The following is a 57671-nucleotide window of genomic DNA, read 5'->3' as shown; positions in this document are numbered from 1 at the left end:
GACTCTTCGTAAGCCACTAATTTAATCGTCGCTGACTCTTGGGCCACCGCCGTTAAACTGTTGCGCCATTCAATAGTTGGCACATGTGTCCGGTGAGCTTGTTCGGCTGCTTCTTGCGCAATTTTTTGGAGCCGCGCAACTTTTTTAGCTTGTTTCTTATCATCCCAACGTGCGACTGAGAACTGACTATTACAGAAAATAAACCGGTTGGCCCCCAACTGCGTGCCTTTTTGAACAATCCAGTCGGTTTTATCACCCTTTGACAAGCCACACACAATCGTCGTCTCAATCGGTAATTCAACGGTTTTTGTTATTGGTGATTGCACTGTAACTGTGACTGTTTTATCAGTTGCATCCAATTCAGTTAATTCCCCGATGAACGCTTGCTCATCCGGCGTTACCAATTCAACACGATGACCAGGTTGCATCCGCATCACTTTTAGCATGTGGTGTGCAGTTTCACTCGTTAAGGTCACTTGTTGTTCTACTTGAATTGCTTCATCAATAAAATAACGTTGCATGCCATACTCCTTTTAATCGTCGTCCGTCTTTTGGCGTGTAATTAATGCCACCCAGTCACCCATATGGAGGGCTTCTTGAACAACAAAATCATTCGCCGCTAACGTTTCACGGACAAGTGCTTCTTTATCTGCAATAATGCCGGCCAGTAATAGATGACCGTTGTCATGCAATAAAGCTTTAGCTTGGGGAATCAAGGGGACGATAATCTCTGCTAAGATATTGGCCACAATCACATCCGCTTTCGTTGTAATCCCGTTCAATAAATCGTTGGGATGGGCATCAATGCCAGCGGTCACTGGGTTCAGCGCAAAATTTTCTTTAGCGGCATCAACTGCGACTTGATCCACATCATAGGCGCGAATGTCATTGACCCCTAAATGTGCAGCCGCAATACTTAAGACCCCTGAACCAGTCCCGACATCAATTAAAGATTCACCGCCGCGTAAGACCATTTCTAACATTTGTACGGATAGATGCGTCGTTGGATGCGTCCCTGTTCCAAAAGCCATCCCCGGATCCATCCGAATCAGCGCTTCGCGTTCATCAGTCGGTTGATAGTCTGTCCAACTTGGCACAACCGTTAAAAAGCGGGTTAAACGCGTTGGTTGATAATATTTTTTCCAAGCTGTCGCCCAATCATCATCGGCGACTTGGGCCAATGTCACCTTACCAGAACCAATGGCTAGCCCAAAACCAGTCAATTGAGCAACGCGTTGTTCAATCAACGGTAATTTTTCCGGAATGAAAACTGTTTCCGGGAAAAAAGCGCTCACTGCAGCCCCGTCTTCAAGATGGGGAATACTATCTAGATCAATAATTTGATCTGGTTTGGCCTTCAAATGTTCATAATCGGCTGCATCTTCGATTTGGATGCCTTCTGCACCATTTTCCGTTAAAATATTGGCGATTGCTTCCACTGCTTCATTAACAGTAGCGACCGTTACTTTTGTCCATTCCATGTGTTGTCTCTCCTTTTTAACGCATGCTGCTTAGTATTTAGGGTAAGCGTAGTATTGTTTCGCCAATTTTTCGTTAGCTTGCGCAATCGTTGCTTGAAAGACCGTATCATCCCAATTAAGAATAAACGTTTCTTCATCAGATTCATCGTTTACAAAAGCAGCTAGTTGATCTTCGCCTTCATCTAATAGATCTTGTAAATAATTAAAAAAGCCGCGCCCAATTTGGGCATTTAACCCTTGACGACCAGCAAAGGGAATCACAGTTAGATAATTATCTGCGTATTCAAAGCCATCGATTTTACTTTCGTCAAAGAACAAAATGGCATCTTCATAACTGATCTCATCAGATTCATTTAATTCACCACTTTGGTCTTCCACCGCAATTGCTTGCTCTTTGGTCACATTTAATGTAAATTCTAATTCAATCGCGCGCGCTTGCTTGTCCCAATTAATATTTATATCCCCACTAAATTGTAAATCTTCTAATTCTGAATCGAAAAATGCTAACATATCCATCTCAGCCATTGAATTCACCTTATCCTTTTTAATCGTGATTTAAGCCGTTTTAAAGCTACACATATTAGTATCATACCTGATTATACCTTGAATCGAAAGCAATCTACTAAAAAAGCCTCGAACAAAATGCTCCAGACTTAAGCCTTGATTTAATTTAATGCGTTGAATTGTGCTGTCCCCAATAAATAACATCCATATTCTGATCATCATAGCGTTGAAACTCAATCCCTAACTCAGTATCTGATCTGCCCATTACCCGACCATAAAGACGCATATCCGCCTCAGCGGTATTTCCATCCGGCCGAATCGCATGCATTAACATAAACTTCGCCATCTCTGATTGTAAACGTGCATTAATTGGCGATAAAGGATCGAAAATCATTGTGACAAAGCGAATATCACTACTATCCCCATCGCCAATCAATTCAACAATCGGGAAACCACCAAAATTTTGTTGCTGCTTTAAATAAGCCAGTAATTGATCAATTTGTGTCTTAGTAAAGGCTGATTTATAAAAGAGAAAATGCCATGTTTGTCGTTTCATCGTGTCACCTATCTGTTATTGATTAACTCCATTATGCCATAACACCCTCTACAACGCTAATACTGATTACGATTCATTTTTTTGATAAATGTTCAGATCGTGGTTGGTGGTAAGCCTTTTTCAAACTAGCAAACGCTGCTTGAATTTTTTGGTAATGGGTTTCATCATTACGAGCATGCTTCACCAACTGAATAAAATCATGTGTTGCTAATTCTTTTGTTGTTTGCTTTTTAAACCACATCATATCGTTCACTCCTTGTGTGGTTTCATTATACAACGAAACACTGTAACGTAGTCTTAAATTTACATTTTTATCATTTTGCCGTAAACTAACACTATTCATTAAAGGAGTTTGTTATGCGTAAAAAGAAAAAGCAATTATCAAAAACATTAGTTGAAAAAATTCTGGATAAACAAAAAGTAACCTATACACAACTCGCATTTCCTACAACAGAAGTCCATAATGTTGCCCAAATGAAGGTCGAACATCTCAATATTAATGAACACTTAATCTATAAGACATTGGTCCTTTCGGGCAAACAGACCGGTCCAATCATCGGTGTCGTGCCGATTGATTGCCATTTAGACGAAAAAAAATTAAGTCAAATTTCTGGCAACAAAAAAATTGCAATGGTGCCACTCAAAAATCTAGTGGCTACTACCGGTTACGAGCACGGTGCTAACACACCAATCGGAATTTGGGAACAATCCCACTACCCAATTTATATCGACCAACAAGCAGAAACAGAGTCCTTCATCTACGTCTCATCTGGCAAGATTGGCCGTTCAATTCAGATTAATCCACAAGACTTGCAACGTATTACTGAAGCTACTTTTGCTGACATTAGTGAAGATTAATTTACCTAAAATGAGCCCAGAACATAATACTTATTCTGGACTCATTTTATATTAATCTAAATACTGGTCTAAATTAGCACCTGAAACAATGACTTGTTCTTTTAGCATATCTGGTGTTTTAATAATATTATGAACCACCGTTTCCGGCAAAACATCATTTTGATCAAGCACTTGCAGGGCATCGTTTTGAACAATAATTTTTTTCTCCGTGTTATGTATTTTGACTGTTGCCACGTATTTTTGCGAATCTCGATCTTCGACAACTTCATAGTTACCATAATAATGTCTCTGTGTCATGAGTTCATCCCCTTGAGCCAATGATAACACAATCCAATAAATTCCACCAATAAACTTATCTTATAATAAGCTAAAACTTAAAAGATAAAATCAATCACATATTTTAGGACTTTCTCTGTTCAGGATAACAAATTTCTGATATAATAAACAACGTTCTGGAGAGTTGGCAGAGTGGCAATGCAACGGACTCGAAATCCGTCGAACCGGCTTATACCGGCGCGCAGGTTCAAATCCTGTACTCTCCTTATAATTTAAAAAAGATGCAATAAACGTTTCATTATCAACGCTTATTGCATCTTTTTTGTGTCCCATCAGCTTTTTGTAACAATCCATTATCTTGTAAGTCCTCAACTTCTTTTGGCATCTTCTGCACATTAGGATACACTTCAATCAAGTAACCTGATATCGGTAGGTGTCAATCACTCAAACTTAAATTTTCAAATCATATTCCTTTTTATTTATAAATTCGTTATACTTAAAGAATCTTAACTGATAGAGGTTTATTAATATGAAAATTTCTTTTCGTAAATTACCGTTTCTGTTCAACTTAATTTTCTTAATTGTCACCATTTTACAATCTTTGATCATTCTAGTGGTTAACCCCCACGTTACGAAGTTCATTCCAACTTATATGGACGCGATGGCAGAGGTTTGGTGGCTTTGCATTGTAGCAATTCTTTTGCATATCATTGCCTATTTAATCTCACTTGATCAAAATCTCATCTTATTTGCCCATTTGTGTGCGATTGTTGCCTACATTATTTTGATTTTAGTTCCTAATTTGCTTCTGGTGGCACTTACTTTATTAGTCATTAGCTTGGCCCTATCTTTTCACGTATATCAGTTTCATTATCGTACTCCGGTCTAGTCCTCGTGAGAGGGCTATTTTAATCCCCTCAGTTTAACTTATGCTATAATTAGTTTTAAATGAACTAAAGGAGAGATCCGTAATGAAACATTTATGGCTAATTATATCGGTTGGTTTATCTTGCTTGCTGTTACTCACAAGCCCTCACTGGTTTAATCGCGATTCGCACGCTTCTAAGTCACATTCCGAAAAGATCGTTCACTTTGAAGTCGTCCATCATTCATCAATCCATCGTTCGACCAATAGCGACGATGCTGAGCGTCAGTTAAATAAATTTAACCAGCGCTGCGAAAATTTTTTCAATCACCTCACACTACCTTCTGAAACATTTTACGTAGTTGCCGGATTCTTGGGCTTTACTATTTTCATTTTAGTGTTAGAACCATTGCTTGCATTACTGCTGACAACTCCTCAAAAACCTCAATCTAAAAAAAAGGAATCGCCCAATTCATCGAAACGACAGATTCCTTCTTTTAAAAGACATTTACTCGATTAATTCAAATTCAATTTTTGATAAATATAGTGACCTTCTTTTAACGATTGATTAGCATACGGGGTTTCATTCAATAACGCTACGTATTCTTGGGCGCGTTGTTCAGAACTGAATGCCCGAATCATTTTACTTTTCTCATAATAAAGTGGGTTTGCTTGATATAAAATAACGTAGATCCATTGATTCATCTGTCATCACCTAACTTCTTAATCCACATAAAGAAAGACCAACTCACAATGAGTCGGTCTCTTTTAATGTTATCTTAACGACGAGCTTCTTTGATACGAGCTGCCTTACCACGTAGTGCACGTAAGTAGTATAACTTAGCACGACGGACACGGCCATGACGCGTTACTTCGATCTGCGCCACCCGTGGTGAGTGTAATGGGAATGTTCTTTCAACACCCACACCACTACTGATTTTACGAACCGTGTAAGTTTCACTCACGCCAACACCATGACGTTTAATAACAACACCTTCGAATAATTGAATACGTTCGCGAGTACCTTCGACAACTCGTACGTGAACCCGTACGTTGTCCCCAGGACGGAAGTCAGGAATATCTGAACGTAATTGTGACTTAGTAATTTCTTGAATTAATAGATTCATTTGAATCTCTCCTTTTTCCACAGATATTCATTAACGTCTGGCGCCAGCGGAATACCGTTGTTTTGTGACTAACCATCACAGTTTTTAATTTTAGCATAATTGAGCCGAGAATAAAAGGCTTATTTTTCAGTGGTTTCTTGCTTAATTTCTTGTAACCAGTGCAATTGATCCTTGGTTAGTGTTAATTTATCCAATAAGTCTGGGCGGCGTTCATATGTCCGTTTTAAAGACATCTTCTCGCGCCACTCGTTAATCAGTCGATGATTACCGTTCATCAGAACTTCCGGTACCTTCAAACCGCGGTATTCTGGTGGTCGGGTATATTGTGGATGCTCCAATAGGCCGGTCGAAAAAGAATCCGTAACCGCTGATTGTTCATTCCCCAAGACACCGGGGACAAGCCGCGAAATGGCATCGATCATCACCATCGCCCCCAGTTCACCCCCAGTGACGACGAAATCGCCTAATGAGACTTCATCAGTGACTAAAGTACGAATCCGTTCATCATAGCCTTCATAGTGGCCACAGATGAAAACTAAATGTTCTTCTTGGGCAAATTCTTCAGCAACTTTTTGGTTAAATGTCACGCCAGCCGGATCGAGTAAAATCACACGCTTATGGCCTGGATTTTTGGCATTCACTTGATCCATTGCTTCAAATATCGGTTGTGGCCGCAGTAACATCCCTGCACCCCCACCGTATGGTGCATCATCGACGGAGTTATGCTTATTCACTGAGAAATCGCGGAAATCCGTAACTTCTAAATCAATTAAATCACGATCGATGGCTTTGCCGATAATCGATTGGGATAAACCTTTTTGTACCATATCTGGAAACAAACTCAAAACATCAATCTTCATTATCAATCAGTCCTTCTGGTACTTTAACATAGGCTTTACCCGCTTCAATATCAATTTTCTTAACAACTGACTTCAAAAATGGCAACAGTAAATCTGCACGGCCACGACGCTTAATGACCCACACGTCATTTGGTCCCGGATTGATAATTTCTGAGACTTTCCCATAGCTGGTCCCCTCGGCTTCTTCAACAACTTCTAAGCCGATAATATCACCATAGTAGAATTCATCCTCTTCTAAATCATCTTCACGTTGACTGGCTGCAATCTTTAAATTATGGCCCTTAAACTGTTCAACATCGTTGATATTGCCCATTCCTTCAAACTGTAATAGATAGAATTGCTTGTGTTGGCGCATTGCCGCCACTTTGACATCAATGAGCCCATTGGGCATTTCTACGGCAAGTTGTACGCCTTTTTTAAATCGTGACTCCGTAAAATCAGTGGTGGCAATAACCCGCACTTCACCCCGGATGCCGTGGGTGTTAACAATTTTACCAACTTGATAGTATTTTTCTGGCATTTAATTTCTCCTTAATCGACAAAAAACGTCTAAATAAAACATTTCTGCTTCATTTAAACGTTTTTGTTAGGCATCGACAATATTCAAACGAACCCGCTTTTGGTATGGTGTTTTCACACTATAGACAATATTTCGGATGGACTGTACAACCCTTCCTTGCTTGCCAATTACGCGACCGATATCAGTTGAATCAACCTGTAAGTCAAATTCCATAAAACGTTCCGTCTCATGTTCAGTCAATTTGACGTTATCTGGATGTTCGACAAGTGGTTGAACAATTGCAATAATTAGTTCCTTCACGTCTGTCATAACAAATCCCTACTTTTTAGCGAAGCGTGCTTCGTGATATTTTTGCATAATCCCTTGCTTTGATAAAAGATTACGAACAGTATCAGAAGGTTGTGCGCCTTTTTGTAACCAATCCATAATAACTTCTTCTTCTAACTTCAAGTCAACTGGTTCTGTTAATGGATTGTAGTAACCAACTTGTTGGATAAAGCGACCATCACGTGGTGAACGTGAATCTGCAACAACGATCCGGTAAAATGGGCGTTTCTTTGAGCCCATCCGTTTCATACGAATTTTAACTGACATTAATGCCACCTCCTATTAATTCTTTAACATGACATAATATACCAAATTTCAAACGCCGTGTAAAGTGTTTTTTCTTTACAGGACAATTTTTTAAGATTTAAACCGACGGGCATTCTTGAGGCGTTTTTTCTTATTTTTCTTTTGCTTTTTAACCATTGAGTTCATTGCCATCTTACCCATTTTGCCTTTAATGCCATTCCCCATTAAACCTTCCATCCCATTAAAATTCCCTTTGGACATTTGATTCATCATCTTTTTTGATTGATTAAACTGTTTAATCATGCGATTAACTTCCACAATGGGACGACCGGCACCAGCAGCTAAGCGACGCCGGCGACTAGGGTTCAACAAGTCAGGATTTTCCCGTTCTTGTGGCGTCATTGATTGGACAATGGCCTTCATATGTGCCATGTCTTTCGGATCCATCTTGATGTTCTTAAGTTGCGGGTTATTGGCCATGCCTGGAATCATCTTCATAATATCTTCTAATGGTCCCATGTTCTGTAATTGATCCATTTGGTCCAAAAAGTCGTTAAAATCAAAGCTGTTTTCCTTGATTTTCTCAGCCATATCAGCTGCCTTTTGTTCGTCATAATCTTGTTGGGCTTTTTCGATCAAGCTCAACATGTCACCCATTCCTAAAATACGACTACTCATGCGGTCTGGATAGAAGATGTCAAGTTGATCGAGTTTTTCCCCTTGACCAGTGAATTTAATTGGCTTGCCTGTCACAGCACGAATTGAGAGGGCTGCCCCACCACGGGTATCGCCATCTAACTTGGTTAGGACGACCCCGGTGACATCTAAACGACTGTTAAAACCTTCAGCAACATCGACAGCGGCTTGCCCAGTCATGGCATCGACCGTTAAGAGGATTTCATTTGGATGGGCTAGCTCATTAATATCCGCCAATTCTTGCATCAGGGCTTCATCAATTTGTAAACGACCAGCCGTATCAATTAAGACATAATCGTTCTTTTGTAAGGCCGCTTGCGCTAACCCTTGGCGAACGATTTCAACTGGGTTGACATCCGTTCCCATTTCAAAGACTTGTGCCTCAACTTGCTGACCAACTGTCTTTAATTGTTCAATCGCAGCTGGCCGATAAACATCAGCCGCAATCATTAATGGACGGGCCTTTTCGTTTTGAATTAAATATTTTGCTAACTTCCCAGCCGTCGTTGTTTTCCCGGCCCCTTGTAACCCAACCATCATAACGATTGTTGGAATATGTGGTGATTTGTTCAACGGTACAGCCGTTTCACCCATCATCTTGGTTAATTCTTCATCCACAATTTTAACAATTTGTTGTGCCGGTGATAAGCTATCGAGGACTTCGGTTCCGATCGCGCGTTCTTTAACCACTTTAATAAAGTCTTTAACCACTTTAAAGTTAACATCGGCTTCTAATAATGCGAGCCGAATCTCACGCATCGCTTGGTTGACGTCGGTTTCAGTAATCTTCCCTTTACGCCGAAGCTTACTCAATGCGCCCTGTAATCGTTCTGTTAGCCCTTCAAATGCCATATTTATCAGTCCTTTAAATTAATTATTGTTCGGTTAAATTCAATAAGTCAGCCAACAACCGTGCTAGTTCTCGATCGTCTGGATAGTGGCTTTGAACATATTTTTGTAGTCGATCTGCACTGGCATTTCGTTGTTCGTAATTCTGATAGAGGTGCAGTTTTTTTTCGTATCCTTCGAGAATTTTTTCAGTGCGACGAATATTATCATAGACTGCTTGTCGACTAACATTATATTCAGCGGCAATTTCGCCGAGAGAAAAATCATCTCCATAATATAATGAAATATAGCTATGTTGTTTTGCTGTTAAAAGTGCGCCATAAAATTCGAACAGCGAATTCATTCGTGCATTTTGTGCGAGTTCCATTTGGCACCTCCCAGACTTAGTTTGACCTAAGTATTAGGGTACCGATTTTAACGGGGTTAGTCAACGTTTTATTACACGATTTAACTAGAAGCTTGTGCATTAATTATCTTTTCACTGGTATAAACAAAAAATCATGCTAAAATAGAATTGTAAGCTTTTTCATAACCTAAATTAGTTTTCTATGGAGGTTTTATTATGGCAGCGACAATTATTTATTGGGGCATGACGTTTGCATTAATTGGTTGGGGTGTATGGAATTTAATCTTTTCAATCATCTATTTGAAGAACAAGGAAAACAGTAATCTTTGGTTCTTCGCTATTTTAAACACCCTAACCGTGCTATGTGGACTATTATTTTGGTGGGTTTTTAACAACCATGGTTGGCAAGAATACTGGTTGGTTAAAGCAACCACAACAAACAGTCTACTGGGGGGTGTTTTAATCGCCTATGTAGTCTTAATCGTCGCCCAAGTCATTTTGGGACGCGAACCGAAAGTCAAAACAGCTCAATGATTAAAAAGAGGACCGACATTTTTGTTGATTCTCTTTTTTATGCTGTTTACCGATTAATCAGTGCATATTTCTAATAATCACTTTGGCACCACCAATTTGGGGCCAGCTTGCGTTTGAAAGTCAACACGGTGCTATCTTACAACAACAATCAAAAAACAGCGACTACCGTCAGTTGCCTGATGATACTCGCTGTTTTTAATATCTATTGTAGTAACAACGTCACATAAATCGTAATAATTAGTAAATCAGCACTACCCCCGAGACTATAATATCCCTGCGTCGCCTCTTGATCTAATTTCAATAACCCTTCTTGACCTAATGGTGTGTCGACACCACCAGCTGCAACAATCGCTGCTGCTTGCGACTGGACATCTTTTAATGTCTGCAAACAACCACTTCGCTTTACTAAGTTGGAATCTTCCGAAACACTGATAATTTTCATCAATGTATTCAATAAGCGGACATTCCAATCACCAGTCTGTTTTTGCAAATAAGGATAGGCTACTTCAAAAATGGTTGGATAGCCAGCTTGTGCTTCACCACGGATTCCAACTAGACCATACTTAAGATACATTTTTTCACCATTAGTGAGTTGTGCTAATTGTTTTTGATGCAGTGTTTTGAAATCATTCTCAACTAATCCAGCCAACATCTTTCGAACGGTTTGACTGAGTGCTGTTGCCGATAATGTCCTTTTTTGTTGCAAATAACCCGTTACACTCAATAAAATTCCCAGTGAGAAAATCGCACCTTTATGCGTATTAACCCCTTTAGTCGCTTGGTACATCGCCTCTTCAGCCTGCATCCCTAAGGGCCGAATTTGAGCCATTAAGGCGGTTAAATCCACCTGATTAAATGCTTCCCCTACACGAACAAATTGTTCAAAAAAAGGTAATAACACGACGCTACTATCAATGAACGTAAAGAAATCCATATCCGTATGTGTCTTGTGATCAATTGGATCCACCAATCCTGGTTTAGGATGACAACTTACTTCATATAAAAGTGCGCGTTGCGCAAGTTGCGCGATTTCTTGGGATGTTTTCATCTAATTAGTCTCCATAAATAATTGATATTGCTGGTTAATCACCGCTTGTAATTCCGCCACTGTATGACGGCGACTTCTAGCACAAACCTTAGCAGCTTGCTGACATAATAAACAGCGACGGGTTGGCTGTCCTAATGCTTTTCGACTGATTGGTTGCCCTTGTTGTAGCGCTGATTGCCAAATCAAAACATCAACATCAAATAACCGACCTAAAGTATGTTGATCTTCAAACATGGCAGCTTGCTGTTTAATAGCCAAGGGCAAGCCCTCTACAATTAAAAACGTCTCAGGGCCAGTTGGTTTCGCCCAATCTATTTGTCGACAAACAACCATATTTTGTTCAAAAGCCGCTAGCCCTGCCCAAAATAAGCGTGTTAAATCAGCATTGTTCTTAATGGGGCCTGGGATATTGAGCTTTAAAACGACAACGCTCTGGTTTTGACTGGCATCAACAATTAACTGATTTTGTAATTCAACTCGCTGATCTCGATTCTTTAACACTGCAGTAATGTCTTGCGGCGTTCCTGTTGCAAACAGATTAAGCATTTCACTAGTCCTTTACTTGGTAAACTACATCCATTAAAGTCCCATCACGGTATTCAATCAAAGCAACTGGCTTATCTGTGAACGCTAATGGGGCCGCTTGGCCGACAATTTTAGCCGCTTTTTGGCGGAGTTGTTCAATCGTAAATACTGGAACACCGGGAATATTAACTAACGATTTAAGCAAATCCTTACGTTTAGGATTAATCGCAATCCCTAATTCTGTCACTAAAACATCAATTGAATCCCCTGGTGTAACAATCGTTGTCACATCATCAACAACTGTTGCAATTCTCCCTCTGACAATTGGGGCTGAAATAATCGTTAACTTGGCATTAGCAGCATCTTGATGGCCACCGATTGCCCCACGTAAAACACCGTCTGAGCCAGTCATCACATTAACGTTAAATTTCGTATCGATTTCAAGCGCTGATAAGATGCAGACATCTAGTTGGTTCACCGCAGCCCCTTTGTTGTTAGGATCTGCATACCAAGAAGCATCAATTTCTTGTTGATTTTCGGTAATCGCCATGCTATCAGCAGCCCCCTTATCAAAATCTTGAACATCTAAAATTTTACCGACGAGGCCTTCATTTAATAAATCTACAGTAGGCTTGGTAATCCCCCCTAAAGCAAATGAAGCTGTAATTGATTTTTTCAACATTGACTCACGTAAATAACGCGTAACAGCTAATGCAGCACCACCAGAACCTGTTTGGAATGAGAAGCCTTGTTTGAAATAAGGAGAATGTGTGATGACCGCATTTACCATTTCAGCAATTTTTAATTCCTTAGGATCTTTGGTAAAGCGGGTTGCACCTGAACCAATTTTCTCCGGATCCCCCACTTTATCCACTTTCACCACATAATCAACTTGTGTTTGTTTGATACTAGCAGGCGTGTTGGGATATGGCATAAGCGTGTCAGTTAATAAAACGACCTTATCTGCATACTGTGCATCTATTAAAGCATAACCTAATGAACCAAAAACAGCATTGCCTTTAATCGCGTTTGCGTTACCAACTTCATCAGAATTGGGAACCCCTAAGAAGGCAACATCAATCTTGATATCACCACTTTCAATGGCCCGTGCACGGTTACCATGTGAACGCAAAATAACCGGATTTTCCAAACCACCATGCGATACTAAATCCCCTAATTCGCCACGCATTCCAGATGATGTAATATGGGTGACAACACCTGCTTTGATTGCTTTAACAACCATTTTATTCATCACATTTGTAAGCGAACTTGGTGCTAAAGTTAAGCCTTTAAAACCTTGATCAATCAAGATTTGCATAACCGCATTAAACACGTAATCCCCTTCACGGAAATGGTGATGGAATGAAATTGTCATGCCATCTTTGAGACCAACTTTTTTAATAACAGCTTCAATTGACGACACTAACTTGGCGTGACCTTGATCAACGGTTACTTTAGGTGCCGCCCGTTGAATTTCGGGATGCCCGATTTCAACAGTTTTAAATGGTTGATAACGCAATTCCTTCATTAAATCATCTGGTAATTCTCGTTGTACATTATTCAGCATGCCAATTTCCCTCCTGATCAACTAAGTGTGATGCTTCTGCCAACATCATCGTCCGTTGTGCGCGAGCAACTACTGGTTTATCAACCATCTTACCGTTCAAGGCAATAACCCCTGAACCTTTAATCCGCGCTTCTTCAATCGCATTTAAAACATCCTTTGCATTTTGAACGTCATTTTCAGTTGGTGCATAAATTGCATTAACTAGCGGAATTTGGCGTGGATTAATAACTGATTTACCGTCAAAACCAAGTTCATGAATTAATTCAACCTCGTGTTTAAAGCCAGCTTCGTTATCAACATCTGAATACACAGTATCAAAAGCGGCAATACCAGCAGCTCTAGCACCATGTAAAATCATATTACGAGCAAATGATAATTCTGCGCCATCAGGATAACGGCGTGTCTTCATATTAGTAACGTAATCTTCAGCACCAATCGCAATTCCAATTAATCGATCTGAAGCTTTCGCAATTGCTGGTGCATTTAAAACACCTTCAGCACTTTCAATGGCGGCCATCATCTTAGTGGTTTTATGCGGTATATTAAAATAAGCTTCAGCTTCAGCAATCACCGCTTCTGTTTCCAAGACATCATCAACAGTTTCAGTCTTTGGTAATCGAATAACATCCACACCAGCTTTAACCATTGCGAAGATGTCTGGTCGGCCAAATGGCGTTTCCAAATCATTAATTCTGACAACCAACTCAGTATCACCATAATCAACTGTTTGCAAAGCTTGCATCACTAGCATTCTAGCAGCGTCTTTTTCAGCAAGTGAGACTGAGTCTTCTAAATCGAACATGACTGAATCAGCCCCGTAAATCCCCGCATCCTTCAACATCCCCGGGTTATTTCCTGGTACAAACATCATCGTCCGTCGTAAACGTTCCATTAGCCTAGTACCTCCCAATCTGGATCATTTTGTTTGTCGATTGCCCGTTGAATAGCTGTGATCAAGCGTGCTTTAATCGTACAATCTAAAGCGCCTTTATCGACCGCTTTCAGTTTAACGTTTGTAATGCCGTACTGCTCTAAGATGGTTCGCATTAATGTTCGAATTTGTGTCCCAAATTGTTTTTCAACCGCACTTTCTAATTCAATTTCAGTTGGCCCCTCAATTTTAGAAAGCATGATTTGAATATCACTTGATTCTAGTGTACCTGCAATTGCTGTATGTTTAATTTCCATCAACTTGCATCCCTTTCTGAATTCTGACTTGTAAAGTAGCCTGATTTTGTTTAATGAATTGATACGTCGTTGCTGGGACGAACGTACGAATCGTCTCAATGGCGCCACTTTGAATGGCTTTTCTGACTTGTGTTGCTGAAATGACTTGTTCCGCTGTTTCCAGTCTTGGGAGCACTTCAACAATGACCTCTGGCGGTAAATTAGCTTGTAACGCTTTGTTGTAAAGGGCCGTTGTTTTAGAGAAGGGTTCTTCGCCTAAAAAACGTTGTCGAATATTTAACTGTGTCGCAATTTTTTTAAACAATTGGGCATCCAAAGCGGTTTGATATTCTATGACATCTTGTGACTCTGGCAGAAAATATGAAGGAAACGTTGCATAACTAACCATATACTCACTACTTGGGACGACGACAACGTTGGGTAAATCTGCAAGTCCTTTTTGAACCAGTTTAAACCGTTCTTCAGTTGTAAATAGCGACACATCCTGACTAACAACGAAAATATAGACAAAATCACTTTTTTGAGCAGCTTGTGTCACCAAATAACGATGACCTAACGTAAATGGATTAGCATTCATTACAATCGCACTAATCATTCGCGTAGATTGATTCTCTAAGCGCGGCACCTGGGCAATAAATTGTTGCAAAGAAACATCCCCGGCTTCCAATAAGACAGCTAAGGCAGTTTCAGCCAAAAGCTTAAAACCAACAAATTCAAAGCTTTTCCGGTAAATTGGTTTGGTAAAAACAAAGAAATGAAAAATGCCTTGCTGGCTTAGGGCGTTGATCAACGCCGAAATAATGTCGTTAAACAACTTACCATCTTGATAGTTTGCATCAACGGCAATATATTTTAAAACATTTTTTTGATAGGCGCCAGTTGCAATCAGTCGTTGGTCTTCAAAAATACCGAAACAGCCGTCGACATCAACAGATACTTGAGATGAACCTTTAATTCCTTCTTGCGCAAGTAACGCGGCCCATTGTTTATAATAATGCGTCTCTTTTAAATTTAGTTTTTTAAGTTGTTGAGCGTAATTCATTAAAAGCTCCTTTTATGCAAATAATCGCATCAAGAATATTGATAATGTTACTGTGATAGCCCCACCTAGACGGACAGCTACTTGTGCAAATGGCATTAAAACCATACGATCGCCCGCTGCTAAAATTGCCAAAGCGCCTGTTCCACCTTGGCCACTACAACATGATACCGCAATCGCTGTATCAACTGGGTACATTCCCAAGAATTTAGCACTAAAGAATGCAGCAACGACAATTCCAGTAACTGTGACAACAATTGTGATCAACATTGGTACATTCGTAAAGACTGTAATCAATGATTTCCAAGGGGTCATCGCCACCCCAACACCAAACAATAATGGCGGTGTGATTCCTTTAACCGTTAAGCTGTATAATGAACTCCCACCAGCTTGTAAGCTCGCTGGAATCCAGCCCAACATTTTAGCAGCCATCACGACAATTAATAAAACAATTGGTGCTGGTAAATGAATCACACTATTGACCCAAACCCCTAATAAGTAGAGTGCAACGGCTAAAACACCAGATACCAACATTTTTTCGATGTCAGCACCATTTGATTTTTGCGTTAAATTATCAAGGCCTGATTCAGCTTCATCTGATTCAACAAGTCGGCCATTGCCAGTCCATTCAGGATGCACATCACCGATTTTTTTCAAAATACCAGCTAAGATAACTGCTACTAAACTTCCCAGCATAACACAAGGTAAAATCATCGCGAAAATCTTAGGTTGGGTCATTGAAATAATGGCTGCATAACCTAATGACAATGGCAAAGCACCTTCGCCAACACCGCCGGCCATAATTGGTGCAACAACATAGAAGTAAGTCTTCCATGCAGAGAGACCTAATAACGTTCCAACGGCAATTCCTAAAATCGGACCAACAAGTTCGCAGATCAATAGAACCACGATAATTCTGGTACTCGCCTTAATTAAGGTCTTACGGTTCATCGCACTGATACTACCAACAATCAATAAAGCAATGAAAAAAGCCAAGAAATTATTACGTGTCATAAAATTTGTGACAACCCGAACAGTACCTTTAGGTAACCAATTCTGATAAACTAAATATGACGGTAGGAAGGTAACGACCAACACTTTACCACCTAATGATTTCAAGACCGGAATGTGCTTACCAACTTCTTCAAGAATAAATGAGAATAACGTCATAATGCCTAAAGCACCTAACATATCATCGGGCATTTGATTCTCCATGGTTAATAGAATGTAGCCAAGTGTTAAAATTAGATAGAGTGGCATCGGAATAATACCAATGTGTAATGCAATAAATTTTTGAAATAAATTCTGATTGTTTAAAGTTTTCTTTGCTTCCATGTCAAAGACTCCATTCTAGAATCATTATTTATACTGCTTTACTGCTTCAACGATTGTTTCAACGACACCATCATCAAAAACACCCGGCACTATTTTTTCATTAGCTGGTGCTTTAATCATATTAGCTAATGCTTTTGCAATCTCAGCTTCCATGCTGGTTTCAAAGTGGGTCACATGGTTTTCAAGTAAGCCTCTAAAAAGGCCTGGGAATGCTAGAATATTATTCACTTGATTGGGGTAGGCTGAGCTACCGGTGGCAATTACTGCTGCACCCGCTTTTTGTGCTAATGCTGGTTCAATTTCTGGAATTGGATTAGCTAATGCAAAAATAATGGGATCAGTTGCCATTGATTTGACCATTACTTCAGTTACGATTTCCCCTACTGATAAACCAATCAGTACATCTTGATCAACCAATGCTTCTGCTAATGTGTGCGCATCTGTGTTTGGTTTAACTGACTGAACAAATTTTAATTGGTAGTCATTTAGGCTAGTACTTTGATTGCGAACTACCCCTTTTTGATCGACTAGTGTGATATTGCGAAGACCTGCACTAGCCAATAGCTTAGCTGTTGCTAGTCCTGAAGCACCGGCCCCATTGACAACCACCTTTAAATCAGTCAATGATTTATCGACAACTTTAGCAGCGTTAATTAGCCCTGCTAATACAACAATCGCTGTTCCCTCTTGATCATCGTGATATACTGGAATATCGAGTACCTGATTCAATTGATCCTCAATTTCAAAACATCTAGGTGCCTTGATATCTTCCAAATGAATACCGGCAAAACTTTTACTGATATTCTTAACCGTTTGAACGAATTCAGGAACCGATGTTTGATCCAATGCTAATGGAATCGCATTGACGCCTGCTAATTCCTTATATAATAACGCTTTCCCTTCAACGACTGGTAAGCCACCTTGGGGGCCAATATCACCTAAGCCAAGGACGGCGGAACCATCTGTAATAATTGCAATTAACTTGCCACTAACCGTATATTGGCGGGCAAGCGATGTATCTTGTTGAATTAAGTTACTCAACTCGGCAACACCCGGTGTATATGCTTTCCCTAAATCTGTTCTATTTTTCACAGGCAATTCACTATGAATACTTAAGACGCCTGTATGCTTCTGGTGTAGTGCTTTTATCTCATCAAGAGCCATTTGCATAACCTCCAATTTAAAATATATTAAAAAAATAAAATATTTTTAATATATTTTAAATTAATCATACTTCTATTTCTTATTTTTGTAAATAGAAAGCGCTATATTTAATATGTATATTTTCCCATCTGTCTTTTTTAACAAACTAATTCAAGGAGATTATCATGTCTGAACAAACAAATACTGATATCTTGATCAATATTGCGCAAGATTTCTATATCAATCAATTAACAATTGCAGATATTTCAACAAAATATCAAGTTAGTCGTTACAAAATTTCAAAATATCTAGATGAAGCACTAGCTAAAAATATCGTTTCGATTACAATTAAATCACCTTTTGCTCGCAGTCCGGAACTTGAAAAACAACTCAGTATCAGCTATCCGGGTCACCGCTTCTATGTACTTGCTAACACTGAAAAAAATAGCAACGATGCCGACCGTTTCTACGCTTTTGCAGCTCAAAACGTTCAAAGGCTTATTGAACCCTTAAAAATTATTGGACTAAGTTGGGGAGACACGGTTTACAATGTTATTGAACGATTCAAACCGACAACTAAGGAGCAACTGATTTTCACGCAATTCATGGGTGAGAATGGTAAATACAACTCACTTGCTGGTTCAATGCGGATGGTTCAGAAAGCGGCCAATAAATATAATAGTCAATATTCAACATTAAATGCGCCCCTCTATATTCTTAACAATCAAATCCGCCAACTATTGGCACTTGAACCGGCAATCCAGCCAACTTTAACAACGGCGCATCAAATGGACCTTATCTTAACCACCTTAGGAACGATGGAATCCTTAGAATCGATTCCTAGTTGGCACGATAGTCTAGCTGCCCTATTCCCTAAACTCAATGTAAAACAAATCGTTGGATTACTCTATGGCCGGCCATTCGATCAAAATGGTCATTTTCTAATCGACTCTAATGCTGATAAAACTTTTGGTATTTCAATCGATAATATTCTTCAAGTCCCGATTCGCGTTGGTGTCGTTAATAATAAATTTAAGAGTCATGCTGTGGCTGCTGCATTGCGTGGCAATTTCTTAACAGATGTTATCCTCGATGAACCGACAGCAACTAAAATTTTAGCGTCAAACGTTTAATAGTAACCAAAAAGGCATCAAGACAAATTAATATCTGTCTTGATGCCTTTTTAAGCTTTAATAAATGTTAATAGCACCTGATTAAACACGTCAGCTTGCTCAGCCATCACGATGTGCCCAGCTTCTTCAATGATCTCAAAGTGTCCATCAGTTCCCATTTGAGCCACTACTTCAGCAAATGCTGGATTAAAATAGGGACTTTTTTCACCAACAATTATTAAGTACGGTTGCGTACTCTGCCGAATAACATCCCGCCAATCTTGAAATGCATGATCCACTAATAACGGTAAATCCAGTTCCCTATCAAATGAGTGCTGCTGCTTAACTGCAGTGACTAATTCATTAGTCACCGTATCAATCTTCCGATAGGTTGCCCGACCAAAGTCTAATCTAAGTTGGGTGGGAAAGCTTGACCAAGTTAAGTCCTTAAACCCATAATCCCAAGTTTCATCAGCAATCATTTTTGGTGACTGATCGATAATAACCACCTTTGCCAATTGTTTATCAGAATAAAGTGACATGTAAGCCCATATACAAGCGGCCCCCATTGAATTACCCACCAAGATTGGTTTATCTAATCCAAGTGCTGTAATTAATTCAGCAATATCTTTGGCCATTCGTGACATTCTTAATCCCTTCACCGTATGCTGTGATAATCCTTGATTGCGAACATCTAGCTGAATAACCCGAAATTGACAAGCCTCAAAGAAGGTTGCTTGCGCATGCCAAATTTCTTTAGAAGCGCCAAAACCGGCTAAGAAAAGGATTGGTTGTCCCATTCCTACATCTGAATAATCAAGCGCCACTTTGTCAGAGGTGATAAATTTCATTTAATCGCCTGACTAACATCAGTATCAATATCACTTTGTGGGCCATCTCCGACAATGATATCTTTGAATAACCCGTAAACAAATCGGTTCGGATCAAAGAGTTGTAGATCATTCATTTGTTCACCCAGACCGACCATCTTAACTGGTAAGTGCAGTTCAGTCCGCACGGCTAAGACAATCCCGCCTTTGGCCGAACCATCTAACTTGGTTAAGACAATCCCAGTCACATCGGTTGTTTGCTTGAATTGTTTAGCTTGGATTAAAGCATTTTGGCCAGTTGTTGCATCTAAGACTAACAAGACTTCTTGCGGTGCTGCTGGCACTTCACGGCTGATAATTCGTTTAATTTTTTCTAATTCCTTCATCAAATTGACGTTATTTTGCAACCGTCCAGCCGTATCAACCAATAAAATATCAAATTGTTCCGCTTTAGCGCGCTTAACTGCGTCGTAGACAACAGACGCTGGATCGCTGCCCGCTAAACTGGCAACAACCGGCACATTATCACGTCGGCCCCATTCCTGCAATTGTTCAATGGCCCCAGCTCTAAAGGTATCACCGGCCGCTAATAAGACCTTCTTACCCGCTTTTTCCAATTGATGGGCAAACTTCCCGATCGAGGTTGTTTTCCCGGCGCCATTGACCCCCACGAATAAGAAGACGGTTAATTCACCTTGTGGGGCGAAATGCAATTGATTATCTTCTGCTTGACCTTCTTGACCATACAAATCAACTAACTTTTCAACAATTGCTTGCGAAACAGCTTCTGGTTTCTTAACATTGCGCAACTTCACTTCATCACGCAATTCATCAGCAATTTTCATCGCTGTTTCATAGCCAACATCAGCTTCAATTAACATTTCTTCGACATCATCGAAAAAGGCTTCGTCAACATTTCTAAAGTTAGCAAACAATGCATTTAACCGTTGGCCGAATGTGAGCCGTGATTTTTCTAATCCGGCAGTATACTTTTTCGTTTCAGCAGCTTGTATTTCACCAGTTACTTCAGCTTCATTCGTTTCCGAAACGGCAGTTGTCGCTTCTGCAACTGATTCTAATTCTGGTTCTGGTTTTATCGGTGCTTCTGCTGGTGTGTCAGCCGTTGGCATCGTTTCTGAATCATCTTCAGTCGCTAAACTAGCTGGTTCATCGGTTTCAGTTTTCTCAGCCGCCGAAGTTGTTGCGGGAGCTTGCGGTTCAACCGGCAAAGCGTCTGATTCGGTCGGCATTTCCGGTGTTGTTGGGTCTTGTTCAACCGGTATTTCTTTTTCTGGTTCGGCTGAGAATGCTTTTTTGATGCGATCAAATAATCCCATGGTTTTCCTCCTAGGCTGTTGCGTGTTCTTCTAACGAGACAGAGACGATTTTCGAAATTCCAGATTCCGCCATCGTCACGCCATATAATCGATTAGCTTGCGTCATTGTCCCTTTTCTGTGGGTAATCACGATAAACTGCGTATCACTTTCGTAGCGTTTCATGAAGCGCCCAAAACGTTCCACATTGGCTTCATCCAGTGAGGCTTCGACTTCATCCAATATACAAAACGGTACTGGTCGCACTTTTAGAATTGCAAATAACAGCGTAATTGCCGTTAATGCACGCTCACCACCGGATAAAAGACTCAATCGTTGTAATTTTTTACCAGGTGGTTGCGCGATAATATCAATACCACTGGTCAATAAGGCATGCGGATCCGTTAAGGTTAAACTGGCATGTCCACCACCAAACATGATTGGAAAAATATTTTCAAAAGCCGTTGCGGTTTGCTCGAAAGTCGTCTTAAAACGCTTAGCAACTTCGGTATCCATCTCCGCCATCGATGCCAATAGCTGGCGCTTAGCATCCATCAAATCCGCATCTTGTTGCATCAAGAAATCATAACGTTCTTTGACGCGTTGATAATCATCAATGGCTGCTAAGTTAACCGAACCTAAGTCTGCCAGCCCCAATTTAATTAGCTTTAATTTCGAGCGCAATTGATCATCTGTCAAATCAGAAGCGGCTAAGGCTGTTTTAGCGGCCTCATAGGTTAGCTGATAGTCTTCGCGTAGGGTATTCAGCCGTTGGTCAATGTTAATCTTAACCCGATTGAGTCCAACAGCATTTTGCTCTTGTTCCGCTAAACTATTTTTTTGCAGTTGATAGACTCGTGTGGCATTTGCTTGTAGTGTTTCTTGTTCCGCTTTGAGGGCCGTTTTTTCATTCTGCTCAGTAGTTAATTTAGCCTGTACTTTATCAATCAAAACATTAGTTGTTTTCAACAGTGTTTGTCGCTTTTTTTGACTGGTTGCGTCTTCTTGATCAGTCTGCTCTAACGCCGCCAATTTAGCCTGGTTAGCCTTTAATTGCGCGGCCAAATCATTGCTGTTGCGCGTGGCAATTGTTAGTTTTTCTTGAACATTTTTTTGTTCCGCTTGTGCCACAGCAAATTTCGTTTCTAGTGCTGTCTGCTGCTGGCCAATTTGTTTTTGGCTCTCATCAAAATGTTGTAATTGCGCATTGGCTGTGTCGAGATCCGCTTGCAATTGCGCAATCGCGGTCACAATTGCGGCCTCCGCTGTCTTCAACTCAGCTCGGCGTTGCAAATTAGCATTGTAATCTTGTTGTTGTTGTTGCGCTTGATAATCGGTCGCTTGTTGTTGACGTTCAAACTGACTTAACCGTTCTTCAGTCAAAGCTAGCGTATTTTGAGCAGCTTGATATTGGTTTTTAGTTGTCTCTAACGCCGCTTGTTTCGTATCCAATTCTGCTTGACGTACTGTCAATTGAGCTTTGGTCGCTTGGACACTCGTTTGTTTTTGATCTAAAGCCACCTGCATCTTAGCAATTTGGTCTTCTAAATCAGTCAAGGTTTGCTTACGTGCAAGTAAACCACTATTGTTCTGACGATTATTGTGACCACCCGTCATTGAACCCCCAGGGCTTAAAATATCCCCCGCTAAAGTAATAATCCGGTAGCGGTGGCCCGTAAGTTGGCTCAATTTAATGGCCGGCTCCAAATCAGTCGCAACAATCAAATTCCCCATCAAATGACTCATCACCGGGCGCACTTGTTCATCAAACTGGACAAGATCACTGGCAATGCCGATAAATCCAGGTTGTTGTTGTAATTGGTTGACTAAGCTACTTGGTAATAAGCGCGATTTAACAACGTTATTTGGCAAGAAAGTCGCCCGCCCAATCCGATTCGTTTTCAAATAATCAATCGCTTGTTTGGCAGTCTGTTCATCCCGTGTCACAACTTGTTGCAACTGTGCGCCTAACGCTAATTCAATTGCTTGTTGATACTCAGTTGGTACTTGCATCAATTCAGCAACCGCCCCCAATAATCCAGGAAATTGTTGCTTGTGTTTCAAGATTGCCTTAACGCCTTGGTAAAATCCGGCATAATCATCATTTAACTCGGCTAAACTTGCCTGTTTCGCCTTAGCTTTTTGCAAAATCCCGGAAGCTTGGAACCAATTATTCTGTTGCGTTTGATAGGCAGCTTGATCGGCACTAATTTGTGCTTGTAACTGTCTTAAGTCCGCTTTTAAAGTTTCATATTTCGTCTTAAGGGTGTCACTTTGGGCCTGTTGTGTTTCTCGTTCTGCCTTCTTTTGTGCTAGTTGAGCCGTTGCTTCATCAACCACAGTATCTTGTCGTGCGAGTTGGGTCTTAGTTTGCAGCAAAGCTTTTTCCAAATATTGTTGTTCATTATGATTGGTCGTTTGGGCTTGCATCTGGTCAATGTAGGCTTGACGAATTTGTTCGATCTTCGCTTTTAATTCGGACTCACTACCTGAGGCTTGGCGTTTTAGCGTCATTAATCGCGTCTTTAACGCATTTAAGTCTGCCACTTTCTCAGCATAGACCGCTTTTAATTCTGTTTGATGCGCCTGTTCAGTCGCTAGTTGCTGGGTCACCGTATCAATCTGATCAACTAGACTTTGACGATTAGCATCTGTGTAATTAGCCCGCTCTTTTGAAACGTTCTCTTGACCCAGCAAATTTTCGGCCAAGCGAGACTTTTCTAACAACGTCTGATTATCTTGTTCAATCTGCTGTTCCAATTGCGTCAAAGCAGTCTGATTCTCACTTTGGGCAGTAGTAGTTTTAACAATCTCAGCTTCAATTTCTTGTAAGGCTTGAGCTAGGTTTTGAGCCTTGGTTTGGTATGTCTGCTGATCAGCCACTAATTGATCAATTTCAATCACCAACAATTGTTGATGAAGCATATCATATTGCGACTTTTGGTCAAGATAGTCTTGTGCAATACTGCTTTGTTCCTTCAACGGCTCAACTTGTCCACGCAATTCGTGCAAAATATCGGCAACCCGGCTTAAATTTTCATCAGTTTGATCTAATTCAACCTGGGCCTTTTTCTTTTGTTGTTTATATTTTAAGACGCCGGCTGCTTCTTCAATAATATTCCGCCGATCTTCCGGTTTACTATTGAAAATTGCTTCCACACGGCCTTGTGAAATAATTGAAAACGATTCGCGACCTAGGCCAGAATCCATAAATAAATTAATAATGTCCTTTAAACGGCAACTCTTTTGATCCAAATAAAATTCACTATCACCATTTCTAAATAAACGCCGCGTAATCGTGACGTTAGCTTGTTCTTGTTTTAAGTACTGATCACTATTATCAAAAACGAGTGTGACTTCTGCCTTATTCATCTGTGGTCGTAAATCAGTTCCAGCAAATATAATATCCGGCATCTTCTCGCCGCGTAAACTCTTCGCGGATTGTTCACCCATTGCCCAACGAATGGCCTCAGTGACGTTACTTTTACCACTTCCGTTAGGCCCAACAATTCCTGTGAGTCCTTTTGAAAAATTGATTTCCGTTTTATCAGCAAATGATTTAAACCCTGATAAAACTAATGTCTTTAACTGCATGCGTTAAACTCCCTACACAAGACAGTTTTTCAACTGCACTTTATTTCTTTCCCTATTTCAGTTTGGCAAGTGCCGCTTTAGCTGCTGCCTGTTCAGCCGCTTTCTTATTTCGACCAATCCCGGAGCCTAAGACACGCTCATCCATCATGACATCCACTTCAAATTGGCGAGCATGCGAAGGACCGACTTCTGCCAATAATTTATACTCAATTTCAACTTCGCCATCTTGTTGTAAAAACTCTTGTAAATTAGTCTTGTAATCCGTTTGGTCTGAAAATTCACCAGCTTCAATCTTGGGAAAGATAATTTGTTCGATGAATTTAACGACCGCCCCGCGCCCTTGATCTAAGAACAAGGCACCATTAAATGCTTCAAATAAATCCTCTAACAGAGTTGCTCGCGCCCGGGCCCCATTTTTTTCTTCCCCTTTACCAAGCCGAATATAGCGATCAAAGTGAGCTTCTTTGGCAAAACTACTAAAACTCTTCGTACACACGATAGCGGCCCGTAATCGTGTGAGCTTTCCTTCGGGCCAATCTGGATACTGCTTATACAAATATTCAGAGACCGTAATCTCCATCACCGCGTCCCCTAAAAATTCAAGCCGTTCGTTATCACGCAGTTTTAATTCGCGATGTTCATTTACATAGGATGAGTGTGTAAAGGCTTCATCTAACAATGCTAAATTCTGAAATTCAATGCCATAGCGGGCTCGAAGCTCGCTCACTAGTGCTGCATCCAAAATTAATTACCCCATTTCAACTGTTTAATCTTTCATTATTATACCGTTTATCTGCCTAAAAAAACAGCGTCGTTCCTAGCAAACCGTTTCTGCCAGTAAGCATTAAAAAAACGCCTGATTTGAAGTATTCATTGTAACACGCAAACGAATATTTCAAAACAGGCGTAGCTTTTAAGCAGATGGTTGCGTCATCGCGGCTAAAGCCGCTTGATAACTTACTAATTCGACCTCAGTTGCATAGACATAATGCTCGTCTGCGACTTCGCGCAATTGGCGCCCTTCATTATCAGCTTCAATGGCACTATCATAGGCAATCCGACGGCGCTGCCGTTCTATCTTTGGGTCGGGTAATGGTACCGCAGACAACAAACTCTGTGTATACGCATGTAATGGCCGGTTATAAATAGCATCTGCCGATGCTAATTCCATAATTTTACCATTGTGCATTACCGCAATTCGGTCACTGATATATTTAACCATCGATAAATCATGCGCGATGAATAGATAAGTTAAGTTCTGTTGTTCTTGGATTTCTTTCATCAGGTTGACCACTTGCGCTTGAATAGAGACATCAAGCGCCGAAATCGGTTCATCAGCAATAATGAATTTAGGCTTCACAGCAAGTGCCCGAGCAATCCCGATACGCTGGCGTTGCCCGCCGGAAAACTCATGTGGATAACGCGTTGCATGATCTTTATTTAATCCCACTAATTCCAAAAGTTCATTAACGCGCGCATCACATTCGGCATCGTTTTGTACAAGATGATGCACGTGTAGCCCTTCGGCAATAATGTCTTTAACTTTCATCCGTGGATTTAATGACGCATAAGGATCTTGAAAAATCATTTGAATTTCTTTACGAAAAGCCTTCATTTCGCGACTATGATTTTTAATCTTGCTAATGTCACGACCATCGAATAAAATTTCACCATCTGTTGGGTTGTAAAGGCGAATAATACTTCGACCAGTCGTACTCTTGCCCGATCCAGATTCGCCAACTAGGCCGAATGTCTCACCTTCGTAAATTTCGAACGAAACATCATCAATTGCTTTAACTTCAGATTTTTTACCGGGACTAAAATATTGTTTTAAATGTTTAACCGATACTAATACCTTTTTATTCTTGTCCATCAATCATCCCCACTTTCTGTTGAACTTGCCCTTTTGGATACTTCGCCATCATAGCCCGGACAGCTGTTGGGGGCACTACGGTTGGTGCATCTGGATGCAATAACCAAGTTGCTGCAAAGTGCGTTTTAGAAACTTGAAAAAATGGTGGCTCTTGTTCAACATCGATTTGTAAGGCATATGGATTACGTGCTGCGAACGCGTCCCCTTTGGGTGGATCCAATAGATCAGGCGGTGTCCCCGGAATTGCCTCTAGGCGGCCGGCAGTATCCAGTGTGGGCATCGAGTTCAGCAGCCCCCATGTGTAAGGATGCTTTGGTTGATAGAAAATTTCATCTACTAATCCATATTCAATAATCTTACCAGCATACATAACCGCCACCCGATCTGCAATGCCGGCCACCACACCTAAATCATGCGTGATAAAAATAATAGATGTTTCAATTTTACGTTGTAATTCCTTCATTAAGTCAATAATTTGGGCTTGGACCGTGACATCAAGGGCTGTCGTTGGTTCATCAGCAATCAAAATTTGAGGATAGTCAACAATCGCAATGGCAATTACAATTCGCTGCCGCTGACCACCGGAAAACTGATGTGGATAATCCTTCATACGAGCTTTAGCATTAGGAATCCCAACCAGTTCTAAAACACTCTGTGCGCGTTTCATAGCCTCTTCTTTATTCATTTTTTCGTGAATCAATAGCGGTTCAGCTACTTGTTTCCCAATCGGCATCGTCGGATCCAAAGAGGTCATCGGATCTTGAAAAATCATCGAAATATCACTACCTCGCAAAGCATTCATTTCCGCTACTGATTTTTGTAGCAGTTCTTCATCATGATATTTAATGGACCCGCCCTTAATTTGTGCATTGCCTGCTAACAATCCCATAATACTCCGAACAGTTACTGACTTTCCTGAACCGGATTCACCAACAATTGCTAATGTCTCGCCCTTTTTTAAATTAAAACTGACATCCCGTATGGCGTGAACCTCGCCTGCATAAGTTTTAAAATCAATGCTTAAATGTTTAACTGCTAAAATGTTTGCCATTTGACAACCTCCGATGATCATACCGCGTCGAAACGGCTTTGTATTGACGTGTTTTTGAATTTTTTACGTTTGTTTAATTCTAAGAGCTAGACCATTGCAACCAGCAACTATGATTTCGGATCAAAGGCATCTCTTAATCCGTCTGCTAATAAGTTGACAGCAATCATGATGACACAAAGAACTGCTGCTGGATACCACATTTGGTACGGTAAGAATCGAAAGGCTTTTTGCCCATCTGATAACAATGTGCCTAACGATGCATTCGGTGCTGGAATGCCAATCCCAATAAAGCTTAAGAACGCTTCAAAGAAAATCGCACTCGGAATTGTAAACATTGTTTGAATAATAATCGTTGAGGATAAGTTTGGGATTAAGTGTTTCCAAGCAATCTTAGTCGAACTTTCACCCAGCGTCCGCGCGGCGAGCACGAATTCTTGTTCCTTCAATTGGAAGGTTTGCGCCCGGATCAGCCGGGCCATTGTAATCCATCCGGTAAAACCGATTGCGATGACAATTGACAATAAACCTGGACGAAGCACTAACATCATCAAGACGACGACAATTAAGTTTGGAATTGAGGAAATGATTTCAGTCACCCGCTGCATGAACATATCCAATCGGCCACCACGCCATCCGGAAACAATCCCATACGGAATTCCGATTAATAAATCGACCAAGGTCGCTAGAATCCCAATTAATAAAGATAACCGTGTTCCATATAAAATCCGCGATAGTAAATCACGACCGAGATAATCGGTGCCCAGGATAAACGTTTTGCCTTTGGGAACGCCTGCTTGTTGATATTTATCAACTTCAACACCGGAAACTACCATTTTGCCGGAAAAACCAGGTAGCTTGCCCGCCCCGATTTTAGGCGGTAAATTTGCGTAAGCTACGTTTTGTATATTCGGACTTTGTGGTGCAATCACCGGTGCTAATAAAGCGGCTAACATAACGATTACAAGCACTACAAGAGAGACAACAGCCACCTTATTTTGTTTTAACCGTCGCAGCGCATCTTGGGTAAACGTTAGTGACGGTGCGCTAATTTTTTCCTGTGCTTCATGTGTATCTTGGGCAAGCGGTTTAAAAGAACTAGCTGATATCTTGATATCTGTCATTTAGTGAGCCCCCTGACTGTCGCTTAGTCGAATTCGAGGATCAATAACCCCGTAAAGAATATCAACGACTAGAATAATGACGGTTAATAAGAATGAATAGAAAATCGTTAAGCCCATGATTGTTGGATAATCATTGGTCATAATTGATTTTACGAATTGTTCGCCAATTCCTGGGATTGAGAAAATATTTTCAACCACCAATGAACCAGTCATTAAGTTGACCGCCATTGGCCCGATAATCGTCACGACTGGAATCATCGAATTGCGTAAGGCATGTTTTGCCACTGTTTGCCATTTTGAATTGCCTTTGGCTTTGGCAAGTTCGATGTAATCACTGTTTAAGACATCAACCATTTCAGTCCGCATAAAGCGGGCAGTATTGGCTAATGGTGCCACTGCTAAGGCTAATGTTGGTAGAATACTAGATGACCAACCATCCCATAGGGCAATTGGAAATAGTTGTAATTTAAAGGCTAAGAAAAATTGGAGTAAAACCGCTAACACAAAATTAGGAATTGAAATCCCAACGATTGAAAAGAACGTCGCGACCCCATCAACCCATGTATTTTTACGGATGGCTGCTACTGCCCCAAGTAAAATCCCCAATAGTGAGCCAATAATCATTGCCTGGGCCCCAATTTGTAATGAGGGGCCTAAGCGCGTCAAGATTAAGCTCAACACAGGTTGATTGTTGAACTGGAAGGATGTCCCAAAATCACCATGCAACAATCCACCTAGATAAATGAAATATTGCTGGATCAATGGTTTGTTCAACCCATACTGTTCATTCATGATGCGTAATTGATCAGCACTCATTTTTTCTTGATTCGTATAGGGTGTCCCTGGCATCAACTTCATCATGAAGAAGGTCACCGAAGCGACGATGAATAGGGTTAGCACTAAATAGAAGATGCGTTTAAGAAGATATTTACTCATAAGTTCGCTCCTAACAAAAACAGGTTTCATTGTTTTTCAACGCCGAAACCCATCTTTATAAAGTCAGTTTATTTTTTTAAATAAAGTGAGACATTATTGTAGTTTCCTGAAGGACCATAGTCTAAACCTTTGAGACTTGGATTAGTTAAGTACGCCACACCTGATTGATACAGAGGAATAACACCTGATTCAGTATTCATAATATCTTGTGCTTTAACTAAATTTTGCCATCTTGCATTGGGGTCGTTAGCATTATCAACTTTACTTGCTTTGATTTGTGCATCATATTCAGCATTGCTCCAGTGACCATTATTATTATCCCCACCAGTTACAAACAAGTCTAAGAATGTAATTGGATCTGGAAAATCAGCATTCCAGGCACTGACCACCATATCGAAATCACCGTTGGTGGAACGCGTTAGTCGCGTCTTAAATGGTACATTCGCTAATGTCACTTTCAAACCAGACAAGTTCTTTTCAAGCGTGTTTTGTAAGTACTCAGCTTGTTTCTTAGCGGCATCTGTATCATCACCAAGCAACGTGTAATTAAATGTCTTACCTGTTTGACCCGTTTCAGCTAGTCCTTCTTTCCAAAGTTTAGCTGCTTCTTTAGGCTTGTACGTTGCATTTTGCTTACCGACTGGATCTAAATCAGACACAAAATCTTGCTTGGTTGTTGGATTAAATGACATATTTTTGGGTGTCAGCGCTGAAATTGGACTTGAGCCATCACCTAAAACTTGTGCTACCAGTTCCTTACGATTAATCGTCATCGAAATCGCTTGGCGGATTTTTGGATTTTTGAAAATTGGATTCTTTTCTTGGTTAACTTGCATATAAAATGTCGCTGATTTTTGTAACGTCGAATAATGCGTATCATTTTTCATCTGTTTAGCTGTATCACCACTGATAGAGGTTCGGTCTAATTTATTACTTTGAAAGAGATTCAAAGCTGTTGAAGGATCTTTCACGACTTGATACTTCAATGTTTTCACCTTAACTGCTTTAGCATTCCAATACTTCGTGTTTTTGACTTCTTGCCATGAACTATCAGGGCCATTCCAGTTTTCTAACTTATATGGACCATTAAAGACTAATGTTTTCGAGTTAGTGCCGTAACGCTTACCGGCTTTTTGAACAGCATCTGTATATTGTGGAAAGAATGTTGAACTAGTCATCAATTGACTGAAATATGGAATTGGTTTTTCAAGGGTAACTTCTAGGGTATGTTGATCCTTAGCAATTACTCCAAGTGAATCAACCGGTTGCTTGCCAGTCGTAATGTCGGCTGCATTTTTGATTCCCTCATAAATATAAGCATATTGTGAGCCAACCTTCGGATCAACCACTCTCCGCCATGCGTTAACAAAATCAGCGGCTGTCACAGGTTGTCCATTACTCCATTTGGCATTTTTTCTTAATGGGAATGTATAGGTTAAACCGTTGTTGGTTGGTTTCACGATTTTAGTCGCAATTGCTGGTTTGATATCTTTGCCTTCATAACGATAAAGGCCTTCCATCGTATCGGTTAAAGCCTGCGCGCCAATTACATCTGTATTTAACGCTGAGTCCATGGTTGCAATCACATCGCTGGTTGCAAAACTGGCAGTATCTGTCTTGGCTGTTTCTTTGCTGCCCGAGTTACCACAAGCTGCTAATAATAATGTCACCGCCACGGTTGTTACGCCTAATATCAAACTCTTCTCTCGTTTCATATGGACACTCCCTTCAGTTGTTAAAAATAATAATACCTGAATAAAAATGAAAAGTAAATAATAAATATTAAAATAATCTAATTTATTTTTATTGATTTAAAGCGTTTATAAGAATAATTCTCATTTTAAAACGCATTAATTACGATGTATTATGTGATTAATCTCATTTTAATAAACCGTTAGAAAGTAAAAAAACGAGGTAGTTAGCTGCGATTACTCGCTACTAACTACCTCGTTATATAAGATTACTATTTGACTTTTGCTTTAGATTTAATGTAAGTAACGGCATCAGCTACCGTAACAATCTTTTCAGCTTCTTCGTCTGGAATTTCCGCACCAAATGTGTCTTCCAATTCCAAAACGAATTCCACGATATCAATTGAATCAGCATCCAAGTCTTCCTTGAAGTTCAATTCATTTGTTACCTGATCCTTATTTAACTCAAATCGATCGCCAATAATAGCCGCAATCTTATCAAAGATTTCTTGTTCATTCATAATTAAAAACCTCCAAATTGAAACTCTTACCTACATCCCTAACACTCTGGGTATCCGGTGATTATACATAACTTTGCAACTCAATTCAAGTAAATTAAATCAGGCTTGCGAGATACATTGTAACGCCTTTAAACCTCGTTGTCCACTTATTTTAATCGGACTCTTTTGGGGCATTCTGCTGATCAAAATAATCGATTACTTTTTGAATTGTTTGGTTGGCTAACATCGCATGAATTTGTCGTACTGTGTAGTACACGGTCCGCCCATCTGCAGCGCCATGAGCCTTGATAACTGGTGCTTTCAAGCCTAATAAAACAGCACCTCCATAAACAGATGTGTCGAATTTATCACGAATCCCGCCGACACTCTTTTTCAAGAGTAAACCACCGATTTTTTCTTTGACACCAGCATCCATAATCGCATGTTTGACTTGCGACATCACGATTGTGGCAGTCCCTTCAATTGCTTTAAGTGTTGCATTGCCGGTAAAACCATCTGTGACTACAACATCCGCAACCCCTTTTAAGAGTTCGCTTGCTTCAACGTTGCCAATGAAGTTTAACGTTGGATCATCTGCCAACAGTTGATGGGCTGCCTTGTGCAATTCATCACCCTTGCCAGCTTCAGTCCCATTATTCAACAAGCCAATTCGCGGCTTTTGAATGCCACGCACGTCTTGTGCGTAGAAGTTCCCCATTAAGCCATATTGATGCAAGTGTTCTGGCTTCGCTTCGGCATTGGCCCCGACATCTAACATATTGAAGCCTAAATCTGAATTAATAGCTGGTAGGGTAGGCATTAAACCTGGACGATCAATTCCTTTAATTCGACCAATCACGAATAATCCGGCTGCTAAGAGCGCTCCAGTATTTCCTAGCGAAAAGAGTGCATCTGCTTCCCCGTCTTTAACCGCCTGCGCTGCCAGAACCATTGAAGCTTGCTTTTTACGACGAATCGCACGCACTGGTTCATCTTCGCTGGTAATTTTTTCGGTGGTATGCACAATCGTTAACCGCGTCATATCATCAAGCAACGGTTTAATTTGTGCTTCATCACCATACAATGTAAATTCAACATCTGTTAATTCTGACCGGGCTTGTAACACCCCTTCAATTACTGATTGGGGTGCAAAATCGCCGCCCATTGCGTCTACTGCAATTTTCATCATCATTCCTCTTTCCGTTTTCAATCTAACGTTAGGTAATTCTGCTTTTGTTGTTGTAAGTATGTTTTGAGTGGCGTATGATCCGGTGCTGCCAACTCAGGATCAAGCGTGAAGATTTTTTGCATTTCTTGCTGTGCAACTTGTAAGCTCGCAAAATCCGCCACTGGATCGCCGACTTTAAAGACGGGTAAACCAGATTGACGATCCCCGAAGACTTCCCCCGGTCCGCGCAACTCTAAATCTTTCTGCGCGACGACAAACCCGTCGTTTGTTTCTGTCATAATCGTCATCCGATCAATTCCTTGTTGATTTTTCGGATCAGCTACCAGAATACAATATGCTTTTTTCTTGCCACGACCGACCCGTCCGCGTAATTGATGCAACTGGGCTAAGCCAAACCGATCTGCATCAAAAATTAACATGACTGTTGCATTTGGAACATCGACTCCGACTTCGACAACCGTTGTCGAGACTAATAATTGAATTTGATTCTCAGAAAAAGCATGCATTATCTGATTTTTTTCATCATCTTTTAACTGTCCATGCAACAGTGCAACACGGTAATCAGGTTCAAATTGTTCTGCTAACGTCGCATAGATTTCCTCAGCATTCTTTAAATCCATCTGCTCCGATTCGGCAATCAATGGTGTAATTGCAAAAACTTGTGAGTCTGTGGCAAGTTGTTTACGGACAAAGCTGAGTGTCTGTTCTACTTGATTACTACGCACCCAACTGGTTTCGATTGGAATTCGCCCTTTGGGTAATTCGTCAATTGTTGAAACGTCCATCTCACCATACGCAGTAATCGCCAACGTCCGCGGGATGGGAGTCGCCGTCATCGCAAGAATATCAGGCTGTAGCCCCTTCTCACGCAGAATCCGCCGTTGATTGACTCCAAAGCGATGTTGTTCATCAATTACCGCAAAGCCTAACTTATGATAGACCACTGCATCTTGAATCAACGCATGGGTGCCAATAATGATATTGATTCGGCCGGATTCAATGTCCGCCAACAACGTCCGCCGCTCTTTGACCCCCGTCGAACCGGTCAACAAGCCAACCGTCACATTCATTGGCGCCAGTAATCGTTGCAAACTTTGATAGTGCTGTTCTGCCAAAATTTCCGTTGGGACCATCAGTGCGGCCTGATAGCCGGCAGTGACCGCTGCGAACAACGCAATTGCTGCCACAATTGTTTTCCCGGAACCAACATCCCCTTGGAGAAGTCGATTCATATGCGCTGGTGATTTTAAATCAAGACAAATTTCATTAACGACCCGCTTTTGTGCATCAGTTAAAGTAAACGGTAAAGTTTGAATAAAAGCTTTAAGCACATTGTTTTGATAAGGTAATGCTAACCCGTTTTCCACATGCCGATCAGCTTGTTTAATTGCTTGTAGTTGTAGTTGATATAAAAAAAATTCATGAAAAATAGCACTTCGTCGGGCCTGCTTTGCCTCAGTATAGGACTTAGGAAAATGCATTCCCGCAATTAACTCGCGCTCGTTCAATAACTTATACCGCATCCGAATGTCTGCTGGAATTAATTCAACAATGGCATTTTGATATAACTCAAAAGCTTCTTGAATCATCTTCACGAGCGTCCCTTGGCGGACATTTTTATTCACCGAATAAATTGCCGCAAACGAAGGATTTTCTGCCGATTGAACAGCGAGAACCTTCATGCCGGTTAAGGTGTGCCGTTTAGCATCCCATTTCCCATAAATTGCAACTTCGACGCCTGTTTCAAATTTATCCTTCAGATAAGGCTGGTTAAAAAAAGTGACCATAACAACATCATGCTCAATCAATAAACGTACATTCAGACGCGTCTTCCCCGGCCCCCAACGACTGATGACTGGATCAGCTACGACCGTTCCTTTTAATGTAACTTTTTCCTGATCAGCAGCTGTCGATAAATCCTTAACTTTTAAATCCTCATATCGAAACGGAAAATAATATAGTAGATCACTAATAGTGCTAATACCTAGCTGATTAAGGGCTGTCAAACGTTTGGGGCCGACACCAGCTAACACAGCAACCGAATCCGTTAAACTTATCATTGACAGCCTCCTTGTTACTCTATTTTAACGCCAATCCGCGCGTAATTTTACAATGGTATTAATTGCTGTTACAAAAAAAGGGAATCAGGTATTCTTCAGCCCCATTCCCGTTTTATTTGATTAATTATTCAACTGAAATCAAGTATGGGTAAACTGGTTGATTTCCTTCATGAACTTCCACTTCTAATTCTGGATCTTGGGCCATGATCGCATCGCTGATTTTTTCAGCTTCAGTTGCATCCCCATCTTCCCCAATAATAATTGTCACGATCTCACTGTCTTCATCGAGCATTATTTGGACCATTTCAATAGCAGCCGTTAAGCGCTCTGTGGTTGAGACCTTGATTTTGCCATCGATAATCCCCATATAGTCGTCCTTCTTAATTTCAAGGCCATCTAAGGTTGTATCTCGAATAGATTGAGTTACTTGACCACTAACCACAGTATCCAAAGCATCGGTCATGGCTCCTTGATTGGTCGCCAATTCAGCGGTTGGATCAAACGACAAGAGTGACGTCATCCCTTGGGAAATTGTCCGACTCGGCACAATTACGACTGGAATATCAGCCACATCGGCTGCCTGTTCAGCAGCCAAGAAGATATTCTTATTATTTGGCAATAGAATAACTTGTTTAGCATTTGCCGCCTGAATGGCATCCAAAATATCTTGTGTACTTGGATTCATGGTTTGACCACCACTTAAAATATACGTTGCACCTAAACTACGGAAGAGTTCGGCAATTCCCTCACCAACTGCGATTGCGATAATTCCATTTTCAATTGGTTCTGTTTGCGCGGGCGCAACCATTTTTTGATCATTTTCAACAATTGTAGCGTGTTGTAGACGCATGTTATCAACTTTAATCTTCACTAAAGAACCAAAATGTTGACCATAAGCCATAACAGCTCCTGGATGTTCGGTATGCACGTGAACTTTCACGACTTCTTCATCAGCAACAACCAAAAGAGAATCGCCAACTCCGTCTAAATGATTCCGGAATTCATCATAATCAAATTCGCGATCGACAGTTGTGCCATCGCCAAGTGCGACCATGATTTCAGTACAATAACCATTTTCAATGTTTTCTGTCCCCATTTGAGCAGTTTGATGATGATTGGCATTTACCATTTCATCCATTTCCGCTTCGTCTGGTGTATAGAGATCCTTAACTGGCGTCTGACCAGTCAAACCTTCTAAAAAACCTTCATAAATAAAAACTAATCCTTGACCGCCAGAATCGACAACCCCAACTTCTTTTAAAACCGGTAGTAATTCAGGCGTCTTCAACAAGGCCTTCTTAGAGCCCTCAACAACAGCTTCGACAACTGCGCCGATATCATCGGTTTGACCAGCAACTTTGGCACCAGCCTTAGCGCCTTCTCTAGCAACCGTTAAGATTGTTCCTTCAACGGGTTTCATTACTGCTTTATAAGCCGTTTGAACCCCATTGGTAAAGGCATCTGCTAAATCTTGCGCACTCAATGTTTCTTTTTCAGCGATGCTCTTAGAAAAACCCCGGAAAATTTGTGAACTGATAACCCCGGAGTTACCCCGAGCACCCATTAAAAGTCCCTTGGCTAAACTCTGCGATAATTCACCGACTGATTGCGCACTATTTTCATTAACCGCTTTAGCCCCACTTTGAAAGGTTAAGCTCATATTCGTCCCAGTATCCCCATCTGGTACGGGGAAAACGTTTAACGAATTAACAAACTCTGCATTTTTAGTAAGTCGACGGGCAGCAATCCGCATCATTGCTTGGAATTCTGCTGCTGTGATTTCAGTAACTTTCACGAATGTTCCTCCTTGAACGAAAACAAATAGAACTGGACCTAATGGCCAGCTCTGCTAATTAGTTTTAGTCTTCTAATACTCGTACACCTTGAACGTAAATATTTACTGAGTTCGCACTGACACCCAACATCGTTTCAAGATTATATTTCACTTTACTCTGTACGTTACGGCAAACTTCAGAAATTTTAATACCATAACCGACAATAATATACACATCAATTGCAACACCATTGTCTTCTTGACGCACAACAACACCCCGGTTATAGTTTTCACGGTTTAAAATATCGTTCAAATTATCGCGGATTTGATTTTTACTTGCCATCCCGACAATGCCGTAGATGTCTGTGGCAGCACCACCGACGACAGTTGCAATCACGTTATTAGTAATATCAATATCGCCATATTGTGTTTTAATTTTAACAGCCATTAAAATAGCCTCCTTGTGCCATACTTAGTATTATTTTAGCATAGCAGAGCAAAGTTGCAAAGCCACAGGCGGTGAATTATTATCACCAAAGCTTATTTTTGAACTTTAATGAGTTTAAACGACTTATTTTAGACTGTCAAGTAAATTCCCTTGAAAGAGTTCTTGCATTCCCTCGACTATTATGGTAAATTATTTAAGTGAATTGTATGAGCCGGTGTGCATGCATGCAACGATTAAGACTAACTGAATCATCTTATGTTTCTCGTTAATTCTACCGGCTTTACTTAAAGGAGGAATAAGACCATGGCAAAAGACGTTATTACCGGCCGTAAAACATCATTTGGCAACAAGCGTTCACACGCTTTGAACGCATCGCGTCGTTCTTGGAAGCCAAATTTACAAAAAGTGCGTATCTTAGTTGATGGCAAACCTAAACGTGTTTGGGTTTCTGCCCGTGCTTTGAAATCAGGCAAAGTAACTCGTGTATAATTTTTAAGGGGCTGTCAATTGACGGTCTTTTTTTTTACAAAAAAATAATCCGTCAGGATTAAATGACTTATATGCTACACACATCAATTTAAATTTTTCTCGATTTATACAGCATTTTTTGCTGATTTGATTTCTACTAAGACTAAGCATTCCTTATTCATACCCAAGGAATGCTTTTAATTTTGTCCTTTTAGAAATTTTAGTCATAAAAAGACCCCAATTATTAAAGTTTTTACTTTAATAATTGGGGTTCTAAGTTTATTTTTTAGTCCTTGCTTTGAATCACAGCGACTATCCCGGTTTTAAAGCTAAACCGACCAGTTGACCCAATAAACTCATTGCTAGCCCATGAAATTGGAACCTGCGTTTGATAATTTACTAGACGATATCTTTCATCAATTAAATTCAATCCAGTTGTTGGGACCAATGGTACAAAAGCTAGATAGGTTTTATCATCTTCTTTTTGAAGTTGGTAGTCCCCGGGTCCGTAAAAACGAATCGTATTTTGGCGATCACGCATCTCCAAACGTGCTAAAAACGGTTTAAACCGCTCCTCCAGCGGAATAAATAAATTGGCAAGAAAATGGTCTACCCGGCCACCTGTCGCACCATAAATTACGACCTGATCTGCCTGCAACTCAGTAAGTGCAATTGTTAATGCCAGTTGCGTATCTGTATCATCTTTTTCGGCTTGTACGGAACGAATATCTTTCACCATTGATTGGACAATTTCGCGTTCACTTGTTGATAATGAATCAAAATCACCAACTGCTACAACCGGGATGATGTTCTTTTGTAATAAACGCCATGTCCCACGGTCGGCGGTCACCCATTGCCCATCAATTGTTTCTGGATGTGCTAATTCGGGGGCCCATTCGCTAACAGGACCACCCACTAGCAAATTAACCCGCGTCATGAGCAGCCTGCTTCAAAGTCGCAATCCGCGTTGCCAAATCACCCGCAAACGTATACGAACCGGCGACAAAAATATCCGCCCCCGCTTTAGCACACGCACCGATAGTTTGGTCATTGACCCCACCATCGACTTCAATCGTATAAGTTATCTCAGCGTGCTGTTGCCGATAAATCGCTAACTCAGTGACCTTTGTCAACATCGCTGGAATAAATGTTTGCCCCCCAAAGCCTGGATTGACCGTCATTACCAAGACTTGATCAACCAATGATAAGACCGGTTCAATCGCACTAACCGGCGTACCTGGATTGATAACCACGCCAGCTTTAACACCGGCATCTTTAATCATCTGTAGACCACGATAAAGATGTTGCGTTGCTTCAGCATGAATCATGATTAAATCCGCGCCTGCTTCAGCAAATTGTGCAATGTAACGCTCTGGTTGTTCAACCATCAAATGTATATCTAGTCCCAATTGTGTCAAAGGACGTAAACCAGCGACTACTTGCGGCCCAAACGATAAATTAGGTACAAACATCCCATCCATAATATCAACGTGTAATAAATCTGCGCCTGCATGTTCTAAATTTTGAATATCTCTTTGTAAGTTCATAAAATCCGCACTTAAAATTGAAGGGGCAATTTGTTTCATTATCAAAACTCCAATCACGTTTTTATTTTGACTTCTTATAAACTGGTCTTGTATCTTTTAATTCAGCTCTAAATTGTAAATAATTTGTGTATCGACTTTGCATAATCTCACCATTGTCGACAGCTTCTTTAACAGCACATTGAGGTTCCATTACGTGTTGGCACGTCCTAAACTTGCATCCTTGTCCGATTTCTCTAAACTCAGGGAAGCGATCGACTAAGGTTTCAATTGTAACATTTAACAAGCCAAGCGATGAAAAGCCCGGTGTATCACCGACTAACCCATCATTTAATGGAATCAATTCAATATGCCGCGTAGTATGTTTACCACGGTTCAAACTCTGCGAAATCGCAGCGGTCGCCAAATTTAGTTTAGGATCAATATGATTTAGCAATGTTGACTTACCTGCACCAGTTTGTCCAGTAAAAACAGTTGTTTTATTAGGGAAAGTCGCTTCAATCGCCGCAATAATCTCTGGCGTAAAAGCCTTTCTCGGTGCAAAAATGGAATAGCCAATCTTAGCGTAATAAGCTAAATAATCGCTAATTTTTTGATATTGTTGATCACTGATCATATCCGTTTTGGTTAAGTACACCAACCCTTGCATATGCAACGATTCAATGTAAATCAAGAAGCGATCCAATAAATTCAACGAAAACGCCGGTTCAACTGCCGAAACAATGACGACTGCATTATCGATATTCGCCACAGGGGGTCGAATCATTTCATTTTTCCGCGCTAAAATGGCGAGAATATAACCACTTTCCGTTTCGCTTTCACTCTCAAATTCGACAAAGTCACCGACAAGTGGTGTGATTTTTCGCTTGCGAAAGTTACCACGCGCTCGAGTACGATAAATCTTATTTTCACTTTTTACATCATAAAACCCACTGAGGGCACGAATAATCTGGCCTGTCTGCAATAGGTCACCTCCCAATTAATTTGTTACGTAATCATCTGATAGAATCTCTTGACCATTCCTTAAAATCCGATAACGACCAGCTTGGTCCGCTTTAACCGTAAAGGGTAAATCGATCGTTGTATCTGCCGTGATTGTCATTTCTCTAAAAACATTTGACAATGAATGCGTACTATCTTCCAAGTAAATCGTAATCTTATTGGTGGTCGCCGTCGCTATGCTACTTGAACTTTCACTAGTGCTGCCGTCACTTGATTCACTTGAGGTAGTTAAACTACTTTCTGCGTCAGTCAGTGTGTCATCAAACGGAATCGAAATAGATTTTGTAAAGTGCTTCGTTGCGGGCGCCTTTCTTCCCTTAGATAGCACAATATTCACATTGGTTCCTTCTTGCACAGCAGCTCCACTGCCTGGTGATTGACTAATTACTAAACCTTCATCAACGGTATTTGAATAATCTTCCGAAAATGAAGCAGTTAAGCCAACATTGGCGACATATTCTTGCACGGCCTGTTTTGTATAGTTACTTAAATTTTCAAGCGTGATATTTGGTTTTCCACTGCTGACAGTTAGAATAATCGTTGTTTTACTTGGTACAACTTTTTTACCGGCAGCAATATTTTGGCTCAAAATTACCCCCGGTTCAACACTTCGCGAACTTTGATATCTGCGAACGACCGTTAAACCTTTTTTGCTCAACATTTTATTAATATCCGTAAAAACTTTATCAGTATAATCTTTGATTTGATATTTTTTCCGACCAGTGCTTACCGTTAAATCAACTGTACTCCCCGACTTCACGTGCATCCCCTTATCAGGTGTTGATAGAATCACATGGCCTTTGCTATATTTATTACTCGTCGTTTTACGAATCTGACCGACTTTTAATTTTTCAGCTGCTAACGCTGATACAGCATTTTCCTGTGTCATATCGGTCACATCAGGAACAGTAACTTCACTGCCTTGCATTGCATAAGCCACAAAAATACTAAAGAGCACTAAAACTACGATGCCAATCCCGAATAGCCACCATTTTCGTTTCGTTTTTTTACTTAGATGCTTGTTTTTTTGAACTGCAGTTGGCTGATCCAAATCATTTAATTGAGCTTCGGAAGCATTGCTCTGCTGTGTAACACCTTCTGGATCAAGTGCTGGAATCACCTTGGTCTCGCCCATATCACCTTGTAACGGTACAAATTTAGGCTCATGTGCCCGGCTTGCAGATAAGGAAGTACTCAAATCAATAACCATTTGTCCCACATCGCTGTAACGTTCGTCAGGATCTTTGGCAGTTGCTTTTAGCACAACGTTTTCCAATGCTTGTGGAATCCGCGGATCATAATCCCGAACAGGTGGCACAGCATCTTGAAAATGCTTAATCGCAATTGAGACCGCCGACTCACCTTCAAACGGTACCATGCCAGTTAACATTTCATATAAGATAATGCCAAGCGAATAAATATCAGAACGTCTTGTCGCCATTGAACCCCGTGCTTGTTCTGGTGATAAATAATGTACCGAACCAAGTAATGTATTAGTTTGTGTCATTGCTGTCTCACTTAGTGCAATGGCAATCCCGAAATCGCTAATTTTGATATTACCGGCCTCATCGACCAAAATATTTTGCGGTTTCAAATCACGGTGAATTATACTGTGCGCGTGCGCATTTTCAACCGCCGATAAAATTTGCGTCATAATATCAATTACTCGTTGATATGGAATAGGAAAGTGCTCCACGATGTACTTCTTTAAATCAGTCCCGCTTACATACTCCATCACAATATATTGCATGCCATTTTCTTCACCAACATCATAGATACTAACGATATTAGGATGATTTAATTCAGTCGTAGCCAGAGCTTCACGTTTAAAGCGTCGTACTGTATTCGGATCATTTCGCAAATCAAGGCGGAGAACCTTGACTGCCACTTGACGGTCCAAGATTAGATCTTGGGCTAGGTACACATTAGCCATGCCACCTTCCCCGATTGGCCGAATAATCTGGTAGCGGCCATTAACCGCATAACCGGTTTCCATCATCGCGCACCCTCCCCATCATTTTGATGTAAGATTAACGCTGTAATATTATCCAAGCCGCCGGCATCATTTGCCTGTTGAATCAATGACTCACATTTTTCTGATAATGATGTCGGTGCCATTAGTGTGGCCTTTAGTTGCTCATCATCAACCATATTAGTCAATCCATCGGTACACAGCAACAGGTAGTCATCTGCTTCAAATTTATATATTGTCACATCAGCATCTACATCTTGCGAAACACCCAAAGTACGAGTAATGATATTTTTCTGTGGGTGATGCTTTGCTGCTTCTTCGGTTAATTCACCTTGTTTCACCAATTCGTTCACTAATGAATGGTCCTCCGTTAATTGGCGGAGTTCGTTATTCCGGAAGCGATATACCCGGCTATCACCGATATTTGCAACTAAGTAATTGGCACCTGAAATCAATACTGCGACGAGGGTGGTCCCCATCCCAAACAGATCGTCATATTGATTTGCCTTTGCTAAAATATGTTTGTTTTCTTTTTGCAATTCGAAAATTAACCATTTAACCATGGCTTCAATGTCGGTATCATCGGTTTGTTCGAACTCGTATCCAATATGGGAAACCGCCATTTCTGAAGCAACATCGCCACCTAAATGACCGCCCATCCCATCAGCAACAATCGCAAACTGTGCACCGTTTTTATTGGTATAAAAGCCAACATAGTCCTGATTATTTTGACGTTGTTGACCGACATCGGTTTGAAAAGCAACTTCCATAAAGATTCACCTCAATTAATAAATTTAAGCCCGTCGTGTTAAACAAGCGATGAAGAAGCCGTCTGTTTGATAATCATCGGGGTAGATTTGGACAAACGGGGTCGCTTGATTGGCTGGTAATGGTTTATCGAGTGCCACTGGTACGATTTCAAATTCTGGATGATTAGCCACAAACGTTGCAACGACTTGCTGATTTTCTTCTGGAACAATCGTACAGGTACTATAAGTTAATTGACCGCCCACTTTTAAGGTTGGGGCAATGGCATCTAAAATCGCTAATTGGATTTTTTGCAAGTTCAATAAGTCAGCCGCTTGCCGACCATATTTAATTTCTGGCTTACGCCGCATTAGACCTAAACCAGAGCATGGTGCGTCAACTAAAATCTTATCAAATGTTTCAGGTTCAAATTGTTCGCTGACTTTACGAGCATCGAGCGCTCGCGCATCAATGACGTCTTCAACATGTAAGCGTTTCGCATTTTGTTCAATCAAACGAACTTTATGTTCATGAATGTCTAAGGCCGTTATTTTCCCCCCTTGACTGGCATCCAAATAGGTCGCCATATGCGTTGTTTTGCCACCAGGAGCGGCACAAGCATCCAAGACCCGATCACTTGGTTGTAGTTGCAGACTGGGCGCAACTAACATCGAACTTTCGTCTTGAACGGTGTAAGCTCCTTGTTCAAATAAATCGCCACTAGCTAAGTGGCCGCCTCGAGCAACTAATCCCGCTGCGGCAATTGCACTGGGCTCAATGGTTAAGCCGGCCGCTTGCAAATCTGCTAAGACCGCCGCCACTGAATTGATGCGCGTATTCACCCGAATGGCTGCGTTGGCAGGTTGGTTAATCGTTGCCAATAGGTGCTCCAATTTTGATGGACCTAATTCTTGATGGCACTTTGCTACTAACCACTGCGGCATACTGTAGGCCACACTTAACCGTTCAATCGGATCGGCAATTGCCGCTAAATCAGGTAACCCGGTCCGTTGTTGGTTCCGTAAAATCGCCGTCACTAATTTAGCCGTTCCAGCATGGCCCATCTGTTTGGCAATCTCAGTTGCTTCATAAAAAATCGCATGTTCAGGGACGCGATCCAAATAAACCTGTTGAAAAACTGCTGTCCGTAAAACTTGGCGTACCCACGTCGTCAATTTAGCTGGTTTTTGAATAAAGGGTGCTAGATAATAATCGAGCGTCATTTCGTGTTGAATGACACCATACACGAGCTGCGTTAAAAAGCTAGCGTCTTGGGAATTCAGATGGTTTTGTTTAATTACTTGGTCGAGTGCTAGGTTTGAATAACTATTTTGTTTAGCCACCGCCGTTAAAATTTCAACAGCTAAGTAGCGCGGGGTCTTTTTAGGCATCCTGCACCACCACTTGTTGTCCGACAGTGAGTTGTTTGCCAACCCCGTTTAGGAAAGATTGAACCGGCATTTTGGCCTTACCAGCTGGTTGAATCTCGGTAATTTTCAAAACAGTTCCGTTACCGGCTGCTAATTCGAAATCTTTTTTGTTAATCGCGACGATAACGCCAGCAGGTTGATTGGTCGTTGTTTCAGCAACGGTTGCTTGCCATAATTTCGTCCGTTGACCATTAATTGGTAACCAAGCGCCTGGTTGCGGCCGCAATGCACGAATCTGGTTGACTAGTTGGATTGCCGGTTGATTAATATCTAATCGTTCCTGTTCCTTAGTAATGTTATAAGCAAATGTTACTTGCGCTTCATCTTGTGGGATTCGTGGGGCGGTTTGATTGATAATCCTTGGTAAGGTCTTCAGTAATAAATCACGACCGACATAACTTAACTTATCAAATAAAGTCCCGGTGTCGTCTGAAGCTTCGATGGGAATGCTAGCTTGTTCAATCATATCACCAGCGTCCATTTTTTTAGCCATATGCATGATGGTAATCCCAATTTCTGAATCGCCGTTTAACACAGCATATTGAATGGGTGCGCCACCGCGATATTTTGGCAAGAGTGATCCATGCACATTGATGGCTGCAATCTTAGCGGCTTCTAATAACTTCGTTGGCAAGAACTGACCGTATGCTGCCGTCACAATTAAATCTGGTTGCAAGGCAATTAGATCAGCTAACGCTTGACTGCCACTAAGTTTTTCAGGTTGAAAAGCAGGTAAATTTAGTCGAACAGCCGCTTCTTTAACCGGCGTTTGTTGTAAGACTTGCTTGCGCCCAACTTTCCGGTCTGGTTGGGTCACAACGGCTAGGACTTGATAATCGTTTGCCACAAGGGCTTCTAAAATCGGTACTGAAAATTGGGGAGTCCCCATAAATACGATGGATGTCATTAATCAATCACGCTCACTTTAAGTAAATTGTAGGGGTTCATTGTCCAACCCAATCTTGAAACCATGACGAGTATCAATTTGGGTCGTTTCGAGAATCTCGGCGAGTTTCGCCTGAAGCTGTGGTTCCTGTTTATATTTAATCACAATTTGATAGAAATAACGATTGTTAATCCGCGCAATCGACTTCGGTGTTGGACCAAGCACAATCGCTTGGTCGGATAATACCGGTCGTAATTGACGGGCAATCTGGAAACTCTTCTTGGCTGCCAGTGCTTCTTCTGGGTGGCTGATCGTTAATTGCACCGTAAAATAATACGGTGGGTAGCCACCACGATGCCGAACAGCCATCTCATATTGATAGAAGCCTTCATAATCATGTTGCTTAGCAAATTGGATAGCGTAATTTTCCGGATTAAAAGACTGAACAATAACCGCGCCGGTTTTATCAGCACGACCAGCACGGCCACTAACTTGCGTCAATAATTGGAATGTGCGCTCACTTGCGCGGAAATCCGGTAAGCCTAAAGCGGTGTCAGCATTGATCACCCCGACTAACGTTACATCGGGAAAATCGAGCCCTTTCGCAATCATTTGGGTGCCCAATAAAATGTCAGCATCGTGGTCCCCAAAGCGTTTAAGTAATTTAGCGTGTGCCCCTTTTTTCCGCGTTGTATCGACATCCATTCGTAAAATGCGTGCCGTTGGGATTAGTTCTTGGAGTTCTGCCTCGACTTTTTGCGTTCCCGTTCCGAAATAGCGAATTTGACGACTCTGACAGTTTGGACATGTCCGTGGAATGGCTTCTTCATGGCCACAGTAATGACACTTCATCGAGTGTGTATCCATGTGCAACGTTAGGGATATATCACAGTTTGGACACTGCAAGACAAAGCCGCAATCACGACACATGATAAATGATGAAAACCCTCGGCGATTCAATAGCAGGACACTCTGTTCCCCTTTTTGCAGCCGATCTTTCAACGCATCTAATAACGCCGGTGAAAAATTACTGCTGGCCTGTTGCTTCATCGCCACACGCATATCGACTAGTTCAACAGCAGGTAATGGCTGTTGATTAATCCGTTGAGTAAGGCGCAAAAGCTGATAAACGCCCTTTTGCGCGCGCGCGCGCGATTCAAGGGATGGTGTCGCACTACCGAGAATAACTGGACAATGATGGTATTGACTCCGCCAGATTGCCACATCGCGCGCATGGTAGCGCGGACTCTCATCTTGTTTATAGGACGCTTCATGTTCTTCATCCATGATAATCACGCCGATATTTTCCAAAGGGGCAAAAACAGCTGATCGTGCGCCAACCACAACGCTCGCTTCTTTGCGTTCGATCCGCCGCCACTCATCGTATTTCTCACCTTCAGATAAGCCACTATGTAAAACGGCGACTTGATCCCCAAAGCGGCCTTTAACCCGCTTGACCATTTGCGGCGTTAGCGCAATTTCGGGCACTAGCATCAAGGCTGTCTTGGCTTGTTGCAAAACGGCATCAATTGTTTGTAAATAAACTTCGGTCTTACCGCTTCCCGTAATCCCTTCAACTAAAAAAACGCGATCTGATTGGTTTTGGGTGGCGGTTACAACTGCGTCCACTGCCCTTTTTTGTTCGTCAGTTAATGCCATTTTCTGTGTGGTTGTGACGGTTTTAGGATAAGGATTTCGGTAGGCTTCGACCTTAACTTGGCGTAACCAGCCCTTGTCAGCCCCCGTCTTAATATTCTCACGGGTAAAAATCGTTGTTGCCAAAACATCCTTTAATAAGGGATTCGGCTGACCAATTAAGCTTTGTAAATAACTAATGAGTTGTTGTTGCTTTTGCGCTGATTTCCGTAGTCCTGTCCGTGCTTCTTCTAACTGTTCAAACGATAACGCCGGTTCAATAGCCGTTAATTGTTTAACCCGCGCTCGATCATCGACATGATACACCACTTCGAGCTTGCCTTGGCGTTGCAAATGCATTAATTGTTTCAGTTTATCGGGGGCTAGCGACTGATCAAACGTCAATTCGTCGTTACCGTTAAACAAACTTGCTTGTAACGCAGGATCAATTTCATCAACTAGCTGTGCGGTTTTCGAATATTTAGCCCGCATCACACTTGGAAGCATCGTTTGTAAACACGTAATCTGAAAGGCATAGGTGCGCTCTGCCAGCCAACTCGATAATTGAAGTAATTCGGAATTCACAGCCGGCTGCAAATCAATAACGGCCGTAATCGGCTTTAATTGCCCCTCAAAGTTAGCTTGATCTTGAATAGTTAAAATAAAGCCTTGAATTAACCGATCACCTTTACCAAAAGGGACCGCCACACGCATCCCAGGTTGAATATGATCTAATAAAGTATCTGGTACTTGATAATCATATGGCCGATTAGTTTGCATCGTGGGCACATCGACAATCACTTTTGCGATTTGTGGCATCTGAATCCTCCTTTTTAGTTAAGCTAACAAGTTAGCGACTCGTTCTAAAATTTGAGTCGCAATCACGCTTTTATCCGCCAAAGCCAGTGTTTCTGGAGCTGCAGTTGGTCGTAAAAGGGTAACCGCATTTTGATCGGCACCAAAGCCACGATCAGCTTGGCTAACGTCATTAGCAACTAGCAAATCGACCTTTTTCGCGGTTAACTTGGTTTGTGCATTTTGTAATAAATCCTCAGTCTCGGCTGCAAAGCCAATCAAGAATTGATGGGTCTTCTGTTGTCCAAGCATCGCCAAAATATCTGGCGTTTGGTTTAAAGTTAACTGCATATCAGTTGGATGGGGCTTTTTTTTGATTTTGTGCGTGACATATTGGTCCGGTTTAAAATCGGCAACCGCTGCTGCCATCACCACAACATCGGCCCCTTCAAACACACTGCTAACTGTGCCTTGTAATTGGGCCGCCGTTTCAACGTAAATTATTTTGTGCAAACCAGCCGGTACTGGCAATTCTGGGCGGGTGCTAATGAGGATCACTTTGGCCCCCATCGTCACAGCTGCTTGTGCCACTGCATACCCCATTTTACCAGAAGACCGGTTGCCAATGTAGCGTACCGGATCAATTGGTTCTTGTGTCCCACCGGCAGTCACCACAACGTTCTGCCCGCTTAACCGTTGCGGTCCAAATTGTTGCACAACTTCTGCCATAATCGCGGTTGTTTCAGGAAAGCGCCCGACGCCGGTATACCCTTCCGCTAAAAAGCCGTTATCCGGTTCCATGACAGTATAGCCATCTGCTTTAAGTTGGGTTAAATTCCGTTGGGTCGCTGGATTAAACCACATATGTTCATTCATCGCCGGCACGATTAATTTGGGCGCGATGGTTGCTAATAAGGCGGTTGAAACAAAGTCGTCGGCAATCCCATTAGCGAGTTTCCCGATTAGATTAGCAGTCGCTGGCGCAATTACCGCTAGATTCGACCAATCCGCTAGATGAATATGTGCAACATGGTCTGGTTGGTCTTGATTGAACAAATCCGTTAACACCGGTTTACGGGTTAATGTGGCAAACGTCAGTGGCGTGACAAATTCAGTCGCCGCTTGGGTCATTGCAACTTGGACCTCAGCACCAGCTTTGATTAAGCCACGCACCAAATTAGCCACTTTGTAGACCGCAATCCCACCTGTTACATAAACTGCAATCCGTTTATTCGTTAAATCCATTTTCAACCTCCCTAAAACTAAAAAAACTGCACTTTAATTTAAACATCCATCGATGAATAAACTAAACATGCAGGTTCTTTAATTATTCTTATTCGCCGTCTTTTTGGGCGAGCTTATCCATTTTTTCAGCATCTTTTTCAAGCATCAATGAATCAGGATCAATAATGACATTGCCAGCAGCAATTTCTTCCATTGCCATCCCAACCGTTTTAGGCGATTTGTATTCAGATAGCATTTTAATATCACCGGCTTCGATTTCATGGGCCCGCTTGCTAGCTAAAACAGCCAATGAGTAACGGGAGTTCACGTTTTCTAGTAACTTATCAATTGAAGGATATACAATCATATTATTATTCCCCTATCATTTTCTTGTATTGGTCGATCACACGTGGTACACGTAAGTGTTCGCTTTCGATAATCTTTTCAATTCGTTGAACCGCATTTGGAATTTCGTCGTTGACGACCGCATAATCGTAATTTTCCATCATCTTGATTTCGTCAGCTGCTTTTTGCATCCGCTTGTCAATCGTGGCTTGATCGTCCGTCCCGCGTCTTTGAATTCGATTCCGCAATTCTAACAAATCGGGTGGTGTCAAGAAGATGAAGACGCCATCAGGACAATTCTCGCGCACTTGCATTGCGCCTTGAACTTCAATCTCTAATAAGACATCGCGCCCTGAGTCGAGTGTTTGATTCACGTACTTCATCGGTGTGCCATAATAGTTATCCACGTACTGTGCATACTCTAGCATACCATCATTTGCAATTTCTTGCTCGAATTCTTCTCTGCTCACAAAATAATAGTCAACACCATCTTGTTCGCCGGGTCTTGGCTTTCTCGTCGTCATCGAAACTGAATAATGAAAATCACGAAATTCATCTTCTAACATTGCTTGACGGACAGTTCCTTTACCGACCCCTGATGGGCCTGATAAAACGATCAACATTCCTCGATTAGACATCTACGTAATTCCCTCTTCTTTTATAAAATAGTTAAAGTCTATTTTGCACTATTTCGCGGGAAATATCAAGTTTACTTTGTTTCCATCTCATTTAAAATTAACCTTAAGGATGCAATTTCGTCGTTTGATAACGTAACCCCTTTACCCATTTTAGCATGATCAGGGGCCCAATCCCGCAAATCAAATTTGGGCGCCCGTTGATTCCATGAAATAAGATTCAATTCTTTGCGCCATCCTGCCGCATTTTCGCTGATAACACCAATTTCTGCCATAATTTCATATTCGATCTTGCCCATTAAATCACCCTTTCTATCGCTTCATTTTATTATACACGAAATAAATCAAAAAATGCCGCTTGCAATTCTGAACATTTGTTCGTATAATAAAAACACAAACAAGCGTTCGGAGGATGACATCATGGAATTTAAACAAGCAACGGTTAGCGGACTCAGTCAACAATTGGTTAAACAGTATCATCGCTTTTTTGAACTCACCCCAGAAGCGACATTTTTTATTGAACAACCCCAAATGCAGCCCGCCCAAATTCAATTATTTATGACCCAAGCGTTTGAGCGCCACTACCACGTTGCGATGCAATTCAATGTTAACGATCATCTTGAACAAATAACTGGGCGCTTGACTAAACAACTTGGGGCGAATAAGTACCTACTAAAAGAAAGCCGTTCTAATCTCTATAAGATTGTCCTTTGCAATCAAATCCGTTACATTCAAAAGAAAAATTAAACAAAAATAAGGGTGCCGACCAAATCATGATTTGGTCGGCACCCTTATTTTAATGTCGGCTATTTCTTTTAGCCGTTTCCGCTAATTCCACTAATTCTTCGGCATGTTCTAACGTTAATTCTGTTACTTCAGTCCCCGCTAACATCCGGGCTAACTCGGCAATTCGTTGTTTGCCCGTTACCTTTTGAACCATTGTTTCAGTGCGATTTTGTTTCACTTGCTTTTGAATTTGATATTGATGATCACTCATCGCAGCCACTTGTGGTAAATGCGTAATACATAGTACTTGTGAATGTTGGGCAATTTCGCTAATCTTATTAGCAATTGCTTGAGCCACACGTCCACTCACCCCGGTGTCGACTTCATCAAAGATAATGCTAGTGATCCCTTGTGATTCAGAAAAAATCGTTTTGAGGGCTAACATTAAGCGCGATAATTCACCACCAGAAGCGATTTTAGCAAGTGGTCGTAACTTTTCACCTGGGTTTGGTTGAATATAAAATTCGACTTTGTCCATCCCAGATGCCATGAATTGTTCCTGTTGATTTGGTAGGAATTCAACTTTAAAAACTGTTTTTTCCATAAATAATGCTTTTAATTGTTGGTGAACAGCTTTTTCAAGTTGCTTAGCGGCTTTTTGGCGTAATTGCGTTAACGCTTGACCGTTTTTCTTGAGCTGTTGTTCAAGCTGCCCAAATTGTTGCTCTAACTCACTTGCGTTAGCTTCAGTCGCTTGCATAGCTGCTAGTTCCGCACCAATTTTTTCACCGTAAGCGAGAATTTCGGCGATTGAATCACCATACTTATGTTCCAAACGATTAATGGTTTCAAGGCGTTGTTCGATTTCATCCAAACGTGCTTCATCCCATTCTAAGTTTGCAACTTCCCGGCTAATGTCACTGCTACTATCCTGTAAAGTATAATAACCAGTCTGCAGACTGTCCGCAATTCGCTTAAATTCTGGATCTAGTTCAGCAATCTCTTGCATTTGATTCATTGCAACTGCGATTTGATCTAACGCATTACCATCGTCCCCGGCTAAAATGGCATGACTAGCTTGTAATGCTTGGTTGATTTTTTGAAAATTAATTAATTTTGCCCGTTCTTCAATTAATTGACTTTCTTCGTCACCCCGTAATTGAGCAGCATCAATTTCATTGGTTTGAAATTTTAACATATCCAGGCGCTGCGCCCATTCTTGTTCGTTTTGCTGTTTCTTCCGCAAGGCACGTTGTGTTTTGCGATAGGCAGCATAGGTTTCAGTATAGGCTGTCTTGGCTGTTATTAATTTTTGATGGGCAAACTCATCTAACAATCCCAAATGCCGGTCAGGATACATTAGTTCTTGATGTTCATTTTGACCATGAATATCAACTAAAGTTTCCCCGATATGTTTCAAAGTCGTCGTGTTAACCAAGTGACCATTGACCCGACAGACATTGTGACCATTGACCGCTAAATCACGCTCCAACAAAACGGTTTCTTCATCATGTTCAATCCCAAATTGGTCTAAGACAGCTGCCGTTGTGCCATTGGGGGTCATTGTAAATAGACCTTCAAGCGTCGCTTTTTTAGCGCCAGTCCGGATAAAGTCCTGCGAACCACGACCACCGGCTAGTAATCCAACTGCATCAATAATAATGGATTTACCGGCACCCGTTTCCCCGGAAAGGACTGTCATTCCTTCTTCAAAACTAATTGATAACTGATCGATAATAGCGAAATCATGGATAACCAACTCCTGTAACATCTAACCAGCCCCCTTTCGTTTTTCTTGGTGCTTAAAAAAGCTTGCCAAATTACTTTAGCAAGTCTTCAATAAGCTTCGTAAATTGTTTCGCGTTTTCTTCTGATTTACAAATTACCAACACAGTATCGTCACCACCAATTGTCCCAAACACCATACTAAGCTGCATCTGATCCAATAAGTTAGCAATCGCCGTCCCATTACCAGGCGAAGCCTTAACAACCACAAAATAATCCTGTTGATTATGTGTAATATATGCGTCACGTAAAATACGCCGCAATTTTTCCTTGACATCCAATTTCTTTTCAGGCGGTAAACTATAATGATAACCGTCGTCGGCATTAGGAACCTTAATGAGTTGCATTTCTTTAATATCTCGTGAAATCGTGGCCTGCGTAACATCGATGTCTTCTTTTTGAAGTAGCTTCACAAAATCCTCTTGTCGCTCAATTTCATGAGTCTGAATTAAATTTTTTAACAATCGCTGTCGATCTACTTTACGCATTATAACACCTCTTCATGTGAGAAATTATTCTATCCTTCAATGATAGCGCATTTATACATAAAACACAAAACCTTATACATTATTTTCCCATTGGTCGCTTCAAAGCAGCATATGCATTCGTTAAAACCGCATCAATATTCACATTCGGTCCCATCATTCCAATTTCTGCCGTCGTATTACGTAAATGAATCAGAAATTCGATATTTCCTTCGCCACCTTTAATCGGTGAAAAATCAAGGCCTAAGACATCATAACCAGTAGCCAAGCTAAAATCAACAATGTCTTGTACCACCATCTTATGGACTTTAGGATCACGAACAATCCCATGTTTACCAACATTTTCCGGCCCCGCTTCGAATTGTGGCTTAATCAAGGCTACAGCTTCACAATTAGGTTTTAAAATCGGCTTTAATGGTACCAAAATTTTATGTAGCGAAATAAACGAAACATCTGTCATGGCAAAATCTGGTTGACCGTTTGGAAAGTCTTCTGGTTGACTATAACGGAAGTTTACTCGTTCCATTACAACTACCCGTGGGTCTTCACGTAGTTTCCATGCTAATTGGTTATACCCAACATCTAAGGCGTAAGCCAGTTTCGCCCCATTTCGCAGGGCTACATCGGTAAAGCCCCCTGTTGAAGAACCAATATCAAGGGTCACTTTATCTTGTAAATCAATATTAAACACTTCAACTGCTTTCGCCAATTTTAAGGCACCCCGACCAACATAGGGTATCTTGTGGCCTTTGACAGTTAAGTTCGTCTCAGCATCGATTTTTTCGCCAGGTTTATCAATCCGTTCATCATTCTTACCATACACTTCGCCAGCCATTACTGAACGTTTTGCTTGTTCTCGAGAATCAAATAATCCCTGTTGGACTAATAATACGTCTACGCGTTCTTTTTTCATCTATTCTCCTATTCCTTAAAATAGTCTAAAAAACTATTTAATAGTGCTTGATCTAAACCCGTTAAATGTGATAATGCGGCTCGAGCAGCCTGGCAAGTCTCTTTAAGGACTGTTTGGGCCTCAGACAGGCCTAATAATCCTGGAAAGGTATTCTTATGTTCACCAGCATCTTTATGAACAGCTTTACCCATTATTTCAGCAGTACTTGTGACATCTAAAATATCATCTTGAATCTGGAAAGCTAAGCCATAATAGCGGGCAAAGCTTCGTAAACTAGCCCTTTGATCCACCGATAATTGAGCAAGCATTGCCCCTAACCCGACCGCACATTCAATCAAACAACCTGTTTTAAGCTGATGTAATTGTTTTAATTGTGGCAACGATAATTGCCTTGTTTGGCCTTCAATATCTTCAATCTGACCTGCAACCATCCCATTAGGACCGGCTGCTCGGGCTAATAACTGCACTGCTTGTCGTTGTTGTTCAGCAGTTAAATCAGTTGTTGTTAGCCATTCAAAGGCTAACGTCAATAAACCGTCACCGGCTAAAATTGCTTGCGCTTCGCCGAAAACCTTGTGATTTGTCGGTTGTCCGCGCCGCATATCATCATTGTCCATCGCTGGTAAATCATCGTGAATTAATGAATAACTATGAATCAATTCTAGTGCCCCAGCAACGCGATAGGCAGCACGATTGATCGGTAGCCCTGCACTTTCAAGAATCGAAAATACTAAAAGTGGTCGTAATCGCTTGCCACCAGCCATAACAGAGTATGTCATCGCCGCTTGCAAAGTTGGTTCTTCAATATGTTCCAGTTGTTCAACTAAATAGGCTTCAAAAGGAGGCACTTCTTGCGCCGCAAATGTCTTGAAATCAACCATTATGCTTGCGTTTCAGCATCCAACGGAACTTCCTCACCGTTATCCGCCATCACTTTAGCCATTGTTTTTTCAGCCTTACTCAAGGTCTCTTCTAGGGTTTGACTTAATTTAACGCCTTTTTGAAAAGCAGTCATCGCTTTTTCAAGTGGCACGTCCCCCGTTTCTAATTCATTCACAATTGCTTCTAGCTGGGTTAAATTTTCTTCAAAAGTCAATTTCTTTTCTGCCATCTTATTCGTCTCCTTTATGAATAGCCGTGACGTGTGCATTTATAAGCCCATCATGGACATGTAACTTAATTGGTTGATCAATTGTAAAATCAGCTGTCTGCCGCAACACATGTTCATCATCGCCGGTGACATATGCAAATCCCCGTCCTAAAACCTTCAATGGACTTACCAAGTCTAATGCCCCCATCGCCTGACTAGCACGCAGACGTCGATCTCTTACTAACGCTTCAACTGCTCGATTCAAACGATGTTTGGTTTCATTAACCGCCTTTTGGGCTTGTTGAAGCGTACTAGTTGGTGACTGTGCTTGCAAACGTTGTTGTAGTAACTGGCCGTTTTGACGGCTTACTTGTAAACGTTGTTGTTGTGCCAACACTAAGCGTCGTTTCAATTGATCAACATTTTGTAAATAACCATCATACAACCGTTGTGGTTGTTTTAAAACATAGCTATTTTCTAAATGGCTTAGCTGCTTTTTATTCAGCGCCAGCGTTCTTGAGAAAGCTTGATAGAGGCGTAACCGTTGCTGTTGCAACTTAAGTACTTCATCTGTCAAGACTGGCGTAGCCAACTCAGCAGCCGCAGTTGGCGTGGCAGCACGAACGTCAGCAACCAAATCGGCAATCGTTGTATCTGTTTCATGCCCCACTGACGAAATTATTGGAATCTGACTCGCGACAATCGCTCGAGCAACCCGTTCTTCGTTGAACGGCCACAAGTCTTCAATTGAACCTCCACCACGACCAATAATAATGGTGTCAAAATCTCCTTGTTGATTAACTTGCTTAAGTCGATCAACTAGCATATCAGCAGCCCCATCCCCCTGAACAGCCGCAGGAAATAAGATAAGTTGGGCAATTGGATATCGCCGCTGCGTCGTTGTGATAATATCCCGAATCACTGCCCCAGAAGGACTGGTAATCACTGCAATTCGTTTTGGGAAACGCACTAATTGCTGCTTAGATGTATCAAACAGTCCTTCTGTCGATAGTTTAGCCTTCAATTGTTCGTAAGCTTGGTATAAAGCTCCTAACCCATCTGGTTCCATCCGCTCGATGTAGACTTGATAGTTCCCAGTCGCTTCATATAACGATATCCGCCCAACAACAAGCACCTTCATGCCTTCTTCAGGGGTAAATTTAATCTTCTCAAAGGCAGACTTAAACATAATTGCGCTGATTTTAGCCTGCCTATCTTTCAAACTAAAATATTGATGTGCATTAGGCCGCAACCGAAAGTTTGAAATTTCACCAGTCAAATAGACTCGATCTAAATACGGATCACGCTCGAATTTAGCTTTTAAATATTGTGTTAATGCTGTGACTGTTAAATAATCTGCTGGTTTAACCACGTTTAGCACGTCCCTTTGCTATTTCAATCGTTTGCGCCATAAGCATCGTAATTGTCATTGGGCCAACACCTCGAGGCACCGGCGTCATTGCACTAACATGTGTTTTGAGTGCTTCAAAATCGACATCACCGGTCACTGAACCATCTTCAAGGCGATTAATCCCAACATCCACGACAACGGCGCCTTTTTTTACATCATCCACACCGAAAAAACGGGCCCGTCCAATCGCTACGATTAATATATCAGCCGTTTTTGTTAAAGCTTTTAAGGCTACTGTGTGACTATGGGCAATCGTAACAGTCGCATTTGCATTCAGCATCAAGGCCGCCAATGGTCGTCCTACAATATTACTACGACCCACAATCACCACATTTTTACCAGCAATATCAATATTATATGCTGCCAATAACTGCATAATACCGTTTGGTGTACAGGCCACTAACCCTGGTTCATTAAGCCATAATTTACCGATGTTAACTGGACTAAATCCATCGACATCTTTTTGTGGGTCAATTGCCTGAATAATCTGGTCTTCATTAATTTGTTTTGGTAATGGTAATTGGACTAAAATCCCATCAACTGTTGCATCTTCATTTAATTGGTGAATAAGTGCCAATAAATCGGTTGCCGTCGTTTCATCTGGTAATTGTTTCAATTCAGAAGCAATTCCAATTTTTGCTGCACGTTTTTGTTTGTTTTTTGTATAGATTGTACTTGCCGGATCAGTACCAACCATAATCACCACTAACTTCGGAATAATTCCTTGTTGCTTGAGCTGTGTTACTGCCATTTGTTGTGCTTGCGTTAATTCATTTGCAAGGGATCGACCATCTAATAACTCCAAAATTGAGCATCTCCCTGTTATCAATATTTGGTAAATTTATTTTCGACTATTAGTTGCTAATTAATACCTATGCCGTAGCCGTTAACATAACATTTCATAATTTAAAAAACACGTTAAAAAAACTTTTTTAACGTGTTTAACGGGATTTAGTTCATATTCTTATGGATAAGCACTTTACTCCCTGCATTTTATCTTCCTAGCTGTGCTTTACAAATTTAGACAAAACACCATTAATAAAGCCCTTTGCCTGGTCATCTGTAAATTGCTTAGCCAGCTCAAGCGCTTCATTCAACGCCACTTTATCGGGTGCTTCTGTTGAATTTTGCATTTCAAACAACCCTAAACGCAAGATAATTAAATCCGGTTTGGCTAACCGTGATAGTTGCCACC

Annotated in this window: 63 protein-coding genes and 1 tRNA gene (2 of these 64 cut by a window edge); 8 read left to right on the top strand and 56 right to left on the bottom strand. The window is 41.2% G+C overall.

Features of this window, described 5'->3' with window-relative positions:
* The 5 genes from FC90_RS02865 to FC90_RS09405 all read right to left on the bottom strand — a co-directional run.
* Window positions 1-521, bottom strand: the 5' portion of a protein-coding gene (locus tag FC90_RS02865) for a 16S rRNA (uracil(1498)-N(3))-methyltransferase (protein WP_057907797.1). 235 nt of this gene lie to the left of the window's left edge; 521 of the gene's 756 nt are visible here — the first part of the coding sequence; the start codon lies at window positions 519-521; its stop codon lies off the left edge, out of view.
* Between the two features lie 12 nt (window positions 522-533).
* Window positions 534-1481: a 50S ribosomal protein L11 methyltransferase gene (gene prmA / locus FC90_RS02860; protein WP_057907796.1), complete on the bottom strand. Its 948-nt coding sequence runs from the start codon at window positions 1479-1481 to the stop codon at window positions 534-536.
* Between the two features lie 30 nt (window positions 1482-1511).
* Complete coding sequence (locus FC90_RS02855) at window positions 1512-2006, bottom strand: DUF3013 family protein (RefSeq protein WP_057907795.1); 495 nt, start codon at window positions 2004-2006, stop codon at window positions 1512-1514.
* Between the two features lie 145 nt (window positions 2007-2151).
* Window positions 2152-2541 carry a hypothetical protein gene (locus tag FC90_RS02850; protein WP_057907794.1) on the bottom strand — a complete coding sequence of 130 codons (390 nt, stop codon included), beginning with the start codon at window positions 2539-2541 and terminating at the stop codon, window positions 2152-2154.
* Window positions 2542-2614: 73 nt separating this feature from the next.
* Window positions 2615-2785: a hypothetical protein gene (locus tag FC90_RS09405; protein WP_164477407.1), complete on the bottom strand. Its 171-nt coding sequence runs from the start codon at window positions 2783-2785 to the stop codon at window positions 2615-2617.
* 113 nt (window positions 2786-2898) lie between these two features.
* Here FC90_RS09405 and FC90_RS02845 point away from each other — a divergent pair, with 113 nt between their 5' ends.
* On the top strand, window positions 2899-3399 hold the full coding sequence (locus FC90_RS02845; RefSeq protein WP_057907793.1) for an aminoacyl-tRNA deacylase: 501 nt from the start codon (window positions 2899-2901) through the stop codon (window positions 3397-3399).
* 51 nt (window positions 3400-3450) lie between these two features.
* Here the strand turns inward: FC90_RS02845 and FC90_RS02840 are convergent, their stop codons facing one another.
* Window positions 3451-3696, bottom strand: a complete 246-nt coding sequence (locus tag FC90_RS02840) for a hypothetical protein (RefSeq protein WP_057907792.1) — start codon at window positions 3694-3696, stop codon at window positions 3451-3453.
* 157 nt (window positions 3697-3853) lie between these two features.
* Between FC90_RS02840 and FC90_RS02835 the strand changes: the two genes are divergently transcribed.
* The 3 genes from FC90_RS02835 to FC90_RS02825 all read left to right on the top strand — a co-directional run bounded on the left by FC90_RS02835 (window position 3854) and on the right by FC90_RS02825 (window position 5060).
* Window positions 3854-3941: transfer RNA gene (locus tag FC90_RS02835), tRNA-Ser, on the top strand.
* A 263-nt stretch (window positions 3942-4204) separates the two neighbouring features.
* Complete coding sequence (locus tag FC90_RS02830) at window positions 4205-4564, top strand: hypothetical protein (RefSeq protein ID WP_057907791.1); 360 nt, start codon at window positions 4205-4207, stop codon at window positions 4562-4564.
* Window positions 4565-4646: 82 nt separating this feature from the next.
* Window positions 4647-5060 (top strand): hypothetical protein, encoded by a 414-nt coding sequence (locus FC90_RS02825; RefSeq protein ID WP_057907790.1) that lies wholly within the window; start codon window positions 4647-4649, stop codon window positions 5058-5060.
* Here FC90_RS02825 and FC90_RS02820 read toward each other — a convergent pair.
* The 8 genes from FC90_RS02820 to FC90_RS02785 all read right to left on the bottom strand — a co-directional run bounded on the left by FC90_RS02820 (window position 5057) and on the right by FC90_RS02785 (window position 9532).
* Window positions 5057-5245: a hypothetical protein gene (locus tag FC90_RS02820; RefSeq protein ID WP_057907789.1), complete on the bottom strand. Its 189-nt coding sequence runs from the start codon at window positions 5243-5245 to the stop codon at window positions 5057-5059. The two genes, FC90_RS02825 and FC90_RS02820, sit on opposite strands and share 4 nt — an antisense overlap.
* A 74-nt stretch (window positions 5246-5319) precedes the next feature.
* The gene (rplS, locus tag FC90_RS02815; RefSeq protein WP_057907788.1) at window positions 5320-5667 is read right to left on the bottom strand and encodes a 50S ribosomal protein L19; all 348 of its coding nucleotides are present in this window, start codon (window positions 5665-5667) and stop codon (window positions 5320-5322) included.
* Between the two features lie 119 nt (window positions 5668-5786).
* A complete protein-coding gene (gene trmD / locus FC90_RS02810; RefSeq protein WP_057907787.1) occupies window positions 5787-6527 on the bottom strand; it encodes a tRNA (guanosine(37)-N1)-methyltransferase TrmD in 741 nt (246 codons plus the stop codon).
* Complete coding sequence (gene rimM, locus FC90_RS02805) at window positions 6517-7047, bottom strand: ribosome maturation factor RimM (RefSeq protein WP_057907786.1); 531 nt, start codon at window positions 7045-7047, stop codon at window positions 6517-6519. Before rimM ends, trmD begins: the two co-directional genes overlap by 11 nt.
* 66 nt (window positions 7048-7113) lie before the next feature.
* Window positions 7114-7356 (bottom strand): KH domain-containing protein, encoded by a 243-nt coding sequence (locus FC90_RS02800; protein WP_057907785.1) that lies wholly within the window; start codon window positions 7354-7356, stop codon window positions 7114-7116.
* A 9-nt stretch (window positions 7357-7365) separates the two neighbouring features.
* Window positions 7366-7641, bottom strand: coding sequence for a 30S ribosomal protein S16 (gene rpsP / locus FC90_RS02795; RefSeq protein WP_011374423.1), 276 nt, complete (start codon window positions 7639-7641; stop codon window positions 7366-7368).
* A gap of 90 nt (window positions 7642-7731) precedes the next feature.
* Window positions 7732-9168: a signal recognition particle protein gene (gene ffh / locus FC90_RS02790; protein ID WP_057907784.1), complete on the bottom strand. Its 1437-nt coding sequence runs from the start codon at window positions 9166-9168 to the stop codon at window positions 7732-7734.
* A gap of 22 nt (window positions 9169-9190) precedes the next feature.
* A complete protein-coding gene (locus FC90_RS02785; protein ID WP_057907783.1) occupies window positions 9191-9532 on the bottom strand; it encodes a putative DNA-binding protein in 342 nt (113 codons plus the stop codon).
* Between the two features lie 195 nt (window positions 9533-9727).
* Between FC90_RS02785 and FC90_RS02780 the strand changes: the two genes are divergently transcribed.
* The gene (locus FC90_RS02780) at window positions 9728-10045 is read left to right on the top strand and encodes a hypothetical protein (protein WP_057907782.1); all 318 of its coding nucleotides are present in this window, start codon (window positions 9728-9730) and stop codon (window positions 10043-10045) included.
* Window positions 10046-10247: 202 nt separating this feature from the next.
* Here FC90_RS02780 and citG read toward each other — a convergent pair whose 3' ends face one another.
* From citG to FC90_RS02740, 8 genes are read right to left on the bottom strand one after another with little or no spacing between them, the layout of a single operon-like run.
* Window positions 10248-11093 (bottom strand): triphosphoribosyl-dephospho-CoA synthase CitG, encoded by an 846-nt coding sequence (gene citG, locus FC90_RS02775; protein WP_057907781.1) that lies wholly within the window; start codon window positions 11091-11093, stop codon window positions 10248-10250.
* A complete protein-coding gene (citX, locus tag FC90_RS02770; RefSeq protein WP_057907780.1) occupies window positions 11094-11639 on the bottom strand; it encodes a citrate lyase holo-[acyl-carrier protein] synthase in 546 nt (181 codons plus the stop codon).
* A gap of 4 nt (window positions 11640-11643) precedes the next feature.
* Window positions 11644-13185 carry a citrate lyase subunit alpha gene (gene citF / locus FC90_RS02765; RefSeq protein WP_057907779.1) on the bottom strand — a complete coding sequence of 514 codons (1542 nt, stop codon included), beginning with the start codon at window positions 13183-13185 and terminating at the stop codon, window positions 11644-11646.
* The gene (gene citE / locus FC90_RS02760) at window positions 13175-14077 is read right to left on the bottom strand and encodes a citrate (pro-3S)-lyase subunit beta (protein WP_057907778.1); all 903 of its coding nucleotides are present in this window, start codon (window positions 14075-14077) and stop codon (window positions 13175-13177) included. The genes citF and citE overlap by 11 nt, the downstream gene beginning before the upstream one ends.
* Window positions 14077-14373, bottom strand: coding sequence for a citrate lyase acyl carrier protein (gene citD, locus FC90_RS02755; protein ID WP_057907777.1), 297 nt, complete (start codon window positions 14371-14373; stop codon window positions 14077-14079). Before citD ends, citE begins: the two co-directional genes overlap by 1 nt.
* The gene (gene citC / locus FC90_RS02750) at window positions 14363-15415 is read right to left on the bottom strand and encodes a [citrate (pro-3S)-lyase] ligase (RefSeq protein WP_057907776.1); all 1053 of its coding nucleotides are present in this window, start codon (window positions 15413-15415) and stop codon (window positions 14363-14365) included. Before citC ends, citD begins: the two co-directional genes overlap by 11 nt.
* Window positions 15416-15427: 12 nt before the next feature.
* The gene (locus FC90_RS02745) at window positions 15428-16747 is read right to left on the bottom strand and encodes a 2-hydroxycarboxylate transporter family protein (protein ID WP_057907775.1); all 1320 of its coding nucleotides are present in this window, start codon (window positions 16745-16747) and stop codon (window positions 15428-15430) included.
* Window positions 16748-16771: 24 nt separating this feature from the next.
* A complete protein-coding gene (locus FC90_RS02740; RefSeq protein ID WP_057907774.1) occupies window positions 16772-17911 on the bottom strand; it encodes an NAD(P)-dependent malic enzyme in 1140 nt (379 codons plus the stop codon).
* Between the two features lie 164 nt (window positions 17912-18075).
* On the opposite strand from FC90_RS02740, the gene FC90_RS02735 reads away from it, so the two are divergent.
* Window positions 18076-19023, top strand: a complete 948-nt coding sequence (locus FC90_RS02735; protein WP_057907773.1) for a sugar-binding transcriptional regulator — start codon at window positions 18076-18078, stop codon at window positions 19021-19023.
* 50 nt (window positions 19024-19073) lie between these two features.
* On the opposite strand, the gene FC90_RS02730 is transcribed toward FC90_RS02735, so the two are convergent.
* From FC90_RS02730 to FC90_RS02665, 14 genes are all read right to left on the bottom strand, one after another.
* Window positions 19074-19853 (bottom strand): alpha/beta fold hydrolase, encoded by a 780-nt coding sequence (locus FC90_RS02730; RefSeq protein WP_057907772.1) that lies wholly within the window; start codon window positions 19851-19853, stop codon window positions 19074-19076.
* The gene (gene ftsY, locus FC90_RS02725) at window positions 19850-21169 is read right to left on the bottom strand and encodes a signal recognition particle-docking protein FtsY (RefSeq protein WP_057907771.1); all 1320 of its coding nucleotides are present in this window, start codon (window positions 21167-21169) and stop codon (window positions 19850-19852) included. The genes FC90_RS02730 and ftsY overlap by 4 nt, the downstream gene beginning before the upstream one ends.
* 10 nt (window positions 21170-21179) lie before the next feature.
* Window positions 21180-24740 (bottom strand): chromosome segregation protein SMC, encoded by a 3561-nt coding sequence (gene smc / locus FC90_RS02720; RefSeq protein ID WP_057907770.1) that lies wholly within the window; start codon window positions 24738-24740, stop codon window positions 21180-21182.
* Between the two features lie 52 nt (window positions 24741-24792).
* Window positions 24793-25482: a ribonuclease III gene (gene rnc / locus FC90_RS02715; protein WP_151886753.1), complete on the bottom strand. Its 690-nt coding sequence runs from the start codon at window positions 25480-25482 to the stop codon at window positions 24793-24795.
* Between the two features lie 171 nt (window positions 25483-25653).
* Complete coding sequence (locus FC90_RS02710; RefSeq protein WP_057907768.1) at window positions 25654-26613, bottom strand: ABC transporter ATP-binding protein; 960 nt, start codon at window positions 26611-26613, stop codon at window positions 25654-25656.
* Window positions 26600-27664: an ABC transporter ATP-binding protein gene (locus FC90_RS02705; protein WP_057907767.1), complete on the bottom strand. Its 1065-nt coding sequence runs from the start codon at window positions 27662-27664 to the stop codon at window positions 26600-26602. Before FC90_RS02705 ends, FC90_RS02710 begins: the two co-directional genes overlap by 14 nt.
* Window positions 27665-27771: 107 nt before the next feature.
* Window positions 27772-28785: an ABC transporter permease gene (locus FC90_RS02700; protein ID WP_057907766.1), complete on the bottom strand. Its 1014-nt coding sequence runs from the start codon at window positions 28783-28785 to the stop codon at window positions 27772-27774.
* A complete protein-coding gene (opp3b, locus tag FC90_RS02695; protein WP_057907765.1) occupies window positions 28786-29721 on the bottom strand; it encodes an oligopeptide ABC transporter permease in 936 nt (311 codons plus the stop codon). It lies immediately after the preceding gene.
* Between the two features lie 68 nt (window positions 29722-29789).
* A complete protein-coding gene (locus FC90_RS02690; protein WP_057907764.1) occupies window positions 29790-31436 on the bottom strand; it encodes a peptide ABC transporter substrate-binding protein in 1647 nt (548 codons plus the stop codon).
* Window positions 31437-31684: 248 nt separating this feature from the next.
* A complete protein-coding gene (gene acpP, locus FC90_RS02685) occupies window positions 31685-31933 on the bottom strand; it encodes an acyl carrier protein (RefSeq protein WP_057907763.1) in 249 nt (82 codons plus the stop codon).
* 151 nt (window positions 31934-32084) lie between these two features.
* Window positions 32085-33098, bottom strand: coding sequence for a phosphate acyltransferase PlsX (gene plsX / locus FC90_RS02680; protein WP_057907762.1), 1014 nt, complete (start codon window positions 33096-33098; stop codon window positions 32085-32087).
* A 20-nt stretch (window positions 33099-33118) separates the two neighbouring features.
* Complete coding sequence (gene recG / locus FC90_RS02675) at window positions 33119-35158, bottom strand: ATP-dependent DNA helicase RecG (RefSeq protein ID WP_057907832.1); 2040 nt, start codon at window positions 35156-35158, stop codon at window positions 33119-33121.
* Between the two features lie 127 nt (window positions 35159-35285).
* Window positions 35286-36956, bottom strand: coding sequence for a DAK2 domain-containing protein (locus tag FC90_RS02670; protein ID WP_057907761.1), 1671 nt, complete (start codon window positions 36954-36956; stop codon window positions 35286-35288).
* A 64-nt stretch (window positions 36957-37020) separates the two neighbouring features.
* Window positions 37021-37383 (bottom strand): Asp23/Gls24 family envelope stress response protein, encoded by a 363-nt coding sequence (locus tag FC90_RS02665; RefSeq protein ID WP_004265575.1) that lies wholly within the window; start codon window positions 37381-37383, stop codon window positions 37021-37023.
* A 303-nt stretch (window positions 37384-37686) separates the two neighbouring features.
* Here FC90_RS02665 and rpmB point away from each other — a divergent pair, with 303 nt between their 5' ends.
* Window positions 37687-37872, top strand: coding sequence for a 50S ribosomal protein L28 (rpmB, locus tag FC90_RS02660; RefSeq protein WP_004265581.1), 186 nt, complete (start codon window positions 37687-37689; stop codon window positions 37870-37872).
* A 265-nt stretch (window positions 37873-38137) separates the two neighbouring features.
* Here rpmB and FC90_RS02655 read toward each other — a convergent pair whose 3' ends face one another.
* The 12 genes from FC90_RS02655 to FC90_RS02600 all read right to left on the bottom strand — a co-directional run bounded on the left by FC90_RS02655 (window position 38138) and on the right by FC90_RS02600 (window position 50365).
* A complete protein-coding gene (locus tag FC90_RS02655) occupies window positions 38138-38788 on the bottom strand; it encodes a thiamine diphosphokinase (protein WP_057907760.1) in 651 nt (216 codons plus the stop codon).
* On the bottom strand, window positions 38775-39437 hold the full coding sequence (gene rpe, locus FC90_RS02650; protein ID WP_057907759.1) for a ribulose-phosphate 3-epimerase: 663 nt from the start codon (window positions 39435-39437) through the stop codon (window positions 38775-38777). Before rpe ends, FC90_RS02655 begins: the two co-directional genes overlap by 14 nt.
* A 22-nt stretch (window positions 39438-39459) precedes the next feature.
* The gene (gene rsgA / locus FC90_RS02645; RefSeq protein ID WP_057907758.1) at window positions 39460-40359 is read right to left on the bottom strand and encodes a ribosome small subunit-dependent GTPase A; all 900 of its coding nucleotides are present in this window, start codon (window positions 40357-40359) and stop codon (window positions 39460-39462) included.
* A 15-nt stretch (window positions 40360-40374) separates the two neighbouring features.
* Window positions 40375-42396, bottom strand: a complete 2022-nt coding sequence (pknB, locus tag FC90_RS02640) for a Stk1 family PASTA domain-containing Ser/Thr kinase (protein WP_057907757.1) — start codon at window positions 42394-42396, stop codon at window positions 40375-40377.
* Complete coding sequence (locus FC90_RS02635) at window positions 42393-43139, bottom strand: Stp1/IreP family PP2C-type Ser/Thr phosphatase (protein ID WP_057907756.1); 747 nt, start codon at window positions 43137-43139, stop codon at window positions 42393-42395. The genes pknB and FC90_RS02635 overlap by 4 nt, the downstream gene beginning before the upstream one ends.
* Window positions 43140-43163: 24 nt before the next feature.
* Window positions 43164-44507, bottom strand: coding sequence for a 16S rRNA (cytosine(967)-C(5))-methyltransferase RsmB (gene rsmB, locus FC90_RS02630; RefSeq protein ID WP_057907755.1), 1344 nt, complete (start codon window positions 44505-44507; stop codon window positions 43164-43166).
* Window positions 44500-45453, bottom strand: coding sequence for a methionyl-tRNA formyltransferase (gene fmt, locus FC90_RS02625; protein ID WP_057907754.1), 954 nt, complete (start codon window positions 45451-45453; stop codon window positions 44500-44502). The genes rsmB and fmt overlap by 8 nt, the downstream gene beginning before the upstream one ends.
* Window positions 45454-45471: 18 nt before the next feature.
* Window positions 45472-47886 (bottom strand): primosomal protein N', encoded by a 2415-nt coding sequence (gene priA / locus FC90_RS02620; RefSeq protein ID WP_057907753.1) that lies wholly within the window; start codon window positions 47884-47886, stop codon window positions 45472-45474.
* Window positions 47887-47904: 18 nt separating this feature from the next.
* Window positions 47905-49107, bottom strand: coding sequence for a bifunctional phosphopantothenoylcysteine decarboxylase/phosphopantothenate--cysteine ligase CoaBC (gene coaBC / locus FC90_RS02615; RefSeq protein WP_057907752.1), 1203 nt, complete (start codon window positions 49105-49107; stop codon window positions 47905-47907).
* 88 nt (window positions 49108-49195) lie between these two features.
* Window positions 49196-49453, bottom strand: a complete 258-nt coding sequence (gene rpoZ, locus FC90_RS02610; protein ID WP_004265486.1) for a DNA-directed RNA polymerase subunit omega — start codon at window positions 49451-49453, stop codon at window positions 49196-49198.
* Window positions 49454-49457: 4 nt separating this feature from the next.
* Entirely contained in the window at window positions 49458-50069 is a 612-nt protein-coding gene (gene gmk / locus FC90_RS02605) for a guanylate kinase (protein ID WP_057907751.1), read from the bottom strand.
* 71 nt (window positions 50070-50140) lie between these two features.
* A complete protein-coding gene (locus FC90_RS02600; RefSeq protein ID WP_057907750.1) occupies window positions 50141-50365 on the bottom strand; it encodes a YdbC family protein in 225 nt (74 codons plus the stop codon).
* Window positions 50366-50486: 121 nt separating this feature from the next.
* On the opposite strand from FC90_RS02600, the gene FC90_RS02595 reads away from it, so the two are divergent.
* A complete protein-coding gene (locus FC90_RS02595) occupies window positions 50487-50813 on the top strand; it encodes a hypothetical protein (RefSeq protein WP_057907749.1) in 327 nt (108 codons plus the stop codon).
* Between the two features lie 49 nt (window positions 50814-50862).
* On the opposite strand, the gene recN is transcribed toward FC90_RS02595, so the two are convergent.
* The 8 genes from recN to nusB form a co-directional block, all read right to left on the bottom strand.
* Window positions 50863-52563 carry a DNA repair protein RecN gene (gene recN / locus FC90_RS02590; protein ID WP_057907748.1) on the bottom strand — a complete coding sequence of 567 codons (1701 nt, stop codon included), beginning with the start codon at window positions 52561-52563 and terminating at the stop codon, window positions 50863-50865.
* 49 nt (window positions 52564-52612) lie between these two features.
* Window positions 52613-53065 carry an arginine repressor gene (gene argR / locus FC90_RS02585; protein WP_057907747.1) on the bottom strand — a complete coding sequence of 151 codons (453 nt, stop codon included), beginning with the start codon at window positions 53063-53065 and terminating at the stop codon, window positions 52613-52615.
* Window positions 53066-53144: 79 nt separating this feature from the next.
* Window positions 53145-53975: a TlyA family RNA methyltransferase gene (locus FC90_RS02580; RefSeq protein ID WP_057907746.1), complete on the bottom strand. Its 831-nt coding sequence runs from the start codon at window positions 53973-53975 to the stop codon at window positions 53145-53147.
* An 8-nt stretch (window positions 53976-53983) separates the two neighbouring features.
* A complete protein-coding gene (locus FC90_RS02575; RefSeq protein ID WP_057907745.1) occupies window positions 53984-54856 on the bottom strand; it encodes a polyprenyl synthetase family protein in 873 nt (290 codons plus the stop codon).
* Window positions 54856-55086, bottom strand: a complete 231-nt coding sequence (locus FC90_RS02570; RefSeq protein WP_057907744.1) for an exodeoxyribonuclease VII small subunit — start codon at window positions 55084-55086, stop codon at window positions 54856-54858. The genes FC90_RS02575 and FC90_RS02570 overlap by 1 nt, the downstream gene beginning before the upstream one ends.
* A 1-nt stretch (window position 55087) precedes the next feature.
* On the bottom strand, window positions 55088-56437 hold the full coding sequence (xseA, locus tag FC90_RS02565; RefSeq protein WP_057907743.1) for an exodeoxyribonuclease VII large subunit: 1350 nt from the start codon (window positions 56435-56437) through the stop codon (window positions 55088-55090).
* Window positions 56430-57281, bottom strand: a complete 852-nt coding sequence (gene folD / locus FC90_RS02560) for a bifunctional methylenetetrahydrofolate dehydrogenase/methenyltetrahydrofolate cyclohydrolase FolD (RefSeq protein ID WP_083481997.1) — start codon at window positions 57279-57281, stop codon at window positions 56430-56432. Before folD ends, xseA begins: the two co-directional genes overlap by 8 nt.
* Before the next feature lie 196 nt (window positions 57282-57477).
* Window positions 57478-57671, bottom strand: partial view of a transcription antitermination factor NusB gene (nusB, locus tag FC90_RS02555; RefSeq protein WP_057907742.1) — the 3' portion only. It continues 238 nt past the right edge of the window; only the last 194 of its 432 coding nucleotides appear in the window; its start codon lies off the right edge, out of view; its stop codon occupies window positions 57478-57480.

The sequence above is a fragment of the Latilactobacillus graminis DSM 20719 genome, assembly GCF_001436415.1.
GTDB lineage: Bacteria > Bacillota > Bacilli > Lactobacillales > Lactobacillaceae > Latilactobacillus > Latilactobacillus graminis.
Note: the sequence above shows the minus strand (reverse complement) of the source record. Positions and strands in the feature narration are given on the sequence as shown.

Excerpts from the sequence above, each read along its gene's own strand:
- FC90_RS02705 (WP_057907767.1), bottom strand. The coding sequence starts at position 27,664 with ATGGCAAACATTTTAGCAGTTAAACATTTAAGCATTGATTTTAAAACT.
- ftsY (WP_057907771.1), bottom strand. The coding sequence starts at position 21,169 with ATGGGATTATTTGATCGCATCAAAAAAGCATTCTCAGCCGAACCAGAA.
- recN (WP_057907748.1), bottom strand. The coding sequence starts at position 52,563 with ATGTTACAGGAGTTGGTTATCCATGATTTCGCTATTATCGATCAGTTA.
- rimM (WP_057907786.1), bottom strand. The coding sequence starts at position 7,047 with ATGCCAGAAAAATACTATCAAGTTGGTAAAATTGTTAACACCCACGGC.
- FC90_RS02575 (WP_057907745.1), bottom strand. The coding sequence starts at position 54,856 with ATGGTTGATTTCAAGACATTTGCGGCGCAAGAAGTGCCTCCTTTTGAA.
- FC90_RS02730 (WP_057907772.1), bottom strand. The coding sequence starts at position 19,853 with ATGAAATTTATCACCTCTGACAAAGTGGCGCTTGATTATTCAGATGTA.
- FC90_RS02600 (WP_057907750.1), bottom strand. The coding sequence starts at position 50,365 with ATGGGCAAGATCGAATATGAAATTATGGCAGAAATTGGTGTTATCAGC.
- citG (WP_057907781.1), bottom strand. The coding sequence starts at position 11,093 with ATGAAAACATCCCAAGAAATCGCGCAACTTGCGCAACGCGCACTTTTA.
- FC90_RS02780 (WP_057907782.1), top strand. The coding sequence starts at position 9,728 with ATGGCAGCGACAATTATTTATTGGGGCATGACGTTTGCATTAATTGGT.
- FC90_RS02845 (WP_057907793.1), top strand. The coding sequence starts at position 2,899 with ATGCGTAAAAAGAAAAAGCAATTATCAAAAACATTAGTTGAAAAAATT.
- FC90_RS02745 (WP_057907775.1), bottom strand. The coding sequence starts at position 16,747 with ATGGAAGCAAAGAAAACTTTAAACAATCAGAATTTATTTCAAAAATTT.
- rpe (WP_057907759.1), bottom strand. The coding sequence starts at position 39,437 with ATGAAACAAATTGCCCCTTCAATTTTAAGTGCGGATTTTATGAACTTA.
- FC90_RS02700 (WP_057907766.1), bottom strand. The coding sequence starts at position 28,785 with ATGACAGATATCAAGATATCAGCTAGTTCTTTTAAACCGCTTGCCCAA.
- FC90_RS02655 (WP_057907760.1), bottom strand. The coding sequence starts at position 38,788 with ATGACGCGGGTTAATTTGCTAGTGGGTGGTCCTGTTAGCGAATGGGCC.
- argR (WP_057907747.1), bottom strand. The coding sequence starts at position 53,065 with ATGCGTAAAGTAGATCGACAGCGATTGTTAAAAAATTTAATTCAGACT.
- priA (WP_057907753.1), bottom strand. The coding sequence starts at position 47,886 with ATGCCACAAATCGCAAAAGTGATTGTCGATGTGCCCACGATGCAAACT.
- FC90_RS02580 (WP_057907746.1), bottom strand. The coding sequence starts at position 53,975 with ATGAAAAAAGAACGCGTAGACGTATTATTAGTCCAACAGGGATTATTT.
- FC90_RS02855 (WP_057907795.1), bottom strand. The coding sequence starts at position 2,006 with ATGGCTGAGATGGATATGTTAGCATTTTTCGATTCAGAATTAGAAGAT.
- trmD (WP_057907787.1), bottom strand. The coding sequence starts at position 6,527 with ATGAAGATTGATGTTTTGAGTTTGTTTCCAGATATGGTACAAAAAGGT.
- FC90_RS02690 (WP_057907764.1), bottom strand. The coding sequence starts at position 31,436 with ATGAAACGAGAGAAGAGTTTGATATTAGGCGTAACAACCGTGGCGGTG.
- rplS (WP_057907788.1), bottom strand. The coding sequence starts at position 5,667 with ATGAATCTATTAATTCAAGAAATTACTAAGTCACAATTACGTTCAGAT.
- FC90_RS02595 (WP_057907749.1), top strand. The coding sequence starts at position 50,487 with ATGGAATTTAAACAAGCAACGGTTAGCGGACTCAGTCAACAATTGGTT.
- FC90_RS02825 (WP_057907790.1), top strand. The coding sequence starts at position 4,647 with ATGAAACATTTATGGCTAATTATATCGGTTGGTTTATCTTGCTTGCTG.
- FC90_RS02800 (WP_057907785.1), bottom strand. The coding sequence starts at position 7,356 with ATGACAGACGTGAAGGAACTAATTATTGCAATTGTTCAACCACTTGTC.
- gmk (WP_057907751.1), bottom strand. The coding sequence starts at position 50,069 with ATGTCTAATCGAGGAATGTTGATCGTTTTATCAGGCCCATCAGGGGTC.
- FC90_RS02570 (WP_057907744.1), bottom strand. The coding sequence starts at position 55,086 with ATGGCAGAAAAGAAATTGACTTTTGAAGAAAATTTAACCCAGCTAGAA.
- acpP (WP_057907763.1), bottom strand. The coding sequence starts at position 31,933 with ATGAATGAACAAGAAATCTTTGATAAGATTGCGGCTATTATTGGCGAT.
- ffh (WP_057907784.1), bottom strand. The coding sequence starts at position 9,168 with ATGGCATTTGAAGGGCTAACAGAACGATTACAGGGCGCATTGAGTAAG.
- rsmB (WP_057907755.1), bottom strand. The coding sequence starts at position 44,507 with ATGCCTAAAAAGACCCCGCGCTACTTAGCTGTTGAAATTTTAACGGCG.
- citC (WP_057907776.1), bottom strand. The coding sequence starts at position 15,415 with ATGAATTACGCTCAACAACTTAAAAAACTAAATTTAAAAGAGACGCAT.
- citE (WP_057907778.1), bottom strand. The coding sequence starts at position 14,077 with ATGGAACGTTTACGACGGACGATGATGTTTGTACCAGGAAATAACCCG.
- FC90_RS02830 (WP_057907791.1), top strand. The coding sequence starts at position 4,205 with ATGAAAATTTCTTTTCGTAAATTACCGTTTCTGTTCAACTTAATTTTC.
- citF (WP_057907779.1), bottom strand. The coding sequence starts at position 13,185 with ATGCTGAATAATGTACAACGAGAATTACCAGATGATTTAATGAAGGAA.
- prmA (WP_057907796.1), bottom strand. The coding sequence starts at position 1,481 with ATGGAATGGACAAAAGTAACGGTCGCTACTGTTAATGAAGCAGTGGAA.
- opp3b (WP_057907765.1), bottom strand. The coding sequence starts at position 29,721 with ATGAGTAAATATCTTCTTAAACGCATCTTCTATTTAGTGCTAACCCTA.
- FC90_RS02740 (WP_057907774.1), bottom strand. The coding sequence starts at position 17,911 with ATGGCTCTTGATGAGATAAAAGCACTACACCAGAAGCATACAGGCGTC.
- rpsP (WP_011374423.1), bottom strand. The coding sequence starts at position 7,641 with ATGTCAGTTAAAATTCGTATGAAACGGATGGGCTCAAAGAAACGCCCA.
- FC90_RS02735 (WP_057907773.1), top strand. The coding sequence starts at position 18,076 with ATGTCTGAACAAACAAATACTGATATCTTGATCAATATTGCGCAAGAT.
- rpmB (WP_004265581.1), top strand. The coding sequence starts at position 37,687 with ATGGCAAAAGACGTTATTACCGGCCGTAAAACATCATTTGGCAACAAG.
- plsX (WP_057907762.1), bottom strand. The coding sequence starts at position 33,098 with ATGAAAATTGCAGTAGACGCAATGGGCGGCGATTTTGCACCCCAATCA.
- citD (WP_057907777.1), bottom strand. The coding sequence starts at position 14,373 with ATGGAAATTAAACATACAGCAATTGCAGGTACACTAGAATCAAGTGAT.
- smc (WP_057907770.1), bottom strand. The coding sequence starts at position 24,740 with ATGCAGTTAAAGACATTAGTTTTATCAGGGTTTAAATCATTTGCTGAT.
- FC90_RS02710 (WP_057907768.1), bottom strand. The coding sequence starts at position 26,613 with ATGGACAAGAATAAAAAGGTATTAGTATCGGTTAAACATTTAAAACAA.
- FC90_RS02785 (WP_057907783.1), bottom strand. The coding sequence starts at position 9,532 with ATGGAACTCGCACAAAATGCACGAATGAATTCGCTGTTCGAATTTTAT.
- citX (WP_057907780.1), bottom strand. The coding sequence starts at position 11,639 with ATGCTTAATCTGTTTGCAACAGGAACGCCGCAAGACATTACTGCAGTG.
- rpoZ (WP_004265486.1), bottom strand. The coding sequence starts at position 49,453 with ATGATTGTATATCCTTCAATTGATAAGTTACTAGAAAACGTGAACTCC.
- coaBC (WP_057907752.1), bottom strand. The coding sequence starts at position 49,107 with ATGGATTTAACGAATAAACGGATTGCAGTTTATGTAACAGGTGGGATT.
- FC90_RS02840 (WP_057907792.1), bottom strand. The coding sequence starts at position 3,696 with ATGACACAGAGACATTATTATGGTAACTATGAAGTTGTCGAAGATCGA.
- FC90_RS02850 (WP_057907794.1), bottom strand. The coding sequence starts at position 2,541 with ATGAAACGACAAACATGGCATTTTCTCTTTTATAAATCAGCCTTTACT.
- FC90_RS02635 (WP_057907756.1), bottom strand. The coding sequence starts at position 43,139 with ATGGAAGTTGCTTTTCAAACCGATGTCGGTCAACAACGTCAAAATAAT.
- fmt (WP_057907754.1), bottom strand. The coding sequence starts at position 45,453 with ATGACATCCATCGTATTTATGGGGACTCCCCAATTTTCAGTACCGATT.
- FC90_RS02665 (WP_004265575.1), bottom strand. The coding sequence starts at position 37,383 with ATGGCTGTTAAAATTAAAACACAATATGGCGATATTGATATTACTAAT.
- FC90_RS09405 (WP_164477407.1), bottom strand. The coding sequence starts at position 2,785 with ATGATGTGGTTTAAAAAGCAAACAACAAAAGAATTAGCAACACATGAT.
- FC90_RS02820 (WP_057907789.1), bottom strand. The coding sequence starts at position 5,245 with ATGAATCAATGGATCTACGTTATTTTATATCAAGCAAACCCACTTTAT.
- pknB (WP_057907757.1), bottom strand. The coding sequence starts at position 42,396 with ATGATGGAAACCGGTTATGCGGTTAATGGCCGCTACCAGATTATTCGG.